Here is a 57,336-nt window from a genome sequence, read left to right on the forward strand (position 1 = left end):
GCGGACGTTGAACTCGCCGCATGACCCCAGCAAGCCTGAATCACCCCAAACCCGACAGGGGTGCCTTGACGAAGGACATAGAGGCACCCCCCCCACCGGCCCGCACCCGGCAAACGACCGCCCCCTCAAGAGGCGCGGGGAACGGCACGAACGACCCCCGCCGGCCCGTACCCGACCAGCAGGGCCGGTCCTTCAAAACGGCTCAGCTCACCGCAGACGTCTCGTTGAGCGACCGCACACTCGCGTTCCCGTCCGCGTAGTACGCCACCTCCGACAGCGAAGCCGCCGACAGTTCCATCCGGAACAGCGACTCCGGCGGGGCGCCCAGAGCCAGCCGAACCAGCGTCTTGATCGGCGTGACGTGCGAGACGACGAGCACCGTGCGGCCCGCGTACGCCGCGAGCAGCCCGTCGCGGGCAGCCGCCACGCGCCGGGCGACCGCCGCGAAACTCTCGCCGCCGCCGGTCGGTTCCGCGTCCGGTGAGGCCAGCCAGGCATTCATGTCGTCCGGATGGCGCTCCCGTACCTCCGCGAAGGTCAGGCCTTCCCAGGCGCCGAAGTCCGTCTCGCGGAGGCCGTCCTCGATCCGAACGTCCAGGTCCAGCCGGGCGGCCGCGAACTCGGCGGTTTCGCGGCAGCGGGTCAGGGGTGAGGACACGATGGCCTCTACGGTGCCGCGCGCGGCGAGGGCGGTGGCGATGCGCTCGGCCTGGTGTCGGCCGGTGTCCGAGAGGGGCGGGTCGCTCGCGGCGACGGCACTTCCGCCGGCACTCCCGCCGCCACCCCCACTCACGCTTCCGCCGCCGCTTCCGCCCTCACTCCCGCTTCCGCTCCCGCTTCCGCTGCCGCTCCCGCTTCCGCTTCCGCTTCCGCTTCCGCTTCCGGAGAAGCGTCTCTGTGGGGTGAGGGAGGTCTCGCCGTGGCGGAGTAGTACGAAGGTGGTGGGGGTGCCCAGGTCTGGGGGGCTGGTCATTTTTGACTGCCTGTACGTCGGTGTGACGGGGGTTGTCGTTCGGCTGACGGCCGGTTGTGGGCTGGCCGCGCAGTTCCCCGCGCCCCCTGCGGAGCCCTGGGGGCCCAGGTGACCCTGGGGTCCCTGGTGGCGCCCTGAGGGCCCTCCGCGACGCGAGGGTCCGGGATCGACGTTCGGCGGCTAACCACCGGCCATGGCCGGCCGCGCCGTTCCCCGCGCCCCTTGCGGGCCCCGCCTGGGGTCCCTCCGTCCGGGGCGCGGGCCCTACCGGCAGTTCGCGCGGTCGCGGGTTCCCTACAGGCCCGACTCCGACGTGCGGATCAAGATGCGGCGGCAGTTCTCGCAGCGGAGGACCTGGTCAGGGGCCGCCGCCTTCACCTCGTTGACCTCGGTAATGTTCAGCTCCAGGCGGCAACCCTCGCAGCGGCGCTGATAGAGGCGGGCCGCGCCTACGCCGCCCTGCTGCTCGCGGAGCTTCTCGTAGAGCTTGAGGAGGTCCGCGGGGACCGAGCCCGCGACGACCTCGCGCTCCTTGGTCAGCGTCGCGCTCTCGCCGTCGAACGACTCGTAGGACGCGTCCCGGCGGCTCGTCGCGTCGTCGATCTTCGACTGGACGGACAAGACCCGCCCGGTCAGTTCGGCGACCCGCTCCTGCGCGGACTCACGGCGCTCCATGATCTCCAGGACGACGTCCTCAAGATCTCCCTGCCGCTTGGCCAGCGAGGTGATCTCGCGCTGGAGGTTCTCCAGGTCCTTGGGTGACGTGGCGGCACCGGAGTCCAGCCGCTGCTGGTCGCGCGAGGCACGCTGGCGCACCTGGTCGACGTCCTGCTCCGCCTTGGTCTGCTCGCGGGAGCAGTCGCTCTCCTCGGTCTGGGCGGCGACGAGCAGGTCGCGCAACTGCGTGAGGTCCTTGGTCAGCGACTCGATCTCGTCGTGCTCCGGCAGCGACCGCCGCTTGTGGGCCAACTGCTGAAGGCGGGCATCGAAGGACTGGACGTCGAGAAGTCGGATCTGGTCGGCGGGCGCGGCGTTCAGTTGGGGGCTCCAGGTGAAGGGGAGTGGGAGTTCCACGGGTCGGTGACCGTCTTCGAGACATGGACCCGCAGGTCCCAGCCGTGACGGTCGGAAATCTCGTCGAGCTGGGCTGCGGCCAGCTCGCACCAGGGCCACTCGGTGGCCCAGTGCGCCGCGTCGAGCAGCGCGAGAGGACTGTGGGCGCGGGCCTCCGACGCCGGGTGGTGGCGCAGGTCCGCGGTGAGGAAGGCGTCCACGCCGGCTGCGCGTACGTCCTCGAAGAGGCTGTCGCCGGAGCCGCCGCTGACCGCGACGGTCCGCACGATCGCGTCCGGATCGCCTGCCACCCGGATGCCCTGCGCGGTGGCGGGCAGCCGCTCCGCCGCACGCGCGGCGAGCTCGCGGACCGTGATCGGGTGGTCCAGCGCGCAGACCCGGCCGAGGCCCCTGCGGCCCTCGGGGTCGGCGGGGTCCGGCACCAGGGGGCGTACGACCCGCAGGTCCAGCGCGCCCGCGAGGGCGTCACTCACCCCCGGGTCGGCGCGGTCGGCGTTCGTGTGGGCGACATGCAGCGCGATGTCGTTCTTGATGAGGGTGTGCACGACCCGGCCCTTGAAGGTCGAGGCCGCCACCGTCGTCGTACCGCGCAGATAGAGCGGGTGGTGGGTGACCAGCAGGTCCGCGCCCAGCTTCACCGCCTCGTCCACGATCTCCTGGACCGGGTCGACGGCGAACAGGACACGGGAGACCTCCTGGTCTGGGTCTCCGCAGACCGTCCCGACCGCGTCCCATGCCTCCGCGCTCCCGGGGGGCCAGAGGGCGTCGAGCGCGGCGATTGCTTCAGACAGACGGGGCACGAACAAAAGGCTACCTGCCTTGTGTCCCCGCCCTACCGGTCGCGGGTTACTTGACCAGCCGCGACCATGCGACCCCGCGCCGCCCGCCAGTCCCACCGCCTGCTCGGCGCGGTGGTCCCGGCCCACTTGGCGAAGTGGTCCCGGCCCACTTGGCGAAGTGGTCCCGGCCCACTTGGCGAGGTGGTCCCGGCCCACTTGGCGAGGTGGTTCCCGAGGTCTTCGCGCACCTCGTCGGCCGAGGCCGCGGTCACTCCGAGGCCGCGGTCACGCCGAGGGCGAGATACCGGGTCTCCTCGGGTACGTCCTCGGCCTGGACCCTTTCGATCGCGTCGAGCCTCTTCCGGAGCGGGTTGCCCTCGGTGCTCGCGCGGTCGGTCTTCTCCGCGTCGCCGGAGACGCCGGTGAGGGTCCGGTCGGCGTCCGCCTCGTCGATCCGCGTCGGGTCGATCTCCGCCACCCGCCACGCGGTCGTTGACCTGCTGGTTCTTCGGGCGCGGGTGGCGACGTCCCGAAGGATCGGACGATGAAGGCCGATGAAGCTCGATGACGGCCGATGAAGTCCGATGAAGATGAAGGACGTCTTCGCGCAGAGGCGGATCATGCCCGTCAGGTAACGGAGCACGGTGACGGTCGGCTTGTCGGGGCCCAGCTCGTCACCGAGGGCCTCGGCCCTCTGGCGGCGTGCGGTTCGCTGCCGAGGCGCAGGTCGCACTTGGGCGGCCGTGACCATCGGCACCTCCACTCCCGTCGAGCACACCCGCCCCCGTTCCCTCAGGTGAATCGGAAGGTGGCCACTCTTATGCGTGAAAGGGCTGCCCGCAGGTCCCACGTCTGTGCGTGCGAAAACTAGTTTCGTCGCCGGAGGTGACCGAACGATGGCGGCCTGTGCGATCGAGTCCGCGGCGTCCGAGAACGAAAGGGCCACGCGGGCAGGGTGCGTGATCACCGTCGACGGGGCCTACGCGGCCCGGCTGGCCCGCAGCGGCGAGTCCTGGTTCCCGGAGCGCTGGACGCTGGACGGCCCTGAACCCTATGCCGTGCCCCTGGCGGGCAACCAGCCGGAGGAGCCCGGCACGGAGGTGCTGCCGATGGCGGACGGGCGGGTGCTCATCCGCCGGTTCACCGACGGGCGGCACGCGTTCTCCCTGCTGTACCCGACAGGCCCCGGGACGGGCGAGGTACCGCTCGGCGCGGTGGAGTGCCCCGAGCCGCGCACGGAGCTGCGGCTGCTGCCGCCCGCTCCGGGCGGCACCCGGGCGTACGCCCTTGCCGTGGGCCCGGGTTCGACCGCCGTGTGGCTGGTGGCGGGCGGCACCTTCGGGCCCGAGCATCTCGCGGAGGTGCCGGGCCGCTGCTCGGGCGGCGTGTGGCTGGGCGGCGGGGACCGGCTGCTCGCGCTGGACCGGGAGTCGCAGGGCAGGACCAAGACGGTGGTGGTCGATCTGGAGCGCGGGGGTGAGGTGTCGCCGCTGCTGCAGATCTCCGAGGAGAGCAACGACCGGCTGTTGCTCGCGGACGCGGACAGCGGGCTGCTCCTGATCCGCTCGGACGCGCCCTCTCCCGGGCAGGAGCGTCTTGGCTGGGGTGTGCTGGGGAGCACGCTGCCGGTCCGGTTCCCGGAGTGCCTTCAGCCGGCCGGCTGCACGGTCACGCCGTTCGCGATCCAGCCGGGTCTGGTGCTGACGCCGGAGAGCTGCGGGGTCGCGCTGCGGATCGACGGTGACGGTGTCGGTGGTGTCGGTGGTGGCGGTGGTGTCGGTGGCGGTGGCGACGGCGGTGGCTCGGGCAGCTGGCTCGGAGTGTGGCGCCCGGCGGAGCGCCACCTCCACCAGCTCCCTCCGCCCGAGGGCTGGCTGACCGGTTCCGGCCGGTGGACCAGGGACGGGGTGCTGCAACTGCCGTACGCGACAGGGGCTGTGCCGTGCGGGGTGGCACGGGTCGAGGCATCCACCGGCCCGGGGGCCCCGGCCAGTACGGGGGAGGCGCCGCGGGGGCCGTCGGAGCCGGAGCCTGCGCCTGCGCCTGAGTCGGGGGTGGCCCGCCCGGTACCGCTCCAACAGGCACCACTGACGGCCCGAGCGGTCGCAAGCGCCTTCGCGGGCCGCCGGGCGGCGCAGGCGGCGGGGAGGGGGCGGGGGCCGGGCGGGGCGCCTTACCGGGCACCGGACGGGGCTCAGGACTGGCCGTTGGATCGGGCGCAGGACTGCGCTCCGGATCGGCCGTTGGATGGGGTGCCGGATCGGGCTCCGGACCGGCCGTTGGACCGGCCGTTGCACCGGGTGCCGGATCGGACTCCTGGGGTGGCTTGGGGTGGGGGTCCGGATGTAGTTCCAGAGGGAGGCCGGGACGCGGCTGCGAGCGTCGCTCGCACCGGGGCGCCGGACGAGACCCGGGGCGGGACTCCCGACTGGGCGCCGGACGAGGCACCGAGTGGGGGTGCCGGTGCTGGCCCCGCTTCCGGTTCCGGGCTCAGCCCTGGTCCTGGGCCCGAAGCCGGTCCTGGCCCCGGGCCCAGCTTCGGGCCCAGCTCCTCCCCCGGCCCCGCCAACACGCCCCATGTACCCAACACACCCAACACACCCAGTGCGCCCACCACACCCAGCATCCAACCCAGTAACACTCACCCGATCCCCGACGGCGTCCGCCCCCCTCCCCCCGAGCCGGTGCAGCCGCTACGTGTCGAGCGGGTCAGCAGCGAGGCGCCGGCGGAGTTCCGGGTGCTCCGGGTGGGCGTCGGGGGCGCTTCGTCTCTCAGTCCCCTCGAAGTGACCACCGAGTAGCCCCGACCACCCCTCGGGTCGGTCACAACCGACCGTTAGAATCTCCGGCGCTGTACCGAAGGATCTTGCTGACGGGGTGAATTCCAGATGAGCGAAACGAACACCATGGAGACGGCGGCCACCGACCTGCGGAGGACGTCGGCGCAGGCCGATGACGACGGTGGCCAGGGCCGGCACCGGGGGCCCGTCTCCGCACAGGAGGACGGGGCGATCCCCCGCGGCCGGCACCGCAGGCCGGCCGAGCAGTACGACCCAGGGGCCTGACCACCCTCGGGCCGCGACACGACACGGCCCCGTCCGACACTCGTCGGGCGGGGCCGTTCCGCGTGGGGGCGCGGAATTCCTGCTCAGTCGTGTCACTCGTGCTTCAAGCCCAGCACCTCCGCCGCCGCGAACGTCTCCCCCGGCGGCCGGTCCGCGTAGTGCGGAGTGAGCAGCGCGTCCAGTTCGTCGTAGGTGAAGGCGTCCTGCTTGGTGTCGAACTTCGCCGCCACCCGCGGCCGTTCGACGACGGCGACCATCCCGCCGTGCACGACGAGCAGTTGGCCGTTGACCTGTGCCGCGGCCGGCGAGACCAAGTAGCCGACGAGCGGGGCGACATGATCGGGGGCGAGCGGATCGAGCCGCCCCCCGACACCCTGTCCCTGCCTCTGCCCCTGCCGCTCTCCCTGTCGCTGCCCCTGCCCCTGTCCCGGTCTCCGTCCCTGCCCCTCCCCCGGCTCCTGGAAGCCCGCGAAGACGTCCGCCGTCATACGGGTCCGGGCGCGCGGGCAGATCACGTTCGCCGTGACGCCGTACTTGGACAGCGCCAGCGCCGTCGAGGTCGTCAGCCCGACGATCCCGCCCTTCGCGGCGGCGTAGTTGGGCTGTCCCGCCGAACCCGCGAGGAACGCCTCCGAGGAGGTGTTCACAATCCGCCCGTACACCGGCGCGTCCGCCGCCTTGGACCGTGCCCGCCAGTACGCGGACGCAAAGTGGGTGGTGTTGAAGTGGCCCTTCAGATGGACGCGGATCACCGAGTCCCACTCGTCCTCGGACATGGAGAAGACCATCCGGTCCCGCAGGATGCCCGCGTTGTTGACGAGGATGTCCAGCTGCCCGAACTCGGCGATCGCCGACTCGACGAGTTCCCGGGCCTGTTCGTGGTCGGCCACATCTCCGGTGTGCGCGACCGCGCGGCCGCCCGCTGCCCGGATCTCCGCGGCGACCTCCTCGGCGGGCCCTGCCGACGCGTCGCCGGAACCGTCCCGGCCGGACTGTCCGTAGTCGTTGACGACGACGGCAGCCCCCAGCCGGGCGAGTTCCAGTGCCTCCGCCCGGCCGAGCCCGCGCCCGGCGCCCGTGACGACCGCGGCCCGTCCCTCAAGTGGCAATGACATCGAAGTCCCCTCAGCTCGACCGACTGTGTTCCACTGTGACCAGACGTGACTGGACGGACGTATACGTGACCGGACGTGACCGGACGTGACCGGTGACCGGAGGTTCAGGACGGCCTCAGATCTCGATGCACGTGCGCAGCGAAACCCCCGTACGCATCTGGTCGAGCGCCTCGTTGATGTCGCCGAGCGGCACTCGGTGCGTGATCAGGCCCTCCAGGTCGATGCGTCCGGCGCGCCACAGCGCGATGGTCCGCTCGTAGGACCGCAGGACGTCCCCTCCGCCGTACATGGACGGCAGGATCCGCTTCTCGTCGAAGAACAGCTCGAACATGTTGAGCTGCAGGAAGTCGTCCATGGCGCCCGCGCCGACGACGACCAGCGTGCCGCCGCGGCGGGTGTTCTCGTACGCCGTGCGGGCGGTGGCGGAGCGGCCGACGACCTCGAAGACGTAGTCGAAGCCCTCGCCCGCGGTCACCGACTGCTTGGCGTCGGGGAGTTCGTCGGGCGAGACGGCCCTCGTGGCGCCGAACCTCAGCGCGGCCTCGCGGCGCGAAAGCACCGGGTCGACGGCGACGATCTCCGCGGCGCCCCGGAGCCGGGCGCCCTGGATCGCGGAGACGCCGACTCCTCCGCAGCCGATGACGGCGACGGACGAACCGGCCTCCACATCGGCGGTGTTGAGCGCGGCACCGAGTCCGGTGGTGACGCCGCAGCCGATGAGGGCGGCGATGTCGAAGGGCACGTCGTCCGGGATCGGCACGGCGCAGCCCGCGTCGACGACGACCTCCTCGGTGAAGGTCCCGGTGCCCGCGAAGCCGAACACATCGCCGCCGGGGCGTTTGAAGTTGGGTGTGCCGGCATTCATGAACCCGGCGAGACACAGCTCGGTCTGGCCGCGTTTGCAGGCGGGACACGCGCCGCACGCGGGCAGCCAGCAGACGACGACCCGGTCCCCGGCCTTGACGTTCGTGACGCCCTCACCGACCTCCATGATCTCGCCGGCTCCCTCGTGACCCGGGATGAACGGCGCGGGCTGCGGCAGCACCCCGGCCATCGCCGAGAGGTCCGAGTGGCACAGGCCGGTGGCCCGCACCCGGATCCTCACCCGGCCCGGCCCGAAGCCCGTCGCCTCGACGTCGTCGAATACTTCCAGCTTGTCCTGGCCGATCTCGTGCAGTACGGCTGCGCGCATGGTGCGGCTCCCCTCGGAAACGTACGTACGACACTCAGGTGTGCTCCACCGGCGCTCGCTCAGGCGTGTTCGACGACGGTGTCGGTGAGGACCGGCGCGTCGTCGCGTTCGGCCGCGCCCACCGTCACCCGGACCCGGCCGTCCTCCTCCCACATGCGGACGCGCAGGGTCTCGCCCGGATACACCACCCCGGCGAAGCGCGTGGCGCAGGAGCGGACCCGGGTGACATCGCCGCCGAGCACGGTGTCCACGACCGCCTTCAGCGTCATCCCGTACGTGCACAGCCCGTGCAGGATCGGGCGGTCGAAGCCGGCGAGCTTGGCGAACTCGGGGTCGGCGTGCAGCGGGTTCCAGTCGCCGGAGAGCCGGTACAGGAGCGCCTGGTCCTCGCGGACCGGGCGCTCGACCGTCCGGTCCGGCGCGCCCGTCGGTGGTGCGGGGCGCGTGGAGGGGCCGCGGTCGCCGCCGAAACCGCCTTCGCCGCGTACGAAGATCTGGGCGTCGTTGGTCCAGAGCGGCCCGTCCGCGTCGGCGACGTCGGTGCGTACGACGAGGATGGCGGCCTTGCCCTTGTCGTACACGGCGGCGATCCGGGCGGTGGCGACCGCCTCGCCCGCGACCGGGATCGGCCGGTGCAGTGTGACGGTCTGGCCGCCGTGCAGGACATGCGCGAGGTTGACGTCGACACCCGGCATGGAGAGGCCGCTGATCACGCCCGGGGAGCCCGCGCCCGCGACGGTCGCGAAGCTCGGCAGGACGTGCAGCCTGGACTCCAGGGTGTAACGCAGTTCGTCGGGGTCGGTCGCGGGGGTGTCCCTGTCGGGGTTCGCGCCGGCGCCGAGGCCGAGGTGGTACAGCTGGACGTCCTTGTGACCCCAGGCGATCCCGGCGGACCGGGGCTCGGCCGCGAGGGCCTGGGCAACGTCGATGGGCATGGGGCTCCTGACTGCCTCGCGGAAGACACTGGAGGACACGCGAGGACACGGGCGGGCGAATAAGGGCGTATGCGGGCTTACGCAAGCGGATACGTGCGGCTACGTGCTGACACATGCGGCTCCATGCGGCTCCATGCGGCTCTGTGCAGATACTCGCGGATACGTTCGGCTCCATACGGCTCTGTGCGGATACGTGGTGATACGTGCGGATACATGGGGATACGGGAAGACCTCGGTGCGGCCGTCCGCACCGTCGGCCGCACCGAGGTCGACTCTGGGCCGGGGGAAGCTGGAACCCGCCCGTTCTAGAACGCGTTCCAGTACCAGCGATCCCCTGTATAGCCGAGCCCCGGGCACATGTGAAGACTCCTGACGCCATGTCAGATAGCGTCGGGGCCTCGCACGCGCCCGGCCCTGGGCAGTGACATTTGTCCTGCCCGAGTCCGTACATGCGCATCTGCCGCGCCCCGCCCGCCGCTCCGTAGCGTCGTCCCCATGACGAAGACGGGGACAAGTACGAGTACTGGGACGAGTGCGAGTGCGAGTGCGAGGACAGCGGGGGCGAGGGCGGGGGCTGTCTCCCTCACCGGAGTGGTCAAGGCCTTCGGTGCGGTACGGGCTGTGGACGGTGTCGACCTGGAGACCGCCCGCGGCGAGACGGTCGCGCTGCTCGGCCGCAACGGCGCGGGCAGCTGTGGTTCCCACTGGCCCTCTTTCCCGGCTGGCTGCGGTCGTTGTCGTCCTACACACCCACGAACCGCTTCGCGCAGCGCAGCTCAATACGGCCGTCGCCGACGGGCGGGCGCCCGCGCTCGGAGCCGTGCTGGTGCTGACCGGCTGGCTGCTGGTCTTCGGCTCGTACGCTGTGGTCTCGTACCGCAGGACCGCGCTGACCGTCTGACCGTCTGACCGAAATCGGGATCGGGAACAGGGCAGAAAAGGGTTCAGGAACGGGAGCTGGGGATGTCCTGGTTGCGGAGCGTCAGTTGTCGGATGACCGCCCGGCCAAAGGAGCGGACCGGGCACAGGACCGAGAGGCTCCCTGAGCACCTGGGCCCGCCGCCCAGCGGTTTCGCGCTCCTGCCCTGGCTCCTCATGGGTATGGGCGCCTTCTTTTCGGGTGCGGGTGCGTTGTGGCTGGCCGCGCCGTTCCCCGCGCCCCCTGAATGCCAAGAGACTGCGCCGTTCCCCGCGCCCCCGAAAGTCCGAAGCCGAAGCCGGAGCCGGAGACTGGAGTCGGTGCCGCCTAGTGTTGGGGTGTGAATGAGATGCCCCGGGATCATCGGCCTGCCAAGTCCATTCGTGTGTTGCTCGCCGAGGATCAGGGGATGATGCGGGGCGCGTTGGCGCTGCTCCTCGGGATGGAGGCGGACATCGACGTGGTGGCGCAGGTCGGGACGGGGGACGCCATCGTGGGGGCGGCCCTGGAGTCCCGGCCCGATGTCGCACTGCTGGACATCGCACTGCCCGGCATCAGCGGTCTCGACGCCGCCGCGCTGTTGCGGGAGGAGACGCCCGACTGCCGGGTGCTGATCCTCACCACCTTCGGCCGGCCCGGTTATCTGCGGCGGGCCATGGAGGCGGGCGCGGCGGGGTTCCTGGTCAAGGACGGGCCCGTGGAGGAGCTGGCGCGGGCGATCCGCCGGGTGCTGACCGGGGAGACCGTCATCGACCCGGCACTCGCCGCGGCCGCGCTGGGCGCCGGGCCCAACCCGCTCACCGCCCGTGAGTGCGATGTGCTGAAGGCCTCGGCGGACGGGGCGACGGTCGCCGACATCGCGTCCAAGCTGCACCTTTCCGAGTCGACCGTGCGCAACTACCTCAGCTCCGCGATCGGCAGGACAGCGACCCGCAACCGCATGGAGGCCCTGCGGGAGGCTCGCCACCAGGGGTGGTTGTAGCCCCTCTGGTGGCGTGGGCACCGCGGCCTTGGGAGCTGACGTGCGTTGTCCTGTGCGGGTGCTTCGTGGCCGGCCGCGTCGTTCCCCGCGCCCCGCCCCTGAAAGCGGGGCTGCGCTCCCCGCTGCAGGGGGTGCGGTCAACTGCGCGCTCAGCCCTCACGCACCCGCAGCCGGCGACGCGCCCCGGCGGAGCCGTTCGGCAGCCACACCCACATCAGCACCGCCCCACCGAGCATCACCCCGCACCCGGTCCGGAACACCAGCGCATACCCCTCCGTCAACGCCCCCGGCAAGGGCTCCCCACCCGTCCGCGCCGCGGCGATCGTCGCCATCACGGACAGGCCGAGCGAACCCCCCATCGTGCGGGAGGTGTTCACCAGCCCCGAAACCAGCCCCGCGTCCCCCGCCTCCGCTCCCGACGTCGCCAGCGCGGCGAGCGGTGTCGCGGAGAGACCCGCGCCGAGCATCATGAGGATGCCGGGGAACATGATCGCGGTGAGATAGGAGCCGTCGACGGACATCGTGGACTGCCAGCCGAACCCGACCGCCGCCACCACCGCCCCGATCACCGCGACATTGCGCGCCCCGATGACCGGCATGAGCCTGGGTGCGGCCTTCGAGCCCAGGATCACCGCGAGCGAGCTGGGTACGAGAGCCGACCCGGCCTCCAGAGGCGTGTAGCCCAGCACGTTCTGCGCGTACAGCGTCATGAAGAACCACATGCAGAACATCGCCGAGCCGCACAGGAACATCGCCACGTTCGCCGAGGAGACGGACCTCAGCCGGAACAGCTTCAGCGGCATCAGCGGCGCCTTGGTGCGCGCCTCGACGAGCAGGAAGAGCCCGATCAGGGCGGCCCCGGCGGTCAGCGGGACCAGCGTCGCGGCCGACGCCCACCCCTCGGCCTCGGTCTGCACGATCCCGTACGCGAGGGTCGCGAGGCCCGATGTCACCAGTACGGCACCCGGCAGGTCGAGCCGCCGGCTGCCGCCGGCCCGGCTCTCGGTGAGCCAGAAGAGGGCGCCGAACAGCACCACGGCACCGACCGGCACGTTGATCAGCAGGACCCAGCGCCAGTTCAGCGCGTCGACGAGGAGTCCGCCGACGAGCCCGCCCGCCGCGCCGCCGCCTCCGCCGACCGCCGTCCACGTAGCGATGGCACGCGCACGCGGAGGCCCCTCGGGCACGGCCGAGGTCAGGATCGTCAGCGTCGAGGGGGCGAGCACGGCCGCGCCCAGCCCTTGCACGGCCCGCGCGGCCAGCAACTGCCACTCCGCCTGAGCAAGCCCTCCCGCCAGCGAGGCCAGTGTGAAGAGCGCCAGCCCGACCAGGAACATCCGCTTGCGCCCGTACAGGTCGCCCGCCCGGCCGCCGAGCAGCATGAAACCGGCGAAGGCGATCGTGTACGCGTTGACGACCCACTGGAGCCCCGGCGCGCTCAGCCCCAGGTCGGCCCGCATCGACGGCAACGCCACGTTGACGACCGACACGTCGAGGACGACGAGGAACTGGCCCGCGCAGGCCAGGGCGACCACCACCCAGGTGGGTGGCGCGGGGCGACGGGACACGGGTATGTCGGAAGTTGCGGCTGCGGTGGCTCTGGGCGGGGGCATAGAGGTCATGGTCGCAGTGGCCTCCTGCCCCGTACATCAGATTTTCGCCGCACGGCCGGTCCGCCGCAGGACCTAGGCCCGTCGACGGGTCCTTCGACAGGTCCGTCGACAAGCTCGTACGCAGGCCCGGGTACAGGCCAGTCCACACATCCGTCCGCAAGCCCGGGTACAGGCCAGTCCACACATCCGTCCGCAGGCCCGGGTACAGGCCCGGGGGCCGCTCAGGCGCGCCTGAGCAGTGTCACCACCGCCGCGCCCCCGAGCCCGATGTTGTGCGCGAGCCCCACGCGCGCGTCCGCCACCTGCCGTGCCCGGGCCTCGCCCCGCAACTGCCAGGTCAGCTCGGCGACCTGCGCGATGCCGGTGGCCCCCAGCGGATGCCCCTTCGAGATGAGCCCTCCCGAGGGGTTCACCACCCACCGCCCGCCGTACGTCGTGGCGCCCGACTCGACGAGCTTGCCGGACTCCCCGGGCTCGCACATGCCGAGGGCCTCGTAGGTCAGCAGTTCGTTGACGGAGAAGCAGTCGTGCAGTTCCACGACGTCGACGTCCTCGATGCCGAGCCCGGCGCTCTCGTACGCCTGCCGGGCGGCGGCCCGTGACATCGGCTGCCCGACGACGTCGACGCACGACCCGGAGGCGAACGACTCCTCCGTGTCCGTGGCCATCGCCTGCGCGACGATCTCCACGGCCCGCTCCCCCAGCCCGTGCCGCTCGACGAAGCGCTCCGACACGACGACGGCGGCGGCGGCCCCGTCCGAGGTGGGTGAGCACTGGAGCTTGGTCAGCGGGGAGTGGACGGTACGCGCGGCGAGGATCTCGTCGACCGTGTACACGTCCTGGAACTGCGCGTAAGGGTTGTTCGCCGAGTGCCGGTGGTTCTTGGCTCCCACGGCCGCGAGCTGCGCCTGGGTCGTGCCGTATCTCTCCATGTGCTCGCGCGCCGCGTTCCCGAAGATCTGGGCGGTGGGCGGCGTCATCTCGAAGCCGTGCCGGGCCGCCATGACTGCGTAGTGGCGAGCGACGGGTGACGTCTTGAAGTCCCCTCCGCCGGACCCTCCGCCAGACCCTCCGTCGGCCCCTCCGCCCAGCGCGCCGCGCGCCATCTTCTCGAAGCCCAGCGCCAGTACGCAGTCACTCGCGCCGCCCTCGACGAACTGCCGCGCGAGCATCAGCGCGGTGGCGCCGGTCGCGCAGTTGTTGTTCACGTTGTAGACGGGCACACCGCTGAGGCCGAGTTCGTACGCGGCCCGCTGCCCGGCCGTGGAGGCCTGGAAGCAGTACCCGACGGGGACCTGCTCCACCGCGTCGTATGTGATTCCGGCGTCGGTGAGGGCGCCGGTGCCCGCCTCCCGCGCCATGTCCCAGTACTGCCGGTCCCGCGTCTGCGGCTTCTCGAACTTGGTCATGCCCACACCGACGACGTACGCCTTCGCCCTGGCCTTCGCGCTCATGGCTCTCCCCACGGTCCGGTACGGCGGGAGACTAGAACACGTTCCATTCCGAGGGAAGATCCGGGGCGGTCGGATGTGGGGATAGATGTAATGAGAAGGTCAAGAATTCGTTAGCGGCTCGAAGCAACGGAATAGTTGCCTGGGCGCACGGGGTTCACCCTGCACCTACTTACTTACCTACCCACCTGTCCCATGCCTCTGGAGGCCGCACGTAATGACCCGGACAACGACGGATCCGCGCACCCGAAAGCCGAGCGGCAGCGGAATCGTCCCGGTACTGGCCTTCGCGGGCATCGTTGTCGCGGTGATGCAGACCCTGCTCGTGCCGGTCATCAAGGACCTGCCGGAGCTGCTGGGCACCTCCCCCGGCAACGCCACCTGGGTCATGACGTCGACCCTGCTCGCGGGCGCCGTGTCCACGCCGATCATGGGCCGCCTCGGTGACCTCTACGGCAAGCGGCGCATGCTGATAGCGAGCCTCGCCGTGATGGTCGTGGGCTCGCTCGTCGCCGGACTCACCAGCGAACTGCTCGTGATGATCGTCGGCCGCGCCCTCCAGGGCTTCGCGATGGGCGCCATCCCGCTCGGCATCGGTCTGATGCGCGACGGGCTGCCGCGGGAGAAGCTCGGCTCGGCGATGGCCCTGATGAGCTCCTCGATCGGCGTCGGCGGCGGACTCGCGCTGCCGGCCGCGGCCCTGGTGGCGCAGCACGCCGACTGGCACGCGCTGTTCTTCGGCTCGGCGGTCCTCGGCGTCGTCTCGATCGTGCTCACCCTGATCTTCGTACCCGAGTCGCCGATGCGTGCCGTGGGCACCTTCGACGTCGCGGGCGCGCTCGGACTGTCCGCCGGCCTTGTCCTCTTCCTCCTGCCGATCACGAAGGGCAGCGACTGGGGCTGGACGTCCGCCACGACGCTCGGCCTGTTCGGTGCCGCGGCCACCGTCCTCCTCCTGTGGGGCGTGATGGAGCTGCGCCTCAAGGCTCCGCTGGTCGACCTGCGCACCACGGCCCGCCCTGCCGTCCTCTTCACCAACCTCGCCTCGATCATGGTCGGGGTCGCCTTCTACGCCGTCTCCCTCGTCCTGCCCCAGCTGCTCCAGCTGCCCGCGTCGACCGGTTACGGCCTCGGCCAGTCCATGGTCGTGGCGGGTCTGTGCGTGGCGCCGCTCGGCCTGACCATGATGTTCACGGCGCCGGTGTACGCCCGTATCTCCGCCAAGTACGGTCCCAAAGTCACCCTGATGATCGGCATGCTGATCATCGCGATCGGGTACGGCGCCGGGCTCGGCCTGATGAGCGCCGCCTGGCAGACCATCATCATCGCGGTGGTCCTGGGCGCGGGCATCGGTCTCGCGTACTCCTCGCTGCCCGCGCTGATCATCGGCGCCGTGCCGGCCTCGGAGACGGGTGCGGCCAACGGGCTCAACACGTTGATGCGCTCGATCGGCACGTCCGTGTCGAGTGCCGTGATCGGCATGGTCCTGGCGAACACCGCGAACCAGGTGGGCGGTGTCGCGGTTCCCACGATGCACGGCTTCCGGGTGTCGTTCATGATCGCTACGGGTGCGGTGCTGCTCGGGCTGGTGTTCGCGGCGTTCCTGCCGGGGCGGCGCGCGGCGGCGAACCCGGCGAAGCCGCATCTGGTCGCTTCCAGCGACCCTCTGCCCGAGTCCGAGTCCGAGTCCGAGTCCGAGTCCGAGTCGACGAACCTTGCACCGGCCGGGTTCCGTGGCCGTGTCCTCGCCTCCGACGGTGAGCCGGTCGCGCGGGCCAAGGTCACGCTGATCGACCGGCGGGGGCGGCAGGCGGGGGCTACGCTGTCCGCGCCCGACGGCGGCTATGCGCTCGCCGTGCCTGCGGCAGGTGCGTACGTCCTGGCCGTCACGGCGGGCAGCCACGGCCCGCTGGCGTCCGGGGCGAGCCACCCCGGCGACGACCGATCGATCGAGGTGGACCTCGCGCTTCCGGGCGCCGCGGTACTGGCATAGCGCGCAGCGCCCGCCCGTAAGGGGAGCGGGGTACGGCGTGGCCGGCCGGCCACGCCGTACGTGCAGCCACGATCGGGCCGGCCCGGCGGGGCAGCCCGAAGGGCGCCTTTCAGGGGCGCGGGGAACTGCGCGCTCAGCCACAACGGACCCGCATACAAAGACAAAGCGCAGCAAGCCCAGGGCAGGTCGTCGGGTGCAGGCATCTCGTGGCTGGCCGCGCCGTTCCCCGCGCCCCTGGAAGCGCCCCGCCGGGCAAGTCGTCAGGTGCAGGCACCTCGTGGCCGGCCGCGCCGTTCCCCGCGCCCCCAAGAAGGCCGACCGCCGGGTGCAGGCACCTCGTGGCCAGCCGCGCCGTTCCCCGCGCCCCTCGAAGCGCCCCGCCAGGCAAGTCGTCAGGTGCAGGCACGTCGTGGTTGGCCGCGCCGTTCCCCGCGCCCCTGGAAGCGCCCCGCCGGGCAAGTCGTCAGGTGCAGGCACCTCGTGGCCGGCCGCGCCGTTCCCCGCGCCCCTGGAAGCGCCCCGCCAGGCAAGTCGTCAGGTGCAGGCACCTCGTGGTCGGCCGTGTCGTTCCCCGCGGCCCCTCGCGGGGTGCTGTCGCGGGCGTACGGCACGATGGCGGGCACGCATACCGTGTACGTGAAGACCTGGAGGAACTCCATGCCCCCGGCACCCGCGCCCGAAGCACTCGCCGCGTTCGAGGGGGCCAAGGGGTTCATGCCCGTGAGGGAAGGGCTCGCCCTGTACGGGGCCGCCGTTGCCGCGGGACGGCTCGGTCTGCCCCTGCTGGAGGTCGGCACGTACTGCGGCCGTTCCACGATCCTGCTCGCCGACGCGGCCCGCGAGGCCGGTGTCACGGCGATCACCGTCGACCACCACCGCGGCAGCGAGGAGCAGCAGCCCGGCTGGGAGTACCACGACCCCTCCACGGTCGACCCGGAGCTCGGCCGCATGGACACCCTGCCGACCTTCCGCCGTACGCTCCACAGGGCCGGCCTTGAGGACCACGTGGTCGCGGTCGTCGGCCGCTCCCCGCAGATCGCCGCCTTCTGGAACTCCCCCCTCGGACTCGTCTTCATCGACGGCGGCCACACCGACGAGCACGCGAGCGGCGACTACGAGGGCTGGGCGCCCCATGTCGCCGAGGGCGGCCTGCTGCTCATCCACGATGTGTTCCCGGATCCGCTGGACGAGTTCACGGGGCAGGCGCCGTACCGCGTGTATCTGCGGGCGCTGGAGTCCGGCGCGTTCACGGAGGTCTCGGCGACGGACTCCCTGCGAGTGCTGCGCCGTACGGGCACGGGGATCTGAGCGAGAGCCACCCCGGCCCCCTCCCGGCCCCTCCCGGCCCCTCCCGGCCCCTCCCGGCCCGCACACCGGCCGGTCGACCCGTAAGGTGTTGGCCGTGTCATACGTAGGCCCGGACTTCGAACCCCCACGCCCCTCGCGTCACCCCCTGCGCGGCCCCCTGACCGTCGCCGTCGCCGCGCTCGTACCGGGGGCCCTGGTGGGCTGGCTGGTGTGGCAGGCCGTGGGCGACTCCGACGGGGACGGACCGGCGGCCGCACAGACGTCCGCCTCGGAGGGCGCGTCCGCGAGCGCGTCCGAATTGCCGGGCCCTTCGGACGACAGCAAGGAACAGACCGGCGGCGGCACCGGCCAGTCGGGCGACGGCCAGTCGGGCGGCAGCGAGGAGTCCGGCTCCTCGGCCCCCGCCCCCGCCGGCTCCGGGCCCCTCCAGGGCAAGGTCGTCGTCATCGACCCCGGTCACAACCCGGGCAACTTCCGGCACCCGTCCGACATCAACCGCAAGGTGAACATCGGGACGAACTGGAAGGAGTGCGACACGACGGGTACGTCGACCAACGCCGGTTACACAGAAGCCGAGTTCACCCTCGACGTCTCGCACCGGCTGCGCACGATCCTCAAGAAGGAGGGCGCCACGGTGAAGTTCACCCAGGACGGCGACCGCGCCTGGGGCCCGTGCGTGGACGAACGGGCCGAGATCGGCAACAAGGCCGAGGCGGACGCCGTCGTGTCGATCCACGCGGACGGTTCGGCGGCCGGCAACCGCGGTTTCCATGTGATCCTGCCGGGCTCGGTGCACTCCGGTGCCGCCGACACCCGCCCCATCGTGGCCTCGTCCCGCGCGCTGGGTGAACGCATCGCCGGCGGCTTCCTGCGCACCACCGGCGGCCCGCCCTCCAACTACATCGGTGACGGCACCGGCCTCGATGTGCGCGAAGACCTCGGCGGTCTCAATCTGTCAACGGTTCCGAAGGTGTTCATCGAGTGCGGCAACATGCGCGACGCCAAGGACTCCTCGCAGCTGACCAGCGGCGCCTGGCGGCAGAAGGCGGCGCAGGGAATCTCTGAGGGAATCGTGAGTTTCCTGCGCGGGTAGCGATCAGATAGCGATCAGAGGGGACATCCGGGCGGACACCGTTGTAGGGCGGGCGATAGTGTCCTCCCTACGATAAGGGGCCACCCCTTCGCCTCACACCACGACCGGACGACGACGTGGTGACGGCGACGCCTCTACCGATGACGAGACGACTGACGAAGGACCTGAAGTGAATATCCGCTCCCTCAGTCGAGGCGACGGCGTGGTGATCGGAGCAGCGGTTCTGCTGTTGATCGCGTCGTTCCTCGACATCTACTCGATCGACGGGGCCCCCGACAGCGCCGACATCCCGAACGCCTGGGGCAGTGGCCCGGTCCATCTGAGCGTCACCCTGGCCGGCATCATCGGCGCCGCGCTCATCGTCGTCGCCCGCGGCCTGCCGCAGGCGCCGAAGGTCGCCGGTCTCGACCTCGGCCCGTTCGGTGTCGCCTTCACGGTGTTCGCCGCCTGGAGCGCCCTCGGGAACATCTTCGACCCGGCCGGCGGCTTCGACAACAACAGTGGCAGTGACGCCATCGGCAGCGGCACCGGCCTCATCCTCAGCTTCATCGCCACCCTGGTGCTCGCCGGTGCCGCGATCGCCACCCCGCTGGTCCCTGCCCTCAAGGGCGCGCTCCTGCCGCCCCCGAAGCCGGCCGCCCCGCAGCCCTACGGCGGTCAGCCGCAGGGTGGCTACGGCTACCCGGGCGCCCAGCAGCAGCCGGGTCCGTCCTTCGGTGGCCAGCCCGGACAGCCCGGACAGCCCGGTCAGCCCCAGCAGGGCCAGCCGTACGGTGGCCAGCCCGGTCAGCCGCAGCCCGGTCAGCCCCAGCAGGCGCCGGCCCCGCAGGCGCAGCAGCCCGCCGGGGACTTCGCGCCGTTCTGGTTCGCGGTGCCGGTGGCCCGTCCGCTGTTCGCGGAGGACGGTTCGCCCACACCGATCGCCGAACTGGCGCCGGGCACGTGGTACTTGGCCGTCGAGCAGCGCGGTCCGAGCCTGGTGGCCCAGACGCAGGACGGCCGCCGCGGTGTGCTGCAGGACACGTCCGGGATCCAGCGCGGCTGACCCCGTCACCGCCGGTCCGTCACGGCCCTCCGCCCAGGGTGCTCTTCGGAGCTCTTCCGGGCGGAGGGCCGTTCCCGTACAGTCGGCCCGGCCAACTGGCATCTGACGGATCGTCAGGAGTGGTGTATGCGGCTCGGACTCGCCCTCGGTTACTGGGGTCGCGGCCCCTCGGCGGACCATGTGCCCCTCGCACTGGAGGCGGAACGGCTCGGTTACGACTCGGTGTGGACCGCCGAGTCCTGGGGCTCGGACGCCTTCACCCCGCTCACCTGGATCGCCGCACAGACCTCAAGGATCAAGCTGGGTACGGCGGTTGCCCAGATGGCGGCGCGCTCCCCCACCACGACGGCGATGCACGCGCTCACGCTCGACCATCTGTCGGGAGGGCGCGTGATGCTCGGCCTCGGGCTGTCAGGACCGCAGGTCGTCGAGGGCTGGTACGGGCGCCCGTTCCCGAAGTCACCGCTCACGGCGACCCGGGAGTACGTCGATGTCGTACGCCAGGTCCTGAGGCGCGAGGGCCCGGTCGAACTGGACGGCCGCTTCCACTCGCACCCGTACCGGGGCGCCGACGGCACGGGGCTGGGCAAGGCCCTCAAGCCCATCACGCACCCGCTCCGGCCCGAACTGCCCGTGCTGCTGGGGGCCGAGGGGCCGAAGAACATCGCCCAGACGGCGCGGATCGCGGACGGCTGGCTGCCGTTGTACTGGTCGCCGACGCGGACGGCTGTGTACGAGGCTTCGCTGGACGCGGCGCCCGAGGGTTTCCTTGTCGCTCCGATGGCCCGTGCGAAGGTCTGCGACGACGTCGCCGAGGGACTGCTGCCCGTGAAGGCGATGCTCGGCTTCTATATCGGGGGGATGGGGCACGCGGCCCGCAATTTCCATGCCGATCTGATGGCTCGGATGGGCTTCGAGGAGGAGGCCCGGCGGGTGCAGGAGTTGTTCCTGGCGGGGCGGCGGGAGGAGGCGGTGCTCGCCGTGCCGGACGCGTTCGCGGACGAGATCTCCCTGATCGGGCCGCGTGAACGGATCGCCGAACGGTTGGAGTTGTGGCGCAAGGGGCCGGTGACGGACCTGCTCCTCCTGTCACCCGACCCACACACGCTCCGAACACTGGCCGACCTGAACTGAACGGCGGAGCGCGCCGTCAGCGGAAAATGGCTATCGCCTCCAGCGTGACCTCGCGGGTGTCCTCCCGCCACCCGGTCATCTTGCCGAGGCAACGCGCCTGGAAGGTCCCGCCGTTGAGGCGCTCGTTGCGCAACCCACCGGCGGCGCACGTGACACGGACGTGAGCGGGCTGCCCGGGATCTCCGTACGGCGCCCGCAGCACGATCCCCTCCGCCGTCTCCGACTCCGCGCCCGGCTCGGACCCCGGCTCCACCAGGAAGCGGCCGCGCACCGAGACGAACTCCTCGATGTCGCTGAGCGCGACACCGCCCCGCCCGGCGTCGGGGCCGAGCGCCTCGGCGAGCGCGCGGTTCGGGGTGACGTCCCCGGTGCGCAGGTCCGCGTGGACGATGACGTCGGCCCGCTCGAAGGCGTCCAGAAGCATCCCGATCACGGAGATCGGCTCGCTCTTGGCCACATAGCTGCTGAACTTCTCCTGCGTGACGTCCCGGCTGGCCTTGACGGTCCACGGCAGCAGCCTGCCCCACAGCCCCACGCTGGTGTTGACGTTGGTGCGGTGCTCGACGGCCTGTTCCAGCGCCGCGCTGTAGTTGCCGATCCGGTAGAGGTCCATCACCGCCTTCTCGTCCAGGTAGAAACAGACGCTGTACGCGGACCGCTGCCCCACGCTCCGCCGTCCGCGTCCGCGTTCACGCACGTGCCGCACCAGCACGGCACCGAGCGTCACCAGACCTGCGGCGGTGACGAGCCACACCGTCATCCACGCCCACCACACACCCCACCACTGCGCGTCAACGACAGCCACGGATCTCCTTGAACGCCTCGGAAAGGGACGATCCCCGCGCGTCCGCGTCCACCATGCGACCGCCCGTCCTCGCGGCGGCGCGCCGAAGGGCCACGGCGTCCGCATCCCCGAAGTGCACGGGGTAGGTGTGGACGGCGGCACGGGTCTCGGCGGGCCGCGCCTCGTAACGGCGTACGAACTCCTCGTACGCGATGCCCGCGTTGTTCTCGCCGTCCGTCATCAGCACGACGGACACCGGCCGTTCGGGTTCGTCGGCCCTCGCGGAGGAGGCCGTACGGTAGCCGTGGTCGAGCGCGGTCCAGACGGCGGTCGCGTCGCCGTAGCCGCCGCGTGCGACGACGTCGGCGAGGGTGCGGAGGTCCCGCGGCCCGCGGACCGTGACGGTCCGCTCCTCCAGGACCCGCTCGCCGAACCGTACGACGGTCAGCCGTTCGCCCTGGTAGAAGCGGGCGAAGGCGCCCGTCGCCGAGGAGTCCGCGCCGCTGAGGTCGGCGAAGGCCTCGCGCAGCTCCGCCATGCGTTCCCCACGCATCGAGCCGGAGAAGTCGAGCAGGAAGACGATCTGGTCCGCGACGCGGTGGCCGGGATCTCCGTAGTCGTCGAGGAGGCGCTCCAAGACGTCCGGCCGGTCGGGGAAGTAGAGCGCGTTGCCGACCGGTGTCCGTAGTCGTCCCTCCCTGGTGACCGACGGGTTCACCGGGCGCCGCAGTGCCGTCCGCATGATCTTCCGCTGTACGGAGTCCTGCCTGAGCCACTCCACAACCTTTTCGTAGGCGGCCCGACGGCCCCGGTCGAGGAGGAGCAGCGGGAAGTCGGCGAGGACCGTGCCGTCCTTGGGGCGCACGATCTCCAGTTTCTCCTTCAGCCGGCCGCCGGAGTTGAGGGCGAGGAGGTCGGACTCGTAGGTGATGAGCGCGTTCGCCGTGCCGGGGTGGTCGACGAAGTCGTCGAGCAGGTCGCGGGTGGAGGCGGCGGTGATCCGCTGCCCGGAGCGGAAGCCGCGCAGACGGTCGCAGGAGACGTCGTCCTCGCGCAGGGCGCCGCCGGTGCCGGCCGCCGCGGTGGCGACGCCGACGAGTGCGGCGAGGCCGGTCCCCGTCCGCCGCGGGTCGGCCATGCCGAAGCGTACGGTGCCGGTGGCCGCGGCGTCGGCGAGGTCGGCCCAACTGAGGTCGTCGTCAGCCGACTTCGCGTGAAGTGCGCGTGCCGCGTCCGGGCGCAGGCCCACCACGACCGGCGAGAGCATGGTCGGGGTGCGCAGCAGCCCCCGGGCGGTGTCCTTGTGGCGCAGCTGGAAGGAGCGGTCGGTGGAGAGCCAGGCGGCCTCGTGGCCGCCACCGCCTTTTCCGTTGGCGGCCAGCGCCTCGCCGGTGTCGGCGTCGGCCTGGTAGTCCATCTCCAGTTCGACCCCGGTCTCGGACCGCAAATCGTCGAGCAGCGGCTCCAGTACGGCGAGATCGGGGCCGGCGAGGACGCGCAGGGTGGTCCGGTCCTCGTCGCCGCCGGAGCAGGCGCCGGTCATGGCCAGGGTGAGCGCCATGGTCAGACGCAGCGTCAGCACGCCCAGCGCGCGCCTCACTTGGCGCCCCCTTGCGACGGCTGCGCGGGCGGGCACTCGCCGACTGTCTGGATCATCCGTTCCAGCAGGGGCAGGCGGGGGAGGACGGCCTTGGTGTCGTCGGCCGAGGTGACCGGCACCTGGATACCGCGGTCCGCCAGGAAGGCCGCCAGCTGGTCGCTGGTCGAGTCGCTGGTGGCGTCCCGCACCCGGAAGCCCAACTCCATGGCTTTGTGCTGGAGTTCGGGGTCCTCGGTGACCAGTTCGCCGAGCCGTTCGCCGTCCTTGGTGAGGGCGACGAGCTGGGGTTCGGTGACGAACCGGGTCGAGGGGTAGAGCAGGAGGCGTCCGTTGTCCGGCGTGCCGTGCTCGGCCTCGTAGCGGATCTGGTGGGCCAGGAACTGGTGCTCGTAGATCACCGAGATCGGCGCGATGCTCTTGCCGTCCACGGACAGGTAGGTCTCGGCACGCTCGGAGCCCGGCAGTCCCTGTTCGATGAGCAGTTCCTTGATGTCCCGGGCGTGCCTGTCGGCGTCCTTGCCGTTGCCGGGGGCCTCGTTGCCGTGCCACACGAAGGAGACGAGGCCGAGGTAGGTGCCACCGGAGTTGGATTCGCAGACGTCAGAGGTCTGGGCGAGGATCTTGTTGCCGTTGTGGACGCCGTGCTTCTCGATGCCCAGGTCGTCCCATCGCCTGCCCTGCTTCGTCTGCTGCAGGAACTTGCCCATGTCGAGCGTGTAGTACAGCGGCTCGGAGGAGCCGTCGGCGGCACCGGCCGACTGGGGTCTGGCGATCTCCGCGTCGTGCAGCGTCTCGGCGTACTCCCGGTACGTGGCGAGGACGATGGGGCTGACGAAGGGCCGGTAGGTGAGGACGGGATGGCCGGCCTTCGCGCGCTGCCGTGTGATCAGGTCCGCGGCGGGCTGTCCGGAGGGGAAGACGACGTCGTACCCCGCGACGTCCTGCGTGGCGATGTCCCGGGAGCCCATGCGCGTGATGTGCACCCGGAAGCCGTGCTTCATGAGGATGCGCCGGACCCCGGGATTCTCGAAGAAGTCCCGCTTGGAGGCCATCTTCGCCTCGATGGTGACGATCCGGTCGAGCGGCAGCGTCAGATGGCCGGAGGCCAGGAGCAGGACGAGGCCGATGACGGGGACGGGCAGTGTGAGAGCCAGGGTGCGGCGCAGCCGGCTCCGAACGGGTCCGCCGACGGCGAGCCGGGGTTCCTCCGCGGGGCGCACCGGCCCGGTGGGTGGATCGGACCGGGCGGGTCTCGCGGACCGTGCGGGTCTTTCGGGGCTTGCGGGTCTCTCGGCTCTGTTCGCGGGCACCGGCGTCTCCCCCTACTGTGGGGCAGGATCGTCGGTGACTGCGCTGACCGCCGAACCACCTCACGGCGAACGGCAGTTGGAGACCAGGATAAAGGCTGACGAACCATCATGAGGAGAGTCGGGACACGAGCGTCATCCGGCTCTTCACCGCGCCGCGAGGTTTCATACGGGATTCAAGGGCTACTCGCATGACATGTCCTCTCGATATCGCAACGGTTCCCATTCAGCCGGCCGCGTAGTAGCCATCGTTGCCGACATCATGGCCTTCATTCTCGGCCTCTGGATCCTGATGTATCTCCTGGACGCCAACCAGGGCAATTCGTTCGTCCAGTTCATCCATGACTCCGCACGCTGGCTCGCCGGCTGGTCGCACGACCTGTTCACGTTCGACGAGCAGTGGGCACGGGTCGTCGCGGGCTACGGTCTCGCCGCCGTCGTCTACCTCTTCATCGGGCACGCGATAGCCAACCGCGTACGCAGCTGATCCTTATCCTGGCCGCGTACGCGGCTGGACCCCTACTGGCAGCAGTCGGGGTCCAGTCCGAACGGCAGGCGGTCGCCGCCGAAGACCGCGCAGGTCGGCTCGTCACCGCCCAGTGCGGCCACGGCGAGGAGCAGGGAGCCCGCCGTCCACGAGGTGAGTTCCTCCGGCCAGATCGCCCGTGAGTCGAAGACATAACCCGTCCAGTACAGGCCCGTCGCCGGGTCGCGCAGGTGCTGGATCGACTGCAGTATCTCCAGAGCGCGGTCGGACTCGCCCACGGCCCACAGGGCCAGGGCGAGTTCGGCCGATTCGCCGCCCGTCACCCACGGGTTGGGCACCACGCAGCGCACGCCGAGCCCCGGGACCACGAACCGGTCCCAGCCCCGCTCGATGCGCGCCTTCGCCTCGGTGCCCGTCAGAGCGCCGCCCAGCACCGGGTAGTACCAGTCCATCGAGTAGCGGTCCTTGTCGAGGAACCGCTCGGGGTGCCGGCGGATCGCGTGGCGCAGCGCGCCCACCGCCAACTCCCAGTCGGGCTGCGGCTCTTCGCGCTCCTCGGCGATGGCGAGCGCGCAGCGCAGCGCGTGGTGGACGGACGAACTCCCGGTCAGCAGCGCGTCCTCGACGGCCGTGCCGTCCTCCTCGCGCTTCCAGCCGATCTGCCCGCCCGGCCGCTGGAGTTCCAGGACGAACTCCACCGCCGCGATCACCGAGGGCCACATGCGGTCCAGGAAGGCGTCGTCGCCGGTCGCCAGGTAGTGGTGCCACACGCCGACGGCTATGTACGCGCAGAAGTTGGTCTCACGGCCGCGGTCGGTGACGTCGGCGGCGTCCCCGTCGGCGTAGGCCGCGTACCAGGAGCCGTCCTCGTTCTGGTGCCGGGCCAGCCACTCGTACGCCCGGGCGGCGGCCTCGTGCTCGCCGGCCGCGTCCAGGGCCATGGCGGCCTCGGTGTGGTCCCACGGGTCGAGATGGTGACCGCGGAACCACGGGATGGCACCGTCGGGGCGCTGTACGGCCAGGATGCCCCGGACGGTCTGCGCGGCCTCTTCCGCGGTGAGCACCCCGGTCAGGACGAGGTGTTCGGTGCGCGGAGTCGTCACGAAGCGTCCGTCTGGGCGGCGTCGCCGAGGGTGGCCACGGGCAGGTGCGGCTTGGTCGCGTACGCCACGAAGCTCTTGCCGATCAGCGGGTTGAGCGCCTGTTCGGCGACCCGGGTGGCGAGGGGCTTCTTCATGATGTCCCAGACGAGGAGCTTGTGGTACGCGCGCACCGGCAGCACCTTGTCGTTGTCGACGCCGAACGCGCACTTCAGCCACCAGTAGGGGCTGTGCAGGGCGTGGGCGTGGTGCGTGCCGTACGGCCGCAGGCCCGCCTCGCGGATCTTGCCAAGCAGTTCGTCCGCCTTGTAGATACGGATGTGGCCGCCCTCGACCTCGTGGTACGCGTCCGACAGCGACCAGCAGACCTTCTCGGGCCCGTAGCGCGGCACGGTGATCGCGATCCGCCCGCCGGGCCTGAGCACCCGGACCATCTCGGCGAGTACACCCTTGTCGTCGGGGATGTGTTCCATCACCTCGGAGATGATGACGACGTCGAACGACTCGTCGGGGAAGGGCAGTCGCAGCGCGTCGCCCTCCATCGCGGTGGCGGTGGCGCCCTCCGGTGCCTCGCCCGCCTCCTTCATCGCGGCGAACCACTTGGCGACCTCGCGGATCTCCTCGCCGTTCTGGTCCAGCGCGACGACCTGGGCGCCGCGCCGGTAGCACTCGAAGGCGTGGCGTCCCGCCCCGCACCCGAGATCCAGCACTCGGTCCCCCGGGGCAAGCGGAAACCGGGAGAAGTCGACGGTCAGCACGTGGTCCTGCTTTCGCGGTGAGGGGTGTCCACGGGGGTGGCGGCGGAGTCCGCCGGGGTCGCGGGGGCGGCGGACGCGGGGCCGGCGGGCGCGGGCGCCGCTGGGCCGGGCGCCGGGCCGACGGACGCGGGCGCCGCTGGGCCGGACGCCGGGCCGACGGACGCAGGCACCGCTGGGCCGGACGCCGGGCCGACGGACGCAGGCGCCGCTGGGCCGGACGCCGGGCCGACGGACGCAGGCGCCGCTGGGCCGGCCGCTGGGCCGGACGCCGGGCGGGACTGCGGGGCCGTCGCCGGGTGGTTTCGGTGGGAGGGCGTGGAGCGGGCCGTCTCCGCGATCGCCTCGCGGTAGCGCGCCACCGTGCCCTCCGCGGCGCGGGCCCAGGTGAACTTCTCCAGTACGCGTGCCCGCCCGGCCGAGCCGAGGCGCTCGCGCAGACCGGGGTCACCCAGCAGCCTGCTCAGGCCGGCGGCCAGCGCCCCCGCGTCGCCGGGCGGAACGGCCAGACAGGTCTCGCCGTCGGGGCCCGCGACCTCGGGGATGGCGCCGCCGGTGGTGGCCACCAGCGGCGTACCGGTGGCCATCGCCTCGGCGGCGGGCAGGGAGAACCCCTCGTACAGGGAGGGCACGCAGGCGACCTCGGCGGACCGGACGAGGTCGACGAGTTCCGCGTCCGAGATGCCCTTCACGAACTCGACGGCGTCTTCCAGCCCGTACCGCTCGATGAGCTGGGCGACCGGCCCGTCCTCGGCCCGTCGGCCGACGACGACGAGGTGGGCGGCGGGGTGCTCGGTGCGGACCTTGGCGAGCGCCTCGACAAGGAAGACGAGGCCCTTGAGCGGAACGTCCGCGCTGGAGGTCGTGACGATCCGGCCCGGCACCTTCGGCACGGACGGATCGGGCGAGAAGAGGTCGGCGTCGGCGCCGATGTGGACGACGTGGATCCGCTCGTCGCGTACGCCGAGATGGTCGACGATCTCCTGGCGGGACGTGCCGGAGACGGTGAGCACGGACGGCAGCCGGCGCGCGACGCGCTTCTGCATGCGCGTGAAGGCGTACCAGCGCCGCACGGACGCCCGTTTGCGGCGGCTCCCGGCGGCGTCCAGCTCCAACTGCCGGTCCACGGTGATGGGATGGTGGATGGTGGTGACCAGCGGCGCACCCACGTCCCCCAGCAACCCGTACCCCAGCGTCTGGTTGTCGTGCACGACGTCGAAGTCGCCGCGCCGGGCCCGCAGATGGCGGCGGGCACGCAGTGAGAACGTCAGCGGCTCGGGGAAGCCCCCGGTCCACATCGTGCCGACCTCGACGGCGTCGATCCAGTCGCGGAACTCGTCGCGCCCGGGGGTACGAAAGGGGTCGGGGGAGCGGTACAGGTCGAGACTGGGCAGCTCGGTGAGGGAGAGCCCGTCCAGGCCCTCGCCCTCGTCGAGCACCGGGTAGGGCTGCGAGCCGATCACCTCGACGTGGTGGCCCAGCCGGGCGAGCTCGCGCGAGAGGTGACGTACGTAGACACCCTGGCCGCCGCAGAACGGGTTCCCCTTATAGGTGAGGAGCGCGATGCGCAGCGGTCGGTCGGCGTCGGCGGCCGAGCCCGCGTGGAGGCCTGCCTCCACGGCCTCATGGGTCACTCTCGGCCCCCTTCTTCCAGCACGTTCCCGCGAGATTACTTCGGGACGGTAATCTAGAACAAGTTTCAGACTTGATCGTTCAGGGAGCATTGAATCTACCGGCAGGTAGCCCTCCTGTGAGCGGTGGATCGGGTGATTCACGCCACGGCGGGACCTCTGCTCTGCTGTAACCCGACCCGCCCCCGCCCACCCACCGCCCTCTGTCGCACGAACGTCACGGAACGGGATCCATGCCTGCGGAAGCCAAGACTGCGGCGAAGGCCGCGCAGCCGCCCGTACGGGCCGCGCAGCCGGTCACTCCCCCGCTCACCGAGCGCCAGGAGGCGCGACGACGGCGGATCCTGCACGCGAGCGCGCAGCTGGCGAGCCGGGGCGGCTTCGACGCGGTACAGATGCGGGAGGTCGCGGAGTCGTCCCAGGTGGCCCTGGGCACGCTCTACCGCTACTTCCCGTCGAAGGTGCATCTGCTGGTCGCGACCATGCAGGACCAGCTGGCCCGTATGCACGGCACGCTCCGCAAGAAGCCGCCGTCGGGGGACACGGCGGCGGAGCGGGTGGCGGAGACGCTGATGCGGGCGTTCCGCGCGCTGCAGCGCGAGCCGCATCTCGCGGACGCGATGGTCCGCGCGCTCACGTTCGCCGACCGCAGCGTCAGCCCGGAGGTCGACCAGGTCTCCCGCCAGACCACGGTGATCATCCTCGACGCCATGGGCCTCGACGATCCGACCCCCGCCCAGCTCTCCGCCGTCCGCGTGATCGAGCACACCTGGCACTCGGCCCTGATCACCTGGCTCTCCGGCCGCGCCTCGATCGCCCAGGTCAAGATCGACATCGAGACGGTGTGCCGCCTGATCGACCTGCCGGAGGTCAGGGAGAGGGGGTAGTCGTCACGGAGGAGCAGTCGAGTCGCATAGCGGAGAGGGTGAACAGCGGGGCGCCGGGGTTCTCCGCGGACGGGGCACTCAGGAAGACGTACATGCCCCAGTTCGCCCTCGTCAGGAACCAGGTGACGCCACCGTCCTCCGGTTTGCGGAACACCTGCTCCCAGCCTCTGCCCTTGAGATCGGCCACCACCTTCGAGACGGCGGCAGCCTTCGGCTCGCCGTCCGTGCGCACGGTGGCGATCACCCTGCACCGGGCGGGCGTCCCGCCGTCGTCGACACCGTCGAAGCCGCCGGCGGCGACCACCACCCGTATGTTCCGCCACACCGTGGCGCGACTCAGGCGCGTCTCCTCCGCCGGAGAGGCGGACGCGGAACCGCCCTTCGACCGGGGCGACTTGGCACCGCCGTCACCGGTTCCGGCGCCGCACCCCGCCAGTAGTACGGCCGCCACCGCGGCACCCGCCGTCAGCGCCACTGCACGCATCGCCGCCCCCTGTACGACACCCCCGGGCCAGGCGCCCGGGGCAGTGACACGGAGTTTCCCACAGACCTCCTGAGTCACTCACCTGAGGGGGACTCAGATGCCCCGGGCGGCCGGAGCCGGCTCACTCATCGGGCGGAAACACCGTCTCCCCGCCACCCAGCAGGGTGATCATGATCGCCTCCACGGGGCACCCCTCCGCCGCCTCCAGGATCTTCTCGTTGGCGTCCGTCCCGGCGACCGTGGGGTGGGACTGCATGGCGGAGTCGAGGTGGAAGGCGGTCGGGGCGAGATGCGTGCACTGGGCCGACCCGATGCAGAGCGAACGGTCGACCTCCACATGCCAGCGGTCGCCCATCCTCAGACCTCCCAGCCGGCCGGCAGATGGATCATCTTGTGCTCCAGGTATTCGCCGTAGCCCTCGGGCCCGAACTCCCGCCCCAGCCCCGAGTTCTTGTAGCCGCCGAACGGGCCGAGCATGTCGAGACTGAAGGTGTTCACGGAGTACGTGCCGGTACGCACCCGCCGGGCCACGTCGATGCCCCGCGCCACATCACCCGTCCACACGCTCCCGCTCAGCCCGTAGTCGGAGTCGTTGGCGATCTTCACCGCCTCCGCCTCGTCCCCGTACGGGAGTAGGCAGATCACCGGGCCGAAGATCTCCTCGCGGGCGATCCGCATGGAGTTGTCGACGCCGCCGAAGAGCGTCGGCTCGACGTACCAGCCCCGGTCCAGACCGGCCGGGCGACCGCCGCCGGCGAGGATCTTGGCGCCCTCCTCCTGGCCGATGCGGATGTAGTCGAGGTTGCGCTGCTGCTGCCGCCGCGCGACCAGCGGGCCGACCTGGGTCGCGGGGTCCAGCGGGTCGCCGACCACCAGTGCGTTCGCCGCCGCCGTGAACGCCTCCGCGAACTCGTCGTAGCGCGAGCGCGGCAGCAGGATGCGGGTCTGGGCGACACACGCCTGGCCGTTGTTCATCCAGGCCGCCGAGACGATGCCCGGCACCGAGGTCTCGATGTCCGCGTCCGGCAGGACCACGGCCGCCGACTTCCCGCCCAGTTCCAGGGTCACGCGGGTGAGGTTGCGCGAGGCGACCTCCATGACGCGCCGCCCCGCCTCGACCGACCCCGTGAAGGAGACCTTGTCGATGCCGGGATGCCCGACGAGGTACTCACTCACCTCGCGGTCCGCGGGCAGGATCGACAGGACCCCCTCCGGCAGCCCGGCCTCCTTGGCGATCTCGCCGAGTATGTACGCGTCCAGCGGCGACTCGGGCGACGGCTTGAGGACGACCGTGCAGCCGGTCAGCAGGGCGGGCGCGAGTTTGGCCGCCGCCACGAACTGCGGCACGTTCCAGGGGACGACGGCCGCGACGACCCCGACCGGCTCGCGCCGTACGAGGATCTTCCCGAGCACTCCGTCGCGCGTCTCCTCGTACGTGAAGCCCCGTGCGACCGTGATCGCCGCGTCCCACACCATCATCGCGCCGAGCGCCTGCGCGAGGACGCTCCAGGAGTACGGGGAGCCGTTCTCGGAGGAGATGACCCGGGCGATCTCCTCGTGCCGTACGGCGATCGCGTCCTTGATCCGGGTGACCACCTCGATGCGCTCGTCGAGGGACATCCGCGGCCAGGGCCCTTCGTCGAAGGCGGTGCGCGCCGCCGCGACGGCCCGGTCGACGTCCTCCCGCGAGGCGTGCGGCACCCGGCCGATGACCTCCTCGGTGTGCGGGGAGACCACCTCGATGACGTCCCGGCCGCTGGGAGCGGTCAGCTCGCCGCCGATGAACAGCTGTGCGTGTTCCACGAGTTCGGTCATGACCGACTGCCTCTCCGAGGACATTCACTGACGGTGCGTACCTGACGGTGCGTTCCTGGCGGTGCGTACCTGGCGGTAGGTTCCTGACGGTGCATCAGACACTGAAACTGATACCAGTTCCACTTGGAGGAGTCCACGGAGCGCACAGCACTCCCATTGGAACCGGTTCTAGTTATAGTGGCCGGGAGTCGGGAGTCGGCGACAGGGGAGCCCATGCCACAGGTGACCGATCACGGCGGGGGCGTACGGTCCGTCGAGGTCCCCATCCCGGACAACCCTCTCGGGAACACGCTCGTGTACGTCGTGGACACCGACCGCGGACCGGTGCTGATCGACACGGGCTGGGACGATCCGGCCTCCTGGGACGCGCTCACCGAGGGGCTCCTCACCTGCGGGACGGCCGTCGCGGAGATCCACGGCGTGGTGATCACCCACCACCACCCGGACCACCACGGCCTGTCGGCCAAGGTGCGCGAGGCGTCGGGCGCGTGGGTGGCCATGCACGCCGCCGACATCGCCATCGTGCGGCGGACCCGCGAGACCAGGCCCGGCCGCTGGTTCACGTACATGGCGGACAAGCTGACCGCCGCGGGCGCGCCCGAGGAGCATGTGGCACCGCTGCGCACCGCCCGCTCGCGGCTCCCCGGCCTCTCCCCCGCGCTCCCCGACCGGGAGATCGTCCCCGGCGAACTCCTGGACCTCGCCGGCCGGCACCTGCGCGCGGTCTGGACCCCGGGCCACACACCCGGCCATGTCTGCCTCCACCTGGAGGAGGACCACCCAGCCCGACTGCCGGGCAACGGGCGGCTGTTCTCCGGCGACCACCTCCTGCCGAGGATCACCCCGCACATCGGGCTGTACGAGGACCCGGACGACGACAGCGAGCCCGATCCGCTCGGCGACTACCTCGACTCCCTGGAGCGGATCGGGAGCCTCGGCCCGGCCGAGGTGCTCCCGGCCCATCTGCACGCCTTCACCGACGCCCCCTCCCGCGTACGGGAGTTGCTGGACCACCACGAGGAACGCCTCACGGGCCTCCTCGACCTTCTCTCCACCCCGCTCACCGTGTGGCAGGTCGCCCGGCGGATGGAGTGGAACCGCCCTTGGGCCGACATCCCGTACGGCTCCAGGAACATCGCCGTCTCGGAGGCGGAGGCCCATCTGCGCCGCCTGGTGAAACTGGGCCGCGCGGAGCCGGTACCGGGCAGCGACCCGGTGACGTACAGAGCGGTTTGACGGAACGTCAGCTGCCGTCGGCGTCCTCCACCGCGTAGGCGATGCCCCGCTCGTACGACATGGCCAGCCCCTCCGCGTACGCCCGCGTGTAGGCCTCGGCGCCGATCTTCTCCTGGACCAGATCCTCACAGGCGCGGCGGGCGGACATCAGGTCCGGTGACTGCAGCTGGGCGCTGCCGAGGCGTTCCCAGATGCGCTGGCCGACCGCGAGGAGCCGGGCCGCGCGCTGCCCGTCACCGGTCGCCACCACCGCCGAGGCCAGGATGTCGAGGGTGTGGGCGACACCGAGCGTGCTGTTCAGCAGTGAGTGCGCCACGACGGCCGTACGGGCGTTGCGCGCCGCCGCGGCCGGGTCGCCCTCGGCCAGGTCGATGTGGGCGACGAAGCAGTCGGCGAAGGCGCCCGCCCAGCGCTCGCCGCGCCGCACGCTCTCCGCGCGGACCTCGTCGGCGACCGCCCTGGCGCCGGCCAGGTCCCCGCGCAGCAGGTGCGTCATCGAGAGCGCGAGCCGCACCTGGAGCTGCGCGGAGCCCAGCCAGTCGTCGCGGACCGGAAGCAGGTCGGCCGCGGCCAGGACCACCAGCGCCTCGCCGAGCCGCCCGCGCAGGAGCAGATGCCCGCCGGTGACGTAGGCGGCGCCGACGACCGCCACCGCGTCGCCCTGGTCCACGGCCGCCGCCGTACATACCGCCGCCCAGCGTTCGGCGCTGTCCAGGTCGCCCTGCAGGAGGGCGACCGCGGCCCTCGCCCACAGGGCCCGTACGAGGTCGGGACCGGGCGCCGGATCGGCGGTGAGCACCTGGTCGAGACAGTGCTGCGCGTCCCGCAGATATCCGCAGTGGCGCCACAGGAAGCCCATGTCGGCCGCCGAGCGCAGGGCGGTGGGGCGGTCGCGTTCGGACAGCGCGCAGTCCATGGCGGTACGGAGATTGGCGTGTTCGGCGATCACGCGCTCGCACCACAGCAGCTGGCGGCCGGTGTTCCACTCCGTGCAACCGACGCGCGCGAGGCTGCGGTAGTGGTCGAGGTGACGCAGCCGCAGGGTCCGCTCCTCACCGAGTGCGCGCAGCCACTCGGCCCCGAAATCCCGCACGCTGTCGAGCAGTTGGAAGCGCCGCGCGTCCGTGCGGTGGCGCAGCACGATCGACTGCTCGACGAGCCGTTCGAGCAGGGCCGCGATCCGTCCGGCGGGCAGGGGGCCGCCCGAGCAGACGTCCTCGGCGGCGGCCAGGTCGAAGCCGCCGGTGAACACGGAGAGCCTCGCCCACAGCAACCTCTCGACAGGGGCGCACAGTTCATGGCTCCAGCCGATGGCCGTGCGCAGTGTGCGGTGCCGCAGCGGACCCTCGTCGGGTTCCGCCGCGAGGAGGTCGAGCGGGGACGGCAGCCGCTCGCCGAGCCGTTCGTCGAGTGCGCCCAGGGAGAGTTCGCCGAGGCGGGCGGCGGCCAGTTCGATGGCCAGTGGGATGCCGTCCAGCCGGCGGCAGACGGCGGCGGCCGGGCCGGCCGAGTCCTCGTCGAGCACGAAACCGGGACACGCCTCGGCGGCCCGCTGGGCGAACAGGTCGAGCGCGTCACCCGGCCGCCCTTCCTGGCCGCCGGGATCTTCTCCGTCTCCCACCGGCAGCGGGTCGATCTCCACACGGAGCTCGGACGGATGGCCGAGGTGCTCCCGGCCGGTGGCCAGGAACCGCACGCCGGGCGCGGCGGGCAGCAGGGCGCGGACGAGGTCGGCGCAGTCGGGGAGCACGTGTTCGCAGGAGTCGAGGACGATCAGCGCCTCCTTGTCCGCCAGCCAGTCGGCGAGCACCTCGGTCACCGGGGACGTCGACTGGTCGGCGAGCCGCAACGCCTCCACGACGGCGAAGCCCACCAGGCCCTGGGCGCGCAGTGGCGAGAGTTCCACGAACCAGACGCCGTCCGGGTACCGGTGCGAGGCGCGGCGGGCGGCGTTCAGGGCCAGCCGGGTCTTGCCGACGCCGCCGGTCCCGACGAGCGTCACCAGGCGTCGTCCGTGCCCTCCGTCCGTCGGATCCAGCAGCTCGTCGAGCCGGGCCAGTTCCCGTCGTCGGCCGACGAAGCTCCGGGTCTCCGGCGGCAGGTTCCCCGGCCACCTCCCGGCCGTCGTGTTCTGCGGCACGGCAACGCCCCTCCCCGCACGGTTCCCTGCACGGCAGTTCCCTGCACGGCATACGAGCGAGCCCCGCGGGATCGCGCAACCCGGCCAGTGTGACGCGGCCGGCGGGCCACTTCGAACCGCTCCCCCGACCCGCGGACGAACTCGGTCCCACGCCGTCACTTCCGGGCACATTGCGTCGAGATCCGATCAACTGCCCGTCGTCGCGGGAGCGGAAGGGGATATTCGGAGACCGTCGCGCGAAGACCGTCGTGAGGGGCGGAGAAGGGGCGGAGCGAGCGGATGACCCGCGACAGCAAGGAGACGCGACTCGGCCGATGGCTGCGCCTACGCGACTTCGGCGCGCCTCCCCGGTCCGGCACGTCCGGCGACCTCCGCAAGCTCTCCGAGGGCCGCCTCCTCGCGCCTTCGGCGATCTGCGTGCTCATCGCAGGCCCCGCGCTCCTGCTGGACCAGATCTCGCCCGCCGTCACCCTCACGCAACTGCTGTTCGGTTGCGGGCTCACCGTGCACGCCGTGCGGCAGCGGGACAGGCTCCTCGCCCGGCTCGCCGAGGCGCGCGAGGTCGCGCGGATCACCCAGGAGGCCATCCTGCGGCCGCTCTCCCGGAACCTCGCCGGCACGCACGTCTCCACGCGCTACCACTGCGCCGTGCGCGAGTCGACGCTCGGCGGAGACCTGTACGACGTCGCCGTGACGCCCTTCGGCCTGCGGGTCCTCGTCGGTGACGTGCGCGGACACGGCCTGGAGGCCGTCCGGCTGACCGCCGAGACGGTGGCCGGCTTCCGCGAACTCGCCTACACCGTGCCGGACCTGCCGTCCCTCGCGTCCGGCCTCGACGAACGTCTCGCGCCGGACCTGGGCCCGGAGGACTTCGTCACCGCGCTTCTCGCGGAGTTCGCACCGGGCGAGGTCCGGCTGGTCAACTGCGGTCATCCCGCGCCGCTGCGCTCCGGACAGCGAGTCGAACTGCTCGAACCCGCGGTCGCCGCACTCCCGTTGGGGCTACGTCCCGACCCCCTCCAGTACCGCGTACGCCTCCAGCCGGGTGACCGCCTCCTCCTCTACACCGACGGTCTGACGGAAGCACGCGCTCCCGACGGCACGCTCTTCCCCTTCCTCACGGAAGCTACCCACGCCCTACGGGACCCCCTCCCCGACGAGGCCCTGAACACCCTGTACACCCGCCTCCTCACCCACACGATCACACCCCCCACGGACGACCTGGCCCTGATCCTCTGCCAGCCCACCCACCTCCCTACCCCGGCCCGCCAGAAAGCCCCGTAAGGGGCGCGGGGAACTGCGCGAACAGCCCCCGCCGGCCCGCACCCGCATTCCTACGGGCCGGTACAGTGAGCAGGTCGTCATCACACCCGTACGGGGGGAAGCCGGTGCAAATCCGGCGCTGACCCGCAGCCGTGTGCCGCCCCTCTTCACCGGGCGGCAAGCCGGATTGCCTCGTACGGAACGTGACCGGCTCGCGTCGCCGGGACCGCCGGTGACCGGCACCGTCGAGGCATACGGAGCCGAGCCGCCCGGGGCTCCGGGCTGCCCGGCTCCTCCCGCACCGGGAGAGCCGAAGGGGCACCCCCGTCGGCGAACCGCTGAGTACAGAGAGGCACCCGCCGATCATGTTTGTCCGCCGCAGCGCCGCGGTACTGGCCGCCACCGCCGTGATCGGCACGGCGTTCGCGCCGGCCGCCCTCGCCGACGAGTCCCCCACCGCGTCCCCGTCCCCGTCCCCGTCCCTGACGCTTCCCTCCGCCCTGTACGGCAGCACCGACCCCACGTACGACGGCGTCTGGCGGCAGTCGCTGGCGCTGCTCGCCCAGCACACCGTGGGCGTGAAGCCCGCGGCGAAGGCCGTCGACTGGCTCACCGGACAGCAGTGCGCGAACGGCGGCTTCGCGGCCTACCGCGCGGACCCGGCCACGAAGTGCGACGCCAAGACACAGGTCGACACGAACAGCACGGGCGCCGCACTCCAGGCTCTGGCCGCGCTCGACGCCGACGACACCGGGCCCGGAGCGGCGGACGCGGCAGACGCGGCAGACGCGGCCGTGAAGTGGCTGAAGTCCGTGCAGAACGAGGACGGCGGCTGGGGTTACCTCCCCGGCGGCGCCAGCGACACCAACTCGACGTCCGTCGTGATCGGGGCTCTGGAGGCCGCGGACACCGACACGCGGGACCTGCGGTCGAAGGACGACCGGACACCGTACGACGCCCTGCTCGGCCTCGCCCTCCCCTGCGGCGAAGGCGACGGGAACGGCGAGGACAGCGAGAACGGCGGCGCCTTCGCCTTCCAGCCCGACAAGAGGGGCAAGCTCGCGGCGAACGCCGACGCCACGGCGGCGGGCGTGCTCGGCGCACTCGGCGAGGGTCTGGTGACGGGCCCCGAGGACGACGGGCAGTCCGCCACGCCCTCCAGCGCCTCCAAGGCCGCCGAGTGCGCGGGCGGCGACTCCCCCACCCCGGAGGAGGCGGCGGCCAACGGCGCCGCGTACCTCGTCGGCGCGGTCGCCAGGACCGGTCACCTGGAGTCCGCCCTCGCGGGCGCCGAGGACCAGCCCGACCACGGCAACACCGCCGACACGGTCGTCGCGCTCGCGGCGGCGGGCCGGACGGCCGACGCGGGGAAGCCGCTGGCCTGGCTGGAGAAGAACTCCGGCTCCTGGGCGGCGGAGAGCGGCCCGGCCGCGTACGCGCAGCTGATCTTCGCGGCGCATGCCACCGGTACGGACCCGCGCGACTTCGGCGGCGCCGACCTGGTGAAGCAGCTCGGCGCGACGGGCCCGGCGGCAGAACCCGCAGACAACGACAACAAGAACAACAAGGACGACAAGCAGGCCACGCAGGACGCGGACGCGGACGCGAACAACGACGACAGCGGGGTCAGCGTCTGGTGGATCGTCGGGGTCGGCCTGGTCGGTGGCATCGGCGTCGGTTTCCTCCTCAGCAGCCGTACCAAGAAGCAGCGGCAGCCGTGACCCGCCGCCGCCCGGCCCTGCCCGCCCTGCTGGCCCTGGGCCTCCTGCTCGCCGTACTCGGCACGGCGGGGCAGGCCCAGGCGGTCGGCTATCGCTACTGGTCCTTCTGGGACCGCGATGCCGCCGCCGGTACGTGGGTGTACGCGACCCAGGGCCCGTCGACCGCGCGGCCGTCCGACGGTGACGTCCAGGGCTTCCGGTTCTCGGTGAGTGAGGACTCGAAGCACTCGGCGAAGCCCCGTGGGGAGAGCGGTTTCGCGGCGATCTGCGCGAAGACGCCCGCACGGGAGGGCGCCAAACGGGTCGCGCTCGTGCTCGACTTCGGTACGGCCGAGGACGCGCCGGCCGGTTCGACGCCGCCGGACCCGAGCCCGCGCACGGCCTGCGCCCGCGTCGACGAGGACGCGACGACCGCGGACGCCCTCGCCGCCGTCGCCAAGCCCCTGCGCTACGACACGAACGCCCTGCTGTGCGCCATCGCGGGCTACCCCCGCACGGGCTGCGGCGAGGCCGTGTCGGACGACACGGGGTCGGGCGACCGCCCCACGACCTCCTCATCGCCTCGCCGGGCGAGCGAACCCGGGGAGGGTGAAGGGGACGGGAACGGGGACGGCGGGCCTTCGGTGGGCCTGGTGACCGGGATCGCCGCCGTGGCCGTACTGGGCGCAGCCGCGACCTGGCAGGCCCGCCGTCGCCGCGGCTGACGACGGGACACAGACGATGACCACCGGCGAAAACACCGGCCAGGACCAGGACCGGGACCGGGACTGGGTTCAGGGCCAGGACCGGGACCGGGTTCAGGGCCAGGACCGCGGTCCCGGCCCCACTGCCCGGCCCACGGGCAGCACGAACCGCACGGGCAGCGCGGGCAGCACGAGCAGCGCGGGCAGCGCGAGCAGCACAAGCAGCGCCAGAACCATCGGACGCGCCACCAGCGCCACCAGCGCGACCAGCGACGCCGCCCCCGCGACCGCCCACCGCACGGAGAGCACCGGTCGGGCCGGTCGGGCCGGTCGGGCCGGACCCCGCGGTCGCGGGGCCGGGGCCCCGGCCGGCGCCGGCGCAGCCCGGACACGCCTCCGCGCCCCCCGCGCGACCCGTACCAACGCCATCCACCCCGGCGCCTGGTGGATCTGGGCCCTGGGCCTCGGAACCGCCGCGTCCCGCACCACCAACCCGCTCCTCCTCGCCCTGCTGATCGGCGTCGCCGGTTATGTGGTGGTGGCGCGCCGGACGGAGGCTCCCTGGGCCCGTTCCTACGGCGCGTTCGTGAAGCTGGCGCTCGCCGTACTCGGCATCCGGCTGGCCTTCGCCGTCCTCCTCGGCTCGCCCATCCCGGGCACGCACACCCTCGTCACCCTCCCCGAACTCCCCCTCCCCGACTGGGCGCAGGGCATCCGCGTCGGGGGCCGGGTCACCGCGGAGGGCCTGGTCTTCGCCCTCTACGACGGCCTGAAACTCGCCACGCTCCTCATCTGCGTGGGCGCCGCGAACGCCCTCGCGAACCCGGCCCGCCTCCTCAAATCACTCCCGGGCGCCCTGTACGAGGCGGGAGTCGCCGTCGTGGTCGCCCTCACCTTCGCCCCGAACCTGATCGCGGACGTCCAGCGACTGCGCGCGGCCCGGCGGCTGCGCGGCCGTCCCGACCGCGGGCTGCGCGGGCTGCTCCAGGTCGGACTGCCGGTCCTGGAGGGCGCGTTGGAGCGTTCGGTGGCTCTCGCGGCGGCGATGGACGCGCGGGGGTACGGCCGTTCCGCCGAGGTGCCCCCGGGTGTACGCCGCACCACCGCCGCCCTCACCCTCGGCGGCCTGGTCGGGGTCTGCGCGGGCACGTACGGTCTGCTCACCGCGGAGGGCGGCACCTACGGTCTGCCCGTGCTGCTCGCCGGACTCGCCGCCGCCCTCGCTGGCCTGCGGCTGGGCGGACGCCGCTCGCTGCGCACCCGGTACCGGCCGGACACGTGGGGCGTGCGCGCCTGGCTCGTCGCCGCGTCCGGTGCGGCCGTCGCGGCACTCCTCGTCCTGTACGCCTCGTCCGACGCGTACGCCTACGCGGCCCTGCACCCCGGCGTCGTCCCCCTCACCGCGCCGACCCTTCCGCTCATGCCCGCCGCGGCGATCCTCCTCGGTCTCCTCCCCGCCTTCGTCGCCCCGACCCCGACCCCAACCTCGACCCCCGCCCCCGCCCCCGCTCTCCAGGACCCCGGCAAGGAGCCCTCATGATCCGCTTCGAGGATGTCTCCGTGACGTACGACGGGGCGCCGGAGCCCACTGTCCGCGATATCGAACTCGCCGTTCCCGAGGGCGAGTTGGTGTTGCTCGTCGGCCCCTCCGGAGTGGGCAAGTCGACGCTCCTCAATGCCGTGAGCGGGCTGGTCCCGCACTTCACGGGTGGGACCCTGCGCGGACGCGTGACGGTCGCGGGCCGTGACACGCGCACGCACAAACCCCGTGAACTCGCCGACGTGGTCGGCACGGTGGGCCAGGACCCGCTCTCGCACTTCGTCACGGACACGGTCGAGGACGAACTCGCGTACGGAATGGAGTCGTTGGGCCTCGCGCCGGACGTGATGCGCCGCCGCGTCGAGGAAACCCTGGACCTGCTCGGACTCGTCGACCTGCGTGACCGCCCCCTCTCCACACTCTCCGGCGGACAGCGGCAGCGGGTCGCGATCGGCTCGGTCCTCACCCCGCACCCCGACGTCCTGGTCCTCGACGAGCCGACCTCGGCCCTCGACCCCGCCGCCGCGGAAGAGGTCCTCGCGGTCCTCCAGCGCCTCGTCCACGACCTCGGCACGACGGTCCTCATGGCCGAACACCGCCTGGAACGCGTCGTGCAGTACGCCGACCTGGTCGCCCTCCTCCCGTCCCCGGGCGCCCCCTTGCTGCTCGGCACACCGGCCGAGGTCATGGCCGTGTCGCCGGTGTACCCACCGGTGGTGGCCCTCGGCCGGCTCGGCGGCTGGTCCCCTCTGCCGCTGACGGTCCGGGACGCCCGGCGCCGGGCGGGTCCGCTGCGGGACCGCCTGGAGGGCATCCCGTACGCGGGATCGGGCGCCCGCGGCCCCGTACCCACCCCCGCGCCATCGGTGGCGGGTGGCGCGGCATCCGCCCGCCGCCCCCGGCTCTTCCGCAAGCGCCCGCCCGAGGCACCCCTCACCGCCCACCCGGCGGTGGTCACCGGCCTCGCCGTCCGCCGTGGCCGCACCGAAGTGCTTCACGACGTCACCCTGTCCGTCGCCCCCGGCGAGACCGTCGCGCTCATGGGCCGCAACGGCGCGGGCAAGTCGACGTTGCTCTCCGCCCTCGTCGGCCTCGTCCCTCCCGCGGCGGGTTCGGTCCGCGTGGGCGGGCTCCAGCCCCATCGCACGGCGCCCGGTGCCCTCATCCGTCACGTCGGCCTCGTACCGCAGGAGCCCCGGGATCTGCTGTACGCGGACACGGTGGCCGGGGAGTGCGCGGCGGCGGACTCCGACGCGGGGGCCGGGGCGGGCACCTGCCGGGCCCTGGTGTCCGAGCTGCTGCCGGGCATCGAGGACGACACGCATCCGCGCGACCTGTCGGAGGGGCAGCGGCTGACCCTGGCCCTGGCGGTCGTGCTGACGGCCCGGCCGCCCCTGATCCTCCTCGACGAGCCGACCCGCGGCCTCGACTACGCGGCCAAGTCGCGTCTGGTCACACTGCTGCGAGCCCTCGCGGCCGAAGGGCACGCCATCGTCCTCGCCACCCACGACGTGGAACTGGCCGCCGAGCTCTCCCACCGGGTCGTCATCCTCGCGGACGGCGAACCCGTCGCCGACGGTCCGACGGCGGAGGTCGTCATCGCTTCCCCGTCCTTCGCCCCGCAGGTCACCAAGGTCCTCTCCCCGCAGAAGTGGCTGACGGTCTCCCAGGTGCGCGAGGCTCTGAGCGCGTCCGAGCCGACGGAGGGCGTGCGCTCATGAGCAGCCGCCCCCGTGCCCAGCCTCAGGCCCGACCCATCCGGCTGGGCCCGCGTTCCGTCGCCGCCCTCGTCCTGGTCGGTGCCATCGGGCTCGCCGCGCTGACCTGGCCCTTCTTCAGCGGGCCGACCTCGCAGGTGGGCGCCCACTCGAAGGACGCGCCCTGGCTGTTCGCGGGGCTGCTCGTGCTGCTGGTCGGGGTCGTCGCGGCGACGATCTCCGAGTCGGGTCTCGGCCCCAAGGCCGTGGCCATGCTCGGGGTGCTGGCCGCGACGGGGGCCGCGCTGCGGCCGATCGGGGCCGGTACGGCGGGTATCGAGCCGATGTTCTTCCTGATGGTGCTGAGCGGGCGGGTGCTGGGGCCGGGGTTCGGCTTCGTGCTCGGGTCGGTCACGATGTTCGCGTCCGCCCTGCTCACGGGCGGGGTCGGGCCCTGGATGCCGTTCCAGATGCTGTCCATGGGCTGGTTCACGATGGGCGCGGGGCTGCTTCCGGGCCCGGACCGGCTGCGCGGCCGGGGCGAACTGGCGATGCTGGCCGCGTACGGCTTCATGGCGGCCTTCGCGTACGGCACGTCGATGAACCTGGCGGGCTGGCCCTTCATGGACGCGCTGTCGTCGAACGTGGCCTTCGACGCGCACGACGCCGTGCACACCAACCTGGCCCGGTTCGTCGCGTACTGCCTGGCCACCTCGCTCGGCTGGGACCTGGGCCGGGCGACGGTGACGGTCGTCCTGACCCTCACCCTCGGCGCGACGGTCCTCAAGGCGCTCCGCCGGGCCACGCGCAGGGCGGCTTTCGAGACGCCGGTCACGTTCGCGGGCCCCGATGGCGACCACGGTGGTGCGGCGCCCGTCACACCACCCGGCCGCACACTGTAGAAACCGCAACTACGTGCTGTCACGCGCACCGTGCGCACCTCGTGAGGCGGCCCACAGGACCTTGGTCCTCCACTATGGGCGATCGTAGACCGCAGCTCTTGTCATGCCCACGGCCTTAGCCCCGCTGACCTGCGGGTTGAGAGCCACGTCACAGCAGGACCTTTCGCGGCGGATACGGCCACAACTAGCAAAAGGGGGCATTGCGGACGCGTCGTCGGCCTGGTTCATTGGTGGAGTCGCAAGGCGCCGACGTGCCCCTCAGGGCCTCGGCGCCGCCGCATGCCAGGGCTGACGTCAGGGCGTACGAGCGACCGCCCCGTCCCCGAAGAAAAGGTTCTCCGTGTCCTTCTCCACCCGCATCCGTCTCGTCGCCACCCCGAAGAAGGCCCTCACCGGCGCCGCCGTGGCAGCCGCCACCGCCGGCATGGTCCTCGCGGCGGGCCCCGCCCAGGCCGCGGCCCCCACGGTGGCCTCCTCCGCGTCGGCCAGGACGATCGCGCAGAAGATGATCCACGACGACGCCCAGTACAAGGCGTTCTCGAAGATCGTCGAGCACGAGAGCGGCTGGGACGTCGACGCCACGAACTCCTCCTCCGGCGCCTACGGCCTGGTCCAGGCACTGCCCGGCTCGAAGATGTCCTCCGCGGGCTCCGACTGGAAGACGAACGCGAAGACCCAGATCAAGTGGGGCCTCGACTACATGAACTCCCGCTACGGCAGCCCGGTCGGCGCCTGGAGCTTCTGGCAGGCGAACGGCTGGTACTGAGCCGACCCGCACCACCCCCCGTACGCGAAGGCGGCGGCCCCGATCCCCGGGCCGCCGCCGTCGCCATGCGCCGCGCGGCACTGCGCGCCACGCTCAGCCCCAGGCGCCGGCCCGCACCCGGGTGACGGCGGTACTGAGGAGGCGGACACCCCTGGTGGAGCCGGGGTCCACGCCGGTCAGAGCCCGTACCCGGCTCAGCCGGTAGTCCAGGGTGCGGGGGTGGACGTGCAGCGCGGTGGAAGCCCGCAGCCGGTTCATGTCGGCGCGGTAGTAGGCGTCCAGCGTCGCCACCAGATCGGGTCCCTCCGCCAGGCGTCTTGTGAGGTCACGTAACCAGTCGTCGAGCTGGGGCAGTTGCACAAGACCCATCTCGACGAAGACGTCGGCGGCCGTGCAGGCGCGGTCGGGGGGACTCGTGACGGGCGCGGCCCTGCTGACCAGCCTGGCCGTCTGCGCGGTCTCGGCCAGCGCGGAGACCGCTCCGGTGGCCGTGCCGACGGCGCACGGCAGTCCGACGGCAGCCGAGAAGTCCTGGGCGAGGGAGAGGACGCGCCCGTCCACCGCGGCCTGGTCCGTGTCATCGGCCGGGACCAGCGCGACGAACTCCTCCGGCCGCCGCCAGAGCATGGGCACCCGATGGGCCGGGAGGAACGGTTCGAGCAGCGCGGCACGCGCCCCGCTGTCCGGAAGGGAGCATGACGCCGGGAACCGCAGCACGGTGACGGCGTAGCGGCCAGGAGTGGGCAGGCCCAGGTTCCGGGTGACGTCGGGGGCGGCGGGATCGTCGGCCAGCAGCATCCTCGCGCACGACTGGACCCGCGCCACCGCCGACAGCGCACGGGAGCGCCCCTTCTCGAATCCGAGCACATAGGCGCCACGAGCTGTCCCGGCCTGCGCGGAGAACCAGGTGACCATGCGCAGCAGACCGTCCATGTCGTGCGTGGCGGGCGCCTCGCTGATCTCCCGCAGCATGGAGCTGGTGTGCAGCGTGAGGGCGTACTGCTGGGAGGATTCGGAGAACCCCTTCGCCCCACGGTCCTGTCCGATCGACGAGATGAAGGAGAGATCCTCGGCCGAAAGCGGATCTCCCTCCCGGGCGAGGGAGATGGTGCGGCGCCGGATGGAGACCGCGAATTCCATGATCGCGTCGTAGAGTCGCGGCTCACTCTGCGCCCGCTGGTATTCGGGGAGTTCCTTCGCGTACATGTCGACGGCGTTCTTGGCGTTCTGCGTGACCTGGCTCTCCAGGATGTCGAAGATATCCCGCACGATCGCTCCTCCGTAGGCTCCCGTAGGTCCTGCCGTGACGTCCAGCAGCAGGTCATGCCCATGTCAGCGATGCGCCTCGCTGCCACCTCTGAGCATTCGCGGGAACACGCCTGTTGGATTGCGTCCAGGTGAAAAGGTGAGGGCGGGCGACGTCCTCGTCGTCCAGGGCAGGGTCACTCTCCCCAAGGGGGTCGAGCCCGGGGACACCGAGGTCTTCCTGCAGACCTACCGGGAGAGCCGGTACCGGGCGAAGACGACCACCGAGGACGACGGCTTCTTCGTACCGTCCGTGCGGGTCCGCGACTACGACGACACGTGCACGCTGCGCACGGCCACGAGGGGCACGTACGTGTCCGGCGCGAGCCAGTCGCTCCCGATCACCAACACCTCACCGCCTCGCACCTGGCAACTGGCGGCTAGCGGCTAGCGGCTGATCGGCGGGTCATCCTCGCTCTGGCGGGGGTGACCCAGCCACTTCCCGTCGCGCATGATGACCCTGCCGCGCAGCTCCGGCTCGCCGCGCCAGGCGCGCACGGTCTTCGGCACCACGCGTACGTACAGAAAGGCCCCCTCCTCGGCACGCGGGTCCCAGCCGAACTTGCCGGCGAACGCCTCCGCCGCGTCCGGGGGCACCTGCTGGTCGGGGAAGCACTCCGCCTCGCCCTGGAGAAGCACCACATCGAAGGTGTCCGGCAGCGCCAGGCGCACGCGCGGCTCCGCACGGACGTTCCGTGCGGTCACGGAGGTCGCACCGGTGCACATCCAGACCGCTCGTCCGTCCCACAGGAACCACAGGGGCACCTGGTGCGGCCCGTGATCCGGATGAGCTGTCGACACCCAGACGTCCCGCTCCCTACCGAGGCGTTCCAGCGTGTCGCGCCTGCGCTCCGGCGTCCCGCGACGTTCCGTTCCCGTGATCCGCATGGTTGTCGAACCTAGCCAGCAACTCACCGGCCCGCATGAGGCATGAGACCTAGTACTCCAGCAGGATTTCGCTGTCTGACCTGTGGGTTTGGCCGGGCGGCTGGAGTGTAGCGGGCCGGGGCATGGTCAGGGACAGTCTCACGGAGACCGCCCCTCGAACGTGCGACAACGCCGCAAGTAGTGACAGCGACGAGGGCAGATTCCTCGTGATGACCGAGCGTTCTGCCGCGCAATGGGACCTGGAGCTCGACGACCTTTTCATCAGCATCGGCCATCGTTTCGGCCGGGTGGAGCTCCGGCGTCGCATGCGTGACTACGTACGCGGGCTGCTGGCCCCGGTCGCCCGGAAGAACAGCTGGCAGCTGGCCGAGCAGGCAGGCCACGCCACTCCCGACGGCCTGCAGCACTTGCTGGCCGGCGCGAAGCGGGAGCCCGACGACATTCGTGATGACCTGCAGCAATACGTCGCCGGCAGGCTCGGCGAGGACGACGGTGTCCTGCTCATCGACGACACCGGCTTCATCAAGAAGGGCACAGCTTCCGCCGGGGTCCAGCGCCAATATTCCGGCACCGCCGGGGCCCGCATTTCAATAACTGTCAGCGATGGAGTTCCGCAGGGGTTGTTCGGGCGTGTAGTTGTTCCAGCGTGCGGGCGGGCGATCCGGGTATCGGCGTGATCAGGATCCGGTGCAGGTCCAGGAGCCGTTTTGCGTCCTGGTACTGGATGGACAGGTTGGTGCGGTTGACGCCCAATAGTTGGGCCAGGAACGTCATGGTCACCACTCTGCGGCGGCGCAGGATGGCTGCCAGGAGCCGGTGGGTGTGATCGACACTGCTTGTCTGCGGATGGCGGTAGCCGCGCGGGCGGTGGAAGCGTCGCTGGAATGCTGCCTCGGCCAAGGCGTCCCAGAAGGGCTCCGAGACATTCACCAGATGCTCGAAGGCGGTTCGTGACATGCCGGTCAGGGCCGGATCTATGAGCTTCGCGGTCAGGGCCGGGGCGGTCCGGTGTGTCGTTGCCGGCGCGTCTGGCGCTCGCGGTGGAACGGGATCCAGTGTGTAGTTCCAGTCGCCGTGGAAGGCGTTGGGTCTGATCGCAAGGGCATGGAACTCCGCCGGCGTAATGCTGATGCCGAGGCCGTAGCTGCCTGTGTCCAGTTCGGCCCCAATGGCCAGCCCTGTCTTGGTTGTTGTGGCAGTGATGGTCTCAAGGACGACCTGGTAGCTGGTCAGCGGCCGCCCTCGCCAGTTCGCGGTGATGTGACAGAACATCCGGTGTTCTATCTGGGCCGGCGCGTGGTGCTGCGGGCCCTCGCCTCGCCGCTGCCCATCACCTGGGTCACCGCGGATTGCGCCTACGGGCAGGAAAGTCGCTTCCGCCGGCTGCTGGAGCAGTCCGGCGTCGGCTATGTGCTGGCCGTCCCCAAGTCCCAGTTCACCGTGGGCTGTCCCCGCATCGACGGCCTGTTTGCGCAGGCCCCGGCCGAGGCGTGGGAGAAGCTCTCCTGCGGCGACGGCGCGAAGGGACCTCGCGCCTACCACTGGGAGGCAGTGCGGCTGCCGGCCGTTGCCGAGTTCGACTACCAGGGTGAAGTCCCGCACCGGATGCGGTGGGCGCTGGCCCGCCGCAGCATCTCCCGCCCCGACGAAATCGCCTACTACCTCGCCTACACCCCCTTGGAGGCGGTCACAGCCCACCAAGCCGACGAAAAGGGGGCGCAACCGGTGAGAGAGCCGGGGCCATCGCGCTCACAGTGGCGGAGGTTCGGCGACTCCTGGCAGCTTGTCGTCCCCCACCCCCTCACCTGCGTGGACGCCGAGGCAGACACCACGCGGTGAACTGGTCGAACTGGCGCCGACGACGCCAGGCAGTCGCTCGTCGCTGTCACTACCGGCGGCGCTGTCGCACGTTCGAGGGGCGGCCTCCGTAAGACCGTCCCTGACCATGCCCCCGCCCGCTACACTCCAGCCGCCCAGCCAAACCCCACAGGTCACACAGCGAAATCCTGCTGGAGTACTAATCCCAGCGACCGACGCTCCCTCGGCCCGCGCCTGAAGGGTCTCGCACAAGGCTGCGAACTCTTCTCCGGCGGCCCCGTTCCAGGTGAAGTCCTGACGGGCCGTCGGCCGCGACGCTAGCGTGGCATCGCCGAAATGCCGTCAAGGGGGACGCATGACTGATGGACACAGCGACAGCCGCATCGAGTTGGCCGACGCCGTGCAGGTCGTCCGGGATCAGCTGATCCTCGCGGCGTCCCGGGCGACCGGGCAGGACGTGGCCTTCGAAGTCGGCGACATCGAGTTGGAGTTCAATGTCGAGCTGCAGAAACAGAAACAGGGTGGCGCCAAGGTGAAGGCGTGGGTCTTCGAGGCGGGGGTGGACGCGGGCGGAAGCCGTACCCGTACCCATCGGGTCGCGGTCACACTCAGGGCGCTGGACTCACGGACCGGGCGCCCGTGGAAGGTACGGAACGAGAACCTGGGGAGCGTAAGAAAATTCGGGGGTGAGGACGGGCGGTGATCGGGGGGAGCGTTCTGGACCGCGTCGTTGTGATGTGGGGCGAGGGACAGGGTAGCGGGGTGCTGCTCGACCAGCGGCAGGTGCTCACCGCGTGGCACGTGGTGGCGTACAGCCGGCGCGTCGAGGTGGTTCATCCCCTGTCGGGCGAACCGGTGATGTGCAAGCTCGGCTGGGCGGACGAGGAACACGACGTGGCGGTGATGCTCGCCGAGAGAGACATCATCAGTGCCGAGCGCGCCGCGCCTCTGGGTCTTCTACGGTACGGCGAGATCGCCACCGACTCCCCCCTGACGCACTGCCAGATCGTCGGCTTCCCCGAGGTCCAGCGCTATGGGGACCGGTGTGAGGACCTGGAGTACGACCAGTACCGCGCGACCGTGCTGCCGATGGCCGGACGGAGGAGAGGCGGCCTCGTCTGCGCACTGGACGGGTCGGCAGCCGAGGAACGAGGGGATGGAACCACGCCTCTCGCCGGGCTGTCGGGCGCTCCGGTCTTCGCGGGTCCTGTGCTGCTCGGCGTGGTGACCCAGGTGCCGCAAGGCCGCGACCACCTCCGGGTCGAAGGGACGCCGATCAAGTCCGCCGCCAACGTGAGCAGCGGGCCGTTCTCTCACCACTTGCGCTGGGAGAAGATCACTCACGTACACCCCCGTGACGAGCACTTCGAGGCGCAGTACGCGAGTGATCTCAGCTCCCAGTACCGCAAGACGGAGATCTTCGGCATCGAGGAACTCGGCCGGAGCGAGGCCCGCTGGGACCTCGACACCGCTTACCTGAGTCTGCGGGCCGAATCCAACACGCACGCGGACAGGTCGTTGGCCGAACCGGACTGGGGCATCACGCGGCGCATCGAGGATCTGCTGGCCGGGCGGCCCCGCGTGCTGCTCCGGGGGGAGGCGGGGGCCGGAAAGACGACGCTCGTGTGGTGGCTCGCGGCCCATGCCGCGAGCGGCACCCTCGGCGAGCAGCTCACCGAACTGAACGGGCTCGTGCCGTTCGTGATCCCCCTGCGCGAAGTGCACACACGCGGCGGTTTCCCCTCGGTGGCGGACCTCCTCTCCGCGAGCCGGTCCATCACAGGCGGCCCGCCCGACGGCTGGGCCGCGCGGGTACTCACGGCGGGCCGGGCACTGCTCCTGGTGGACGGCCTGGACGAGGTGTCGGCGCCACAGCGGGAGGAGGCCCGGAGCTGGCTCTCGAACCTCCTCGACCGTTACCCCCGTACACGTTGTGTGGCGACCGTGCGCCCCAACGCCGTCGACGAACAGTGGCTCGAACGGGACCACTTCGCCGAGCTCACGCTGCTGCCCATGAGCTACGAGGACATCCGTGCCTTCGTCCATGCCTGGCACAATGCGGCCCGCCTCGAATGCGATCACTTCTACGACACCGGTCGCGGCGGCGAAGAACAGGACCTCCTCACCTTCCTCGAAGAGGACCTACTGCACCAACTGGAGCAGAACCCCGCGCTCGGCGACCTCGCCCGCACCCCCTTGCTGTGTGCCGTGATCTGCGCGCTGCACCGCCGCCGCCGGGGACTGCTGCCCACCACCCGCTGGTCGCTGTACCGGGCCGCCCTCGCGATGCTCCTCGGTGGGCGTGACGTGGGGCGGGGCGTCCGGCACATCGATCACATCACGCTGGAACCCGACGACCAGCACGCGCTGCTCCAGCGGCTCGCCATCTGGCTGGTGCGGACCGGACAGCAGCAGATGACCCATGACGAGGCCGTCCACCAACTCGTCGCGCCGGTACGGGACATGCCGCAAGTCCAGGAACAGGGCACCCCCGACCGCATCCTCCGCTTCCTGCTCGACCGCAGCGGCTTGCTCCAGGAACGTGCGGACAGCGCGGTCCAGTTCATCCACCGTACGTTCCAGGACTTCCTGGCGGCCAAGGAGTTCCACGAGAGCGGATACCTCCCCGAACTCCTGAACCACGCCGTCGACGAAGCCTGGCAGGACGTGATCGTGCTCGGCGTCGGCCACGCCTCACGCTGGGACGCCGAGAGGTTCATCGAGCGCCTGATCGTTTTCGGAGACGAGGCCACGAGACGGGAGCAGCGGTGCTTACTGCACGTCTTGGCGGCCCGCTGTGCGGTCAGCCTGCGGCAGCTCAGCTCCGGGCTGACGTGGGCGCTGAAGATTCGTGTGGGCGCGCTGATGCCGCCGCTGGACACGGAGGTCGAGGACATGGCGATGCTGGGCGACTGGGCCGTGGAAGTACAGCCGGACGGTCCTGACAGTTCGGTGACCCGGTCCACCGTGCGGCTGCTCGCGCTCGTGCGCAGTGACAAGGCGAGGCAGAAACTTCGGAAGTACGCTACGCATCCGGATCCGCAGGTTCGCAGCGAACTCGCCAGGGTATGGGATGCCCATCCCCTGGAGGCGTACGCCAATGAGGTGCTGGCGGGTATACACGTGCCCTATCTGGCCGTCGACCAGCGGGAGAGACTCAAGCGGCTGAGCGTCTTCGGGTCCATCGCCGACATTTCGGTGAGCGGTTCGCATCCGGAGTCCGAACTGGACGCCTGTCTACCGGTGGACATGGCCTCGCTCGCGCTGCGCGGAAACCATCTGATCCAAAACCTCGACTTCCTCCGCGGCCGCGTGGGTCTGACACGGCTTGAGGTGTGGGACTGTCAGTCACTCACGGACCTCCTTGCGCTGCGGGACCTCAATCTGTCGTACCTCAGGCTCAGTTCGGGCTCTGCGGTACTCCCACCGCATCCGGGCGTTCGCGAACTGGTACTGGGGGCGGAATACGGCGAGGTGTTCCCCGACCTGAAGTCCTGGACGTCCCTGGAACAACTGACCCTCTGGGGCAACCGGAACGTGCCGGATATTCTCCGGGCCGCGCTCCGCGCGCCCCGGCTCACCCGGATCGAGCTGAGAATCGGTTCCCTCGACGACCTGGCCTCCCTGGACCCGAACCTTCGTGTGCGGAGCCTGAAGATCAGCGGCCTGCGGGACCACGCCCGCATCGGCCAAGTGCGCCGGGCCTTTCCCCACCTCACGGCTCTGGACCTGGGGCTGGACGGCGGTGGTCCTGAGGTACTCGATCTGACGGACTTGCAGGACCTGCCCGACCTGGGGCTCTACGTCTGGGGCGTGCTCCCGGAGCACTCCGCCATCCTGGGCACGGAAGGGTTCGGCGACCGGCTCCAGCTCAGCAATCAGCGATCAGCAAGACCGGTCGCCACTCCGTCCAGGAACCTCGACCAGGTGTAGGAGGGTGTTCCGAGCCGGGGGCCGGTGGGGTTCAGCCGCCGTCCGGACTCCTTCCGCTCAGAGCCGCTGAATGATCGTCCCCGTCGACAACGCCCCGCCCGCGCACATCACGATGAGTGCGAACTCCTTGTCCCTGCGCTCCAGTTCATGGAGTGCCGTGGCGATGAGCCGCACCCCCGTCGCCCCGACCGGATGCCCGAGCGCGATCGCGCCGCCGTTCACGTTCACCTTCGCCAGGTCCTGCTCGAAGACCTGGGTCCAGCTCAACACCACCGACGCGAAAGCCTCGTTGATCTCGACGATGTCGATGTCCTTCAGGGACATCCCGGCCTTGCCCAGGACGGCCTTCGTCGCGTCGATCGGTCCGTCGAGGTGGAAGTGCGGGTCGGAGCCGACCAGCGCCTGGGCGACGATCCGGGCACGGGGGCGCAGCTTCAGCGCCCGTGCCATCCGTTTCGACGCCCACATGATCGCGCCGGCGCCGTCGGAGATCTGGGAGGAGTTGCCGGCCGTGTGGACGGCCGTGGGCATCACCGGCTTGAGTTTCGCCAGGGCCTCCATGGACGTGTCGCGCAGCCCCTCGTCGCGGTCGACGAGCCGCCACATGCCCTGCCCGGCGCGCTGCTCGTCCTCCGTCGTGGGCACCTGCACGGCGAACGTCTCACGCTTGAAGCGTTCCTCGGACCACGCGACGGCCGCGCGCTCCTGGGAGATGAGCCCCAGCGAGTCCACCTTCTCGCGCGTCAGCCCGCGGTGGCGCGCGATCCGCTCCGCCGCCTCGAACTGGTTCGGCAGGTCCACGTTCGACTCGTCGGGGAACGGCTTACCCGGTCCGTGCTTGGACCCGGAGCCCAGCGGCACCCGCGACATGGCCTCGACGCCGCACGAGATGCCGACGTCGATCACTCCGGCCGCGACCATGTTGGCGACCATGTGCGAGGCCTGCTGCGAGGAACCGCACTGGCAGTCGACCGTGGTCGCCGCCGTCTCGTACGGCAGTCCCATCGTCAGCCAGGCCGTGCGGGCGGGGTTCATGGACTGCTCACCGGCGTGTGTCACCGTGCCGCCGACGATCTGCTCGACGCAGTCCGCGTGGATGCCCGTACGGCCGAGGAGTTCACGGTAGGTCTCGCCCAGCAGATAGGCGGGGTGCAGATGGGCGAGCGCGCCACCGCGCTTGCCGATGGGGGTGCGTACGGCTTCGACGATCACGGGTTCCGCGGCCATGGGAGGTTCCTCTCCTCGGGTCACCCGCGCGGCGCGGGCGTCCCGGCCCACCCGCCACGCTGAACTAGTACGCGTTCTAGTTCTGTGTGCAGTCTGCTGACCCGGCGTCCGTCACCGCAAGGGTCGTGCAGCTCCCGAAGTCACGATCTGCACGGACCTGGTGCCGCGACAGGCACCAGCGCGGAAGCAGCCCGCGGGGGAACGAAGCACGCATCGGGATTCGGGGTGCCGCGCCTCTTGCCTCTTGTAGAACCCGTTACTACCTTCACGGCAATTCCCGGTGCCTGATGGACCGTCAGAACACGACCGTCGCACGACCTGGAGTGACCCGACCGTCGCACGACCTGGAGTTGCCCATGCCCTGTCCAGCGCTGCCCGACGGGTTCGATTTCACCGACCCCGATCTGCTGCACCACCGCGTGCCCCTCCCGGAGTTCGCCGAGCTGCGTCAGGCCGAACCGGTCCGCTGGATCCCGCAGCCGGCCAATGTCGCCGGCTTCCAGGACGAGGGCTACTGGGCCGTCACCCGGCACTCCGACGTCAAGTACGTCTCCACGCACCCGGAGTTGTTCTCCTCCACCCTCAACACCGCGATCATCCGCTTCGGCCCGCACATGGAGCGGGACGCGATCGACGCCCAGCGGCTGATCCTGCTCAACATGGACCCGCCCGAGCACACCCGGGTCCGCCAGATCGTCCAGCGCGGCTTCACCCCGCGCGCCGTCCGCGCCCTGGAGGAGAACCTGCGCCACCGCGCCGGCCGGATCGTCGAGACCGCCCTCGCGAACGCCGGCCCCGGCGGCTCCTTCGACTTCGTCACCGAGGTCGCCAGCGAGCTGCCCCTCCAGGCGATCGCGGAACTCATCGGCATCCCGCAGGACGACCGCGCCAAGATCTTCGACTGGTCCAACAAGATGATCGCGTACGACGACCCGGAGTACGCGATCACCGAGGAGATCGGCCAGGAGGCCGCCACCGAGATCCTCGCCTACGCGATGAACATGTCGGCCGACCGCAAGCAGTGCCCCGCCAAGGACATCGTCACCACGCTGGTGGCCGCCGAGGACGAGGGCAACCTCGCCTCCGACGAGTTCGGCTTCTTCGTACTGATGCTGGCCGTCGCGGGCAACGAGACGACCCGTAACGCCATCACGCACGGCATGCACGCCTTCCTCACCCACCCCGACCAGTGGGACCTCTACAAGCGGGAGCGCCCGGCGACCGCCGCGGAGGAGATCGTCCGCTGGGCCACGCCCATCGTCGCCTTCCAGCGCACCGCCACCCAGGACACCGAACTGGGCGGCAAGCAGATCAGGAAGGGCGACCGCGTCGGCCTCTTCTACTCGTCCGCCAACAACGACCCGGAGGTCTTCGACACGCCGGAAATCTTCGACATCGACCGGGACCCGAACCCGCACCTCGGCTTCGGGGGCGGCGGCCCGCACTTCTGCCTCGGCAAATCCCTGGCCACGCTGGAGATCGACCTCATCTTCAACGCGATCGCCGACGCGATGCCCGGGGTGCGCCTGGTCGGCGACCCGCGCCGACTGCGCTCGGCCTGGATCAACGGCGTGAAGGAACTGCGGATCGGCGTCGACTGAGGGATCGGCCGGAGGATTCCTCCGGCCGGTGAACGTTTTTGCCCCGTTACGCGTCTTCACAGGTGGCACAGCCAACCCACACCTTCGAAGACTTCGAACGGAAACGCCGAGCCGTGGTCCCAGCCGAACTGTCCCCCGTCAGACAGGAGGGCGCGCGGACCGCCCGGAAGCGGGACCTCCGACCGGTTTGGGGGCCGATGTGGGGGTCGATGTGGGGGCCGGTATGGACACGGCACCGCGTGCCGCTCCTAGCCACCGTTCCGACCGTCCCGCTGTACGTGGTCTGGTGGCTGTTCCTGGCCACCGGCGGCGGCGATCTGGCCGCCCAGGAGGCCTGGGCCGACTTCGCGTCCCGGCACGGCGGATCGGCGTACAGCCTGTTCTGGTACGGCGGGATGCACACCGCCAACTACAGCCTGATCTCGCCCTATCTGATGGCCGCCGTCGGCGTGCGGACGGTCACCGTCGCGGCCGGGCTGCTGGCCGCCTGGCTGGCCGCGGCCCTCCTCGTCCGTACGGGGATCGGCCGCCCCCTGGGCCCGGCGCTGCTCGCGTCGCTCGCCCTGTGGTGCAACGTCGCGTCGGGGCGTACGACGTTCGCGCTCGGCGTCGCGCTCGGACTCGCCGCCTGTGTGCTGCTGACCCGGCAGCGGCGTCTACCGCCGGCGTGGGCGTACGCGGCGCTCGCGACCATGGCGAGCCCGGTCGCGGGCCTGTTCCTGGTCGTCGCGGGGGCCGGCCACGCCCTCGTACGGGACCGGGCGCGGGCCGCCGCGCTGATCGCACCGCCGGTCCTGGTGGTGGGTGCGACGACCCTGCTCTTCCCGTTCACCGGCGAGCAACTGATGCCCGCCGCCCGGATCTGGCCGCCGGTACTGCTCGCTCTCGTCGTGCTGACGCTGGCCCCGCGCGGCTGGCGGGTGCTGCGCCGGGGCGCGCTCGTGTACGCGGCGGGGACGGTCCTCACGTACCTGGTGCCCTCGCCGGTCGGCACGAACGTGGAACGGCTGGCGGAGCTGTTCGCCCCGGCGGCGCTGCTGGCCGCGCTGCTCGCGGTACCGAGGTCGGGGCCCGCCCTGGCGAGACGGCGCGTCGCGCTGACCATGGCGCTGGTGTTCTCCGTGGGCTGGGTCGGCAAGAAGACCGTCGACGATCTGGAGGTGTCGACCGTGGTGCCCGCCTGGGCCCACGACACCACCAGCGTCGTGGAGGCCCTGGACCGGCTCGGCGCGGACCGTACGCGCGTCGAGGTGGTCCCGGCCCGCAACCACCGCGAGGCCACCGCGCTGGCCCCGCACGTGAACCTGGCGCGCGGCTGGAACCGGCAGCTGGACATGGAGCGCGGCCGGCTCTTCTACGACGGGACGTTCTCGGAGAGGACCTACCGGGCCTGGCTCGACCGGTGGGCCGTCGGCTTCGTGGTACTGCCCTCGGGGAAACCGGACGGCTTCGCGGAGGACGAGGCGCGCCTGGTCAGGAACGGCACGCCGTGGCTGGAGCCGGTGTGGCGGGACGCGAACTGGCGGGTCTACCGGGTGCGGGGAGCCGTACCGCTGGTGTCGGCGCCCGCCTCGGTCGTACGGGCCGACAGCGCGGCGGTCGTGGTGCGGGTCCCGCGCCCCGGCCCGGTGACCGTGCGGGTCGCGTTCTCGCCGTGGCTGCACGCGGAGGGGGGCTGCCTCGAAAAGGAGGGCGAGTTCACGCGGCTGACGGTGACCGAGCCGGGCGAGTACCGGATCAGCTCGGGGTACGGCCCTTCGCCGGGCCCGGCCCCGCGGTGCTGACCTCACCGGCCGCACGGGTCTCACCGGCCGCACGGGCTCCATCGGTCTCACCGGCCGCACTGATCTCACCGGTCTCACCGGTCTCACCGGTCTCAGCTTCCTCGACCCTCTGAGCTTCCCCGGCTCTCTCGGCTCTCTCGGCCCTCCCGGCTTTCCCGGCCCTCCCGGCCTCCTCCGAGGCTCCTTCGGACGCTTTCGTGAGTGCGAGCGAGCGGGGCCTGGGTCCCTGGAGCAAGTAGGTAAGCCCGAAGCCGGCGCCGACGACGGCCGCGCCGCCCACCGCGTCCAGCACCCAGTGGTTGCCGGTCGCCACGATCGCGGAGACCGTGAACAGCGGGTGCAGCAGCCCGAGGGCCTTCATCCACCACCTGGGGGCGATGATCGCGATGACGAGCCCGCACCACAGCGACCAGCCGAAGTGCAGCGAGGGCATCGCCGCGTACTGGTTGGTGAGCGCGGTCAGCGTGCCGTAGTCCGGCTGGGAGAAGTCCTGTACGCCGTGCACGGTGTCGATGAAGCCGAGGCCGGGCATCAGCCGCGGCGGGGCCAGCGGGTAGAGCCAGAAGCCGACGAGCGCGAACAGCGTGGCGAAGCCGAGCGCCGAGCGGGCCCAGCGGTACTCGGCGGGCCGACGGGCGTACAGGACGCCGAGCACGGTCAGCGGGACCACGAAGTGGAACGACGTGTAGTAGAAGTTGAAGAAGTCCTCCAGCCAGCCGATCCGCACGACCGTGTGGTTGACCCAGTGCTCGATGTCGATGAAGAGGAACTTCTCGATCGAGTGGATCTGTTCGCCGTGCTGTTCGGCGGTGGCCCGGCCCCCGGTGTTGGTACCGCCGGTCGCCGCGAGCCTGACCTGCTGGTACGCGGAGTAGCCGACGCGGATCAGCAGCAGTTCGAGGAGCAGGTTCGGCCGGGTGAGGACCCGGCGCAGGAACGGCAGCAGGGGGACGCGCTTCCACCGGGTGGGCACCGGCCGCGCGTACTCGGTCGGGACGGGCGACCGGTAGTACTCCGACGTACGGGACAGGAACGGAACCACGGTCGCGGCGGCGAGGGCGGCGAGCAGCACGACGTTGTCGCGCAGCGGGTAGAGGGACGCCATGTTCGGCAGCATCATCTTGGCCGGCAGGGTCATGACCAGGATGACGGCGACCGGCCACACGTAACGGTCGCCCGCCTTCTTGCCGACGCGGCCGACCAGCGCGAGCAGCACCCACAGCAGCTGGTGCTGCCAGGTGGTCGGCGCGACGGCGACGGCGACGCAGCCGGTGACCGCGACGGCGAGCAGCAGCTGCCCGTCGCGGGCGT

At 71.4% G+C, this 57,336-nt stretch carries 45 protein-coding genes, 6 pseudogenes and 1 riboswitch (1 of these 52 only partly in view); of the genes and pseudogenes, 27 read left to right on the forward strand and 24 right to left on the reverse strand.

What is annotated here, in order from left to right:
• Positions 1-202: 202 nt before the first annotated feature.
• From ACIOKD_RS31005 to ACIOKD_RS31020, 4 genes and pseudogenes are all read right to left on the reverse strand, one after another.
• Positions 203-748: pseudogene (locus tag ACIOKD_RS31005) on the reverse strand (histidine phosphatase family protein); the annotation flags it as partial.
• Between the two features lie 519 nt (positions 749-1,267).
• A complete protein-coding gene (locus ACIOKD_RS31010) occupies positions 1,268-2,011 on the reverse strand; it encodes a zinc ribbon domain-containing protein (protein ID WP_402090853.1) in 744 nt (247 codons plus the stop codon).
• A complete protein-coding gene (locus ACIOKD_RS31015; RefSeq protein ID WP_402090566.1) occupies positions 2,008-2,847 on the reverse strand; it encodes a Nif3-like dinuclear metal center hexameric protein in 840 nt (279 codons plus the stop codon). Before ACIOKD_RS31015 ends, ACIOKD_RS31010 begins: the two co-directional genes overlap by 4 nt.
• Positions 2,848-3,094: 247 nt before the next feature.
• A complete protein-coding gene (locus ACIOKD_RS31020) occupies positions 3,095-3,559 on the reverse strand; it encodes a hypothetical protein (protein WP_402090568.1) in 465 nt (154 codons plus the stop codon).
• Positions 3,560-3,722: 163 nt separating this feature from the next.
• Between ACIOKD_RS31020 and ACIOKD_RS31025 the strand changes: the two are divergent.
• Both ACIOKD_RS31025 and ACIOKD_RS31030 read left to right on the forward strand, forming a co-directional pair.
• A pseudogene (locus ACIOKD_RS31025) lies at positions 3,723-4,916 on the forward strand (hypothetical protein); the annotation flags it as partial.
• A gap of 798 nt (positions 4,917-5,714) precedes the next feature.
• Positions 5,715-5,891 (forward strand): hypothetical protein, encoded by a 177-nt coding sequence (locus tag ACIOKD_RS31030; protein WP_402090570.1) that lies wholly within the window; start codon positions 5,715-5,717, stop codon positions 5,889-5,891.
• A 92-nt stretch (positions 5,892-5,983) separates the two neighbouring features.
• On the opposite strand, the gene ACIOKD_RS31035 is transcribed toward ACIOKD_RS31030, so the two are convergent.
• The 3 genes from ACIOKD_RS31035 to ACIOKD_RS31045 form a co-directional block, all read right to left on the reverse strand.
• Entirely contained in the window at positions 5,984-7,006 is a 1,023-nt protein-coding gene (locus ACIOKD_RS31035; protein ID WP_402090572.1) for a 3-oxoacyl-ACP reductase, read from the reverse strand.
• A gap of 115 nt (positions 7,007-7,121) precedes the next feature.
• Positions 7,122-8,198 carry a Zn-dependent alcohol dehydrogenase gene (locus ACIOKD_RS31040; RefSeq protein WP_402090574.1) on the reverse strand — a complete coding sequence of 359 codons (1,077 nt, stop codon included), beginning with the start codon at positions 8,196-8,198 and terminating at the stop codon, positions 7,122-7,124.
• Between the two features lie 59 nt (positions 8,199-8,257).
• Positions 8,258-9,133 carry a MaoC/PaaZ C-terminal domain-containing protein gene (locus tag ACIOKD_RS31045; protein WP_402090576.1) on the reverse strand — a complete coding sequence of 292 codons (876 nt, stop codon included), beginning with the start codon at positions 9,131-9,133 and terminating at the stop codon, positions 8,258-8,260.
• Positions 9,134-9,628: 495 nt separating this feature from the next.
• Here ACIOKD_RS31045 and ACIOKD_RS31050 point away from each other — a divergent pair.
• The 3 genes and pseudogenes from ACIOKD_RS31050 to ACIOKD_RS31060 form a co-directional block, all read left to right on the forward strand.
• A pseudogene (locus ACIOKD_RS31050) lies at positions 9,629-9,823 on the forward strand (hypothetical protein); the annotation flags it as partial.
• Positions 9,820-10,034, forward strand: a pseudogene (locus tag ACIOKD_RS31055) (ABC transporter permease); the annotation flags it as partial. The pseudogenes ACIOKD_RS31050 and ACIOKD_RS31055, both read left to right, overlap by 4 nt.
• Before the next feature lie 367 nt (positions 10,035-10,401).
• Complete coding sequence (locus tag ACIOKD_RS31060; RefSeq protein WP_402090855.1) at positions 10,402-11,034, forward strand: response regulator; 633 nt, start codon at positions 10,402-10,404, stop codon at positions 11,032-11,034.
• 149 nt (positions 11,035-11,183) lie between these two features.
• Here the strand turns inward: ACIOKD_RS31060 and ACIOKD_RS31065 are convergent, their stop codons facing one another.
• Both ACIOKD_RS31065 and ACIOKD_RS31070 read right to left on the reverse strand, forming a co-directional pair.
• A complete protein-coding gene (locus ACIOKD_RS31065) occupies positions 11,184-12,656 on the reverse strand; it encodes an MFS transporter (protein WP_402090578.1) in 1,473 nt (490 codons plus the stop codon).
• Positions 12,657-12,868: 212 nt separating this feature from the next.
• Positions 12,869-14,101, reverse strand: a complete 1,233-nt coding sequence (locus tag ACIOKD_RS31070) for a lipid-transfer protein (protein WP_402090580.1) — start codon at positions 14,099-14,101, stop codon at positions 12,869-12,871.
• A 214-nt stretch (positions 14,102-14,315) separates the two neighbouring features.
• Here ACIOKD_RS31070 and ACIOKD_RS31075 point away from each other — a divergent pair, with 214 nt between their 5' ends.
• The 5 genes from ACIOKD_RS31075 (at position 14,316) to ACIOKD_RS31095 (ending at position 20,671) form a co-directional block, all read left to right on the forward strand.
• Entirely contained in the window at positions 14,316-16,091 is a 1,776-nt protein-coding gene (locus ACIOKD_RS31075; RefSeq protein WP_402090582.1) for an MFS transporter, read from the forward strand.
• Between the two features lie 657 nt (positions 16,092-16,748).
• Positions 16,749-17,399, forward strand: coding sequence for a class I SAM-dependent methyltransferase (locus ACIOKD_RS31080; protein ID WP_402090584.1), 651 nt, complete (start codon positions 16,749-16,751; stop codon positions 17,397-17,399).
• A gap of 94 nt (positions 17,400-17,493) precedes the next feature.
• Positions 17,494-18,492 carry an N-acetylmuramoyl-L-alanine amidase gene (locus tag ACIOKD_RS31085; protein ID WP_402090586.1) on the forward strand — a complete coding sequence of 333 codons (999 nt, stop codon included), beginning with the start codon at positions 17,494-17,496 and terminating at the stop codon, positions 18,490-18,492.
• A gap of 169 nt (positions 18,493-18,661) precedes the next feature.
• The gene (locus ACIOKD_RS31090; protein ID WP_402090588.1) at positions 18,662-19,537 is read left to right on the forward strand and encodes a hypothetical protein; all 876 of its coding nucleotides are present in this window, start codon (positions 18,662-18,664) and stop codon (positions 19,535-19,537) included.
• 126 nt (positions 19,538-19,663) lie between these two features.
• The gene (locus ACIOKD_RS31095; RefSeq protein ID WP_402090590.1) at positions 19,664-20,671 is read left to right on the forward strand and encodes an LLM class F420-dependent oxidoreductase; all 1,008 of its coding nucleotides are present in this window, start codon (positions 19,664-19,666) and stop codon (positions 20,669-20,671) included.
• A gap of 16 nt (positions 20,672-20,687) precedes the next feature.
• Here the strand turns inward: ACIOKD_RS31095 and ACIOKD_RS31100 are convergent, their stop codons facing one another.
• From ACIOKD_RS31100 to ACIOKD_RS31110, 3 genes are read right to left on the reverse strand one after another with little or no spacing between them, the layout of a single operon-like run.
• The gene (locus ACIOKD_RS31100; protein WP_402090592.1) at positions 20,688-21,476 is read right to left on the reverse strand and encodes a hypothetical protein; all 789 of its coding nucleotides are present in this window, start codon (positions 21,474-21,476) and stop codon (positions 20,688-20,690) included.
• Positions 21,463-23,055, reverse strand: coding sequence for a substrate-binding domain-containing protein (locus ACIOKD_RS31105; protein WP_402090594.1), 1,593 nt, complete (start codon positions 23,053-23,055; stop codon positions 21,463-21,465). The genes ACIOKD_RS31100 and ACIOKD_RS31105 overlap by 14 nt, the downstream gene beginning before the upstream one ends.
• Complete coding sequence (locus ACIOKD_RS31110) at positions 23,052-24,275, reverse strand: hypothetical protein (protein ID WP_402090596.1); 1,224 nt, start codon at positions 24,273-24,275, stop codon at positions 23,052-23,054. The genes ACIOKD_RS31105 and ACIOKD_RS31110 overlap by 4 nt, the downstream gene beginning before the upstream one ends.
• Before the next feature lie 283 nt (positions 24,276-24,558).
• Between ACIOKD_RS31110 and ACIOKD_RS31115 the strand changes: the two genes are divergently transcribed.
• Positions 24,559-24,849 (forward strand): hypothetical protein, encoded by a 291-nt coding sequence (locus ACIOKD_RS31115; protein WP_248779391.1) that lies wholly within the window; start codon positions 24,559-24,561, stop codon positions 24,847-24,849.
• Between the two features lie 32 nt (positions 24,850-24,881).
• On the opposite strand, the gene ACIOKD_RS31120 is transcribed toward ACIOKD_RS31115, so the two are convergent.
• Genes ACIOKD_RS31120 through ACIOKD_RS31130 form a run of 3 tightly spaced genes read right to left on the reverse strand, consistent with a single transcriptional unit; the run spans position 24,882 to position 28,338 of the window.
• Positions 24,882-25,952, reverse strand: a complete 1,071-nt coding sequence (locus ACIOKD_RS31120) for a prenyltransferase/squalene oxidase repeat-containing protein (RefSeq protein ID WP_402090598.1) — start codon at positions 25,950-25,952, stop codon at positions 24,882-24,884.
• Complete coding sequence (locus ACIOKD_RS31125) at positions 25,949-26,707, reverse strand: class I SAM-dependent methyltransferase (RefSeq protein ID WP_402090600.1); 759 nt, start codon at positions 26,705-26,707, stop codon at positions 25,949-25,951. Before ACIOKD_RS31125 ends, ACIOKD_RS31120 begins: the two co-directional genes overlap by 4 nt.
• The gene (locus ACIOKD_RS31130) at positions 26,701-28,338 is read right to left on the reverse strand and encodes a glycosyltransferase family 4 protein (protein WP_402090602.1); all 1,638 of its coding nucleotides are present in this window, start codon (positions 28,336-28,338) and stop codon (positions 26,701-26,703) included. Before ACIOKD_RS31130 ends, ACIOKD_RS31125 begins: the two co-directional genes overlap by 7 nt.
• Positions 28,339-28,568: 230 nt before the next feature.
• Between ACIOKD_RS31130 and ACIOKD_RS31135 the strand changes: the two genes are divergently transcribed.
• Entirely contained in the window at positions 28,569-29,222 is a 654-nt protein-coding gene (locus tag ACIOKD_RS31135; protein WP_402090604.1) for a TetR family transcriptional regulator, read from the forward strand.
• Here the strand turns inward: ACIOKD_RS31135 and ACIOKD_RS31140 are convergent.
• From ACIOKD_RS31140 to ACIOKD_RS31150, 3 genes are all read right to left on the reverse strand, one after another.
• On the reverse strand, positions 29,206-29,706 hold the full coding sequence (locus ACIOKD_RS31140; RefSeq protein WP_402090606.1) for a hypothetical protein: 501 nt from the start codon (positions 29,704-29,706) through the stop codon (positions 29,206-29,208). The two genes, ACIOKD_RS31135 and ACIOKD_RS31140, sit on opposite strands and share 17 nt — an antisense overlap.
• Before the next feature lie 121 nt (positions 29,707-29,827).
• On the reverse strand, positions 29,828-30,061 hold the full coding sequence (locus tag ACIOKD_RS31145; protein ID WP_402090608.1) for a ferredoxin: 234 nt from the start codon (positions 30,059-30,061) through the stop codon (positions 29,828-29,830).
• Positions 30,062-30,063: 2 nt separating this feature from the next.
• Entirely contained in the window at positions 30,064-31,521 is a 1,458-nt protein-coding gene (locus tag ACIOKD_RS31150) for an aldehyde dehydrogenase (protein ID WP_402090857.1), read from the reverse strand.
• 213 nt (positions 31,522-31,734) lie between these two features.
• On the opposite strand from ACIOKD_RS31150, the gene ACIOKD_RS31155 reads away from it, so the two are divergent.
• Positions 31,735-32,757, forward strand: a complete 1,023-nt coding sequence (locus ACIOKD_RS31155) for an MBL fold metallo-hydrolase (RefSeq protein ID WP_402090610.1) — start codon at positions 31,735-31,737, stop codon at positions 32,755-32,757.
• A 7-nt stretch (positions 32,758-32,764) separates the two neighbouring features.
• Here the strand turns inward: ACIOKD_RS31155 and ACIOKD_RS31160 are convergent, their stop codons facing one another.
• Positions 32,765-34,897 (reverse strand): ATP-binding protein, encoded by a 2,133-nt coding sequence (locus ACIOKD_RS31160; protein ID WP_402090612.1) that lies wholly within the window; start codon positions 34,895-34,897, stop codon positions 32,765-32,767.
• Positions 34,898-35,176: 279 nt separating this feature from the next.
• Here ACIOKD_RS31160 and ACIOKD_RS31165 point away from each other — a divergent pair, with 279 nt between their 5' ends.
• The 7 genes from ACIOKD_RS31165 (at position 35,177) to ACIOKD_RS31195 (ending at position 43,469) form a co-directional block, all read left to right on the forward strand.
• Entirely contained in the window at positions 35,177-36,181 is a 1,005-nt protein-coding gene (locus tag ACIOKD_RS31165) for a PP2C family protein-serine/threonine phosphatase (RefSeq protein ID WP_402090614.1), read from the forward strand.
• Between the two features lie 95 nt (positions 36,182-36,276).
• Positions 36,277-36,352: riboswitch (cobalamin riboswitch) on the forward strand.
• Between the two features lie 173 nt (positions 36,353-36,525).
• Entirely contained in the window at positions 36,526-37,881 is a 1,356-nt protein-coding gene (locus tag ACIOKD_RS31170) for a prenyltransferase/squalene oxidase repeat-containing protein (protein ID WP_402090616.1), read from the forward strand.
• Positions 37,878-38,585: an SCO2322 family protein gene (locus ACIOKD_RS31175; protein WP_402090617.1), complete on the forward strand. Its 708-nt coding sequence runs from the start codon at positions 37,878-37,880 to the stop codon at positions 38,583-38,585. Before ACIOKD_RS31170 ends, ACIOKD_RS31175 begins: the two co-directional genes overlap by 4 nt.
• A 406-nt stretch (positions 38,586-38,991) precedes the next feature.
• Positions 38,992-40,104, forward strand: coding sequence for an energy-coupling factor transporter transmembrane component T (locus ACIOKD_RS31180; RefSeq protein ID WP_402090859.1), 1,113 nt, complete (start codon positions 38,992-38,994; stop codon positions 40,102-40,104).
• Entirely contained in the window at positions 40,101-41,825 is a 1,725-nt protein-coding gene (locus ACIOKD_RS31185) for an ABC transporter ATP-binding protein (RefSeq protein WP_402090619.1), read from the forward strand. The genes ACIOKD_RS31180 and ACIOKD_RS31185 overlap by 4 nt, the downstream gene beginning before the upstream one ends.
• Positions 41,822-42,703, forward strand: a complete 882-nt coding sequence (locus tag ACIOKD_RS31190; RefSeq protein ID WP_402090621.1) for an ECF transporter S component — start codon at positions 41,822-41,824, stop codon at positions 42,701-42,703. The genes ACIOKD_RS31185 and ACIOKD_RS31190 overlap by 4 nt, the downstream gene beginning before the upstream one ends.
• A 340-nt stretch (positions 42,704-43,043) precedes the next feature.
• A complete protein-coding gene (locus ACIOKD_RS31195; protein WP_402090623.1) occupies positions 43,044-43,469 on the forward strand; it encodes a transglycosylase SLT domain-containing protein in 426 nt (141 codons plus the stop codon).
• A 93-nt stretch (positions 43,470-43,562) separates the two neighbouring features.
• Here the strand turns inward: ACIOKD_RS31195 and ACIOKD_RS31200 are convergent, their stop codons facing one another.
• Complete coding sequence (locus ACIOKD_RS31200) at positions 43,563-44,738, reverse strand: PucR family transcriptional regulator (protein WP_402090625.1); 1,176 nt, start codon at positions 44,736-44,738, stop codon at positions 43,563-43,565.
• Positions 44,739-44,874: 136 nt separating this feature from the next.
• On the opposite strand from ACIOKD_RS31200, the gene ACIOKD_RS31205 reads away from it, so the two are divergent.
• Positions 44,875-45,165, forward strand: a complete 291-nt coding sequence (locus ACIOKD_RS31205; RefSeq protein WP_402090627.1) for a hypothetical protein — start codon at positions 44,875-44,877, stop codon at positions 45,163-45,165.
• Here the strand turns inward: ACIOKD_RS31205 and ACIOKD_RS31210 are convergent.
• Complete coding sequence (locus ACIOKD_RS31210; protein ID WP_402090629.1) at positions 45,162-45,662, reverse strand: pyridoxamine 5'-phosphate oxidase family protein; 501 nt, start codon at positions 45,660-45,662, stop codon at positions 45,162-45,164. The genes ACIOKD_RS31205 and ACIOKD_RS31210 overlap by 4 nt on opposite strands.
• Positions 45,663-45,871: 209 nt before the next feature.
• On the opposite strand from ACIOKD_RS31210, the pseudogene ACIOKD_RS31215 reads away from it, so the two are divergent.
• Positions 45,872-46,240: pseudogene (locus tag ACIOKD_RS31215) on the forward strand (transposase); the annotation flags it as partial.
• Here ACIOKD_RS31215 and ACIOKD_RS31220 read toward each other — a convergent pair.
• Positions 46,240-46,949 (reverse strand): annotated as a pseudogene (locus ACIOKD_RS31220) (ISAzo13 family transposase); the annotation flags it as partial. The pseudogenes ACIOKD_RS31215 and ACIOKD_RS31220 sit on opposite strands and share 1 nt — an antisense overlap.
• On the opposite strand from ACIOKD_RS31220, the gene ACIOKD_RS31225 reads away from it, so the two are divergent.
• The 3 genes from ACIOKD_RS31225 (at position 46,938) to ACIOKD_RS31235 (ending at position 51,413) form a co-directional block, all read left to right on the forward strand.
• Positions 46,938-47,501 carry a hypothetical protein gene (locus tag ACIOKD_RS31225; RefSeq protein ID WP_402090631.1) on the forward strand — a complete coding sequence of 188 codons (564 nt, stop codon included), beginning with the start codon at positions 46,938-46,940 and terminating at the stop codon, positions 47,499-47,501. The pseudogene ACIOKD_RS31220 and the gene ACIOKD_RS31225 sit on opposite strands and share 12 nt — an antisense overlap.
• Before the next feature lie 334 nt (positions 47,502-47,835).
• Positions 47,836-48,183: a trypco2 family protein gene (locus ACIOKD_RS31230; RefSeq protein ID WP_402090633.1), complete on the forward strand. Its 348-nt coding sequence runs from the start codon at positions 47,836-47,838 to the stop codon at positions 48,181-48,183.
• 59 nt (positions 48,184-48,242) lie between these two features.
• Positions 48,243-51,413, forward strand: coding sequence for an NACHT domain-containing protein (locus ACIOKD_RS31235; protein WP_402090635.1), 3,171 nt, complete (start codon positions 48,243-48,245; stop codon positions 51,411-51,413).
• A 57-nt stretch (positions 51,414-51,470) separates the two neighbouring features.
• On the opposite strand, the gene ACIOKD_RS31240 is transcribed toward ACIOKD_RS31235, so the two are convergent.
• Positions 51,471-52,640: a steroid 3-ketoacyl-CoA thiolase gene (locus ACIOKD_RS31240; RefSeq protein WP_402090637.1), complete on the reverse strand. Its 1,170-nt coding sequence runs from the start codon at positions 52,638-52,640 to the stop codon at positions 51,471-51,473.
• A gap of 356 nt (positions 52,641-52,996) precedes the next feature.
• Here ACIOKD_RS31240 and ACIOKD_RS31245 point away from each other — a divergent pair, with 356 nt between their 5' ends.
• Positions 52,997-54,241, forward strand: a complete 1,245-nt coding sequence (locus ACIOKD_RS31245; protein WP_402090639.1) for a cytochrome P450 — start codon at positions 52,997-52,999, stop codon at positions 54,239-54,241.
• Positions 54,242-54,438: 197 nt separating this feature from the next.
• The gene (locus ACIOKD_RS31250) at positions 54,439-56,025 is read left to right on the forward strand and encodes a hypothetical protein (protein ID WP_402090641.1); all 1,587 of its coding nucleotides are present in this window, start codon (positions 54,439-54,441) and stop codon (positions 56,023-56,025) included.
• Here the strand turns inward: ACIOKD_RS31250 and ACIOKD_RS31255 are convergent.
• Positions 55,979-57,336: the 3' portion of a bifunctional glycosyltransferase 87/phosphatase PAP2 family protein gene (locus tag ACIOKD_RS31255; protein WP_402090643.1), read on the reverse strand. 883 nt of this gene lie beyond the right edge of the window; the window shows 1,358 of its 2,241 coding nt (coding positions 884-2,241); its start codon lies off the right edge, out of view — the gene reads right to left on this strand; its stop codon occupies positions 55,979-55,981. The two genes, ACIOKD_RS31250 and ACIOKD_RS31255, sit on opposite strands and share 47 nt — an antisense overlap.

The organism is Streptomyces sp. NPDC087844 (genome assembly GCF_044742785.1).
Taxonomy (GTDB): domain Bacteria; phylum Actinomycetota; class Actinomycetes; order Streptomycetales; family Streptomycetaceae; genus Streptomyces.

What these genes read in the sequence shown, in the direction of transcription:
- ACIOKD_RS31165 (WP_402090614.1), top strand. Translation starts at nt 35,177, where the DNA reads ATGACCCGCGACAGCAAGGAGACGCGACTCGGCCGATGGCTGCGCCTA.
- ACIOKD_RS31240 (WP_402090637.1), bottom strand. Translation starts at nt 52,640, where the DNA reads ATGGCCGCGGAACCCGTGATCGTCGAAGCCGTACGCACCCCCATCGGC.
- ACIOKD_RS31040 (WP_402090574.1), bottom strand. Translation starts at nt 8,198, where the DNA reads ATGCGCGCAGCCGTACTGCACGAGATCGGCCAGGACAAGCTGGAAGTA.
- ACIOKD_RS31065 (WP_402090578.1), bottom strand. Translation starts at nt 12,656, where the DNA reads ATGACCTCTATGCCCCCGCCCAGAGCCACCGCAGCCGCAACTTCCGAC.
- ACIOKD_RS31070 (WP_402090580.1), bottom strand. Translation starts at nt 14,101, where the DNA reads ATGAGCGCGAAGGCCAGGGCGAAGGCGTACGTCGTCGGTGTGGGCATG.
- ACIOKD_RS31245 (WP_402090639.1), top strand. Translation starts at nt 52,997, where the DNA reads ATGCCCTGTCCAGCGCTGCCCGACGGGTTCGATTTCACCGACCCCGAT.
- ACIOKD_RS31060 (WP_402090855.1), top strand. Translation starts at nt 10,402, where the DNA reads ATGCCCCGGGATCATCGGCCTGCCAAGTCCATTCGTGTGTTGCTCGCC.
- ACIOKD_RS31155 (WP_402090610.1), top strand. Translation starts at nt 31,735, where the DNA reads ATGCCACAGGTGACCGATCACGGCGGGGGCGTACGGTCCGTCGAGGTC.
- ACIOKD_RS31140 (WP_402090606.1), bottom strand. Translation starts at nt 29,706, where the DNA reads ATGCGTGCAGTGGCGCTGACGGCGGGTGCCGCGGTGGCGGCCGTACTA.
- ACIOKD_RS31075 (WP_402090582.1), top strand. Translation starts at nt 14,316, where the DNA reads ATGACCCGGACAACGACGGATCCGCGCACCCGAAAGCCGAGCGGCAGC.
- ACIOKD_RS31095 (WP_402090590.1), top strand. Translation starts at nt 19,664, where the DNA reads ATGCGGCTCGGACTCGCCCTCGGTTACTGGGGTCGCGGCCCCTCGGCG.
- ACIOKD_RS31185 (WP_402090619.1), top strand. Translation starts at nt 40,101, where the DNA reads ATGATCCGCTTCGAGGATGTCTCCGTGACGTACGACGGGGCGCCGGAG.
- ACIOKD_RS31145 (WP_402090608.1), bottom strand. Translation starts at nt 30,061, where the DNA reads ATGGGCGACCGCTGGCATGTGGAGGTCGACCGTTCGCTCTGCATCGGG.
- ACIOKD_RS31080 (WP_402090584.1), top strand. Translation starts at nt 16,749, where the DNA reads ATGCCCCCGGCACCCGCGCCCGAAGCACTCGCCGCGTTCGAGGGGGCC.
- ACIOKD_RS31250 (WP_402090641.1), top strand. Translation starts at nt 54,439, where the DNA reads ATGTGGGGGTCGATGTGGGGGCCGGTATGGACACGGCACCGCGTGCCG.
- ACIOKD_RS31030 (WP_402090570.1), top strand. Translation starts at nt 5,715, where the DNA reads ATGAGCGAAACGAACACCATGGAGACGGCGGCCACCGACCTGCGGAGG.
- ACIOKD_RS31135 (WP_402090604.1), top strand. Translation starts at nt 28,569, where the DNA reads ATGCCTGCGGAAGCCAAGACTGCGGCGAAGGCCGCGCAGCCGCCCGTA.
- ACIOKD_RS31210 (WP_402090629.1), bottom strand. Translation starts at nt 45,662, where the DNA reads ATGCGGATCACGGGAACGGAACGTCGCGGGACGCCGGAGCGCAGGCGC.
- ACIOKD_RS31035 (WP_402090572.1), bottom strand. Translation starts at nt 7,006, where the DNA reads ATGTCATTGCCACTTGAGGGACGGGCCGCGGTCGTCACGGGCGCCGGG.
- ACIOKD_RS31170 (WP_402090616.1), top strand. Translation starts at nt 36,526, where the DNA reads ATGTTTGTCCGCCGCAGCGCCGCGGTACTGGCCGCCACCGCCGTGATC.
- ACIOKD_RS31230 (WP_402090633.1), top strand. Translation starts at nt 47,836, where the DNA reads ATGACTGATGGACACAGCGACAGCCGCATCGAGTTGGCCGACGCCGTG.
- ACIOKD_RS31115 (WP_248779391.1), top strand. Translation starts at nt 24,559, where the DNA reads ATGTCCTCTCGATATCGCAACGGTTCCCATTCAGCCGGCCGCGTAGTA.
- ACIOKD_RS31190 (WP_402090621.1), top strand. Translation starts at nt 41,822, where the DNA reads ATGAGCAGCCGCCCCCGTGCCCAGCCTCAGGCCCGACCCATCCGGCTG.
- ACIOKD_RS31150 (WP_402090857.1), bottom strand. Translation starts at nt 31,521, where the DNA reads ATGACCGAACTCGTGGAACACGCACAGCTGTTCATCGGCGGCGAGCTG.
- ACIOKD_RS31045 (WP_402090576.1), bottom strand. Translation starts at nt 9,133, where the DNA reads ATGCCCATCGACGTTGCCCAGGCCCTCGCGGCCGAGCCCCGGTCCGCC.